At 58.1% G+C, this 52514-nt stretch carries 45 protein-coding genes; 20 read left to right on the top strand and 25 right to left on the bottom strand.

Annotation, left to right across the window (positions count from 1 at the left end; translation table 11 throughout):
* Window positions 1-225 precede the first annotated feature (225 nt).
* The 3 genes from HY308_14430 to HY308_14420 all read left to right on the top strand — a co-directional run bounded on the left by HY308_14430 (window position 226) and on the right by HY308_14420 (window position 3763).
* Window positions 226-1575, top strand: a complete 1350-nt coding sequence (locus tag HY308_14430) for a cytochrome ubiquinol oxidase subunit I (protein MBI3899471.1) — start codon at window positions 226-228, stop codon at window positions 1573-1575.
* Window positions 1572-2564, top strand: a complete 993-nt coding sequence (locus HY308_14425) for a cytochrome d ubiquinol oxidase subunit II (protein MBI3899470.1) — start codon at window positions 1572-1574, stop codon at window positions 2562-2564. The genes HY308_14430 and HY308_14425 overlap by 4 nt, the downstream gene beginning before the upstream one ends.
* Before the next feature lie 200 nt (window positions 2565-2764).
* Window positions 2765-3763: a PD40 domain-containing protein gene (locus HY308_14420; protein ID MBI3899469.1), complete on the top strand. Its 999-nt coding sequence runs from the start codon at window positions 2765-2767 to the stop codon at window positions 3761-3763.
* Between the two features lie 126 nt (window positions 3764-3889).
* On the opposite strand, the gene HY308_14415 is transcribed toward HY308_14420, so the two are convergent.
* The 7 genes from HY308_14415 to HY308_14385 form a co-directional block, all read right to left on the bottom strand.
* A complete protein-coding gene (locus tag HY308_14415; protein ID MBI3899468.1) occupies window positions 3890-5020 on the bottom strand; it encodes a GGDEF domain-containing protein in 1131 nt (376 codons plus the stop codon).
* 72 nt (window positions 5021-5092) lie between these two features.
* Window positions 5093-5326 carry a hypothetical protein gene (locus tag HY308_14410; GenBank protein ID MBI3899467.1) on the bottom strand — a complete coding sequence of 78 codons (234 nt, stop codon included), beginning with the start codon at window positions 5324-5326 and terminating at the stop codon, window positions 5093-5095.
* A gap of 90 nt (window positions 5327-5416) precedes the next feature.
* The gene (locus HY308_14405) at window positions 5417-7114 is read right to left on the bottom strand and encodes a long-chain fatty acid--CoA ligase (GenBank protein MBI3899466.1); all 1698 of its coding nucleotides are present in this window, start codon (window positions 7112-7114) and stop codon (window positions 5417-5419) included.
* Window positions 7115-7189: 75 nt separating this feature from the next.
* Entirely contained in the window at window positions 7190-8563 is a 1374-nt protein-coding gene (locus HY308_14400; protein MBI3899465.1) for an outer membrane protein transport protein, read from the bottom strand.
* A gap of 187 nt (window positions 8564-8750) precedes the next feature.
* Window positions 8751-10829, bottom strand: coding sequence for an enoyl-CoA hydratase/isomerase family protein (locus tag HY308_14395; protein ID MBI3899464.1), 2079 nt, complete (start codon window positions 10827-10829; stop codon window positions 8751-8753).
* Window positions 10830-10926: 97 nt separating this feature from the next.
* On the bottom strand, window positions 10927-12213 hold the full coding sequence (locus tag HY308_14390) for an acetyl-CoA C-acetyltransferase (protein MBI3899463.1): 1287 nt from the start codon (window positions 12211-12213) through the stop codon (window positions 10927-10929).
* Window positions 12214-12276: 63 nt separating this feature from the next.
* A complete protein-coding gene (locus HY308_14385) occupies window positions 12277-14697 on the bottom strand; it encodes an acyl-CoA dehydrogenase (protein MBI3899462.1) in 2421 nt (806 codons plus the stop codon).
* A gap of 193 nt (window positions 14698-14890) precedes the next feature.
* Here HY308_14385 and HY308_14380 point away from each other — a divergent pair, with 193 nt between their 5' ends.
* Window positions 14891-16288: a hypothetical protein gene (locus HY308_14380; protein ID MBI3899461.1), complete on the top strand. Its 1398-nt coding sequence runs from the start codon at window positions 14891-14893 to the stop codon at window positions 16286-16288.
* A 1289-nt stretch (window positions 16289-17577) separates the two neighbouring features.
* Here the strand turns inward: HY308_14380 and HY308_14375 are convergent.
* A complete protein-coding gene (locus HY308_14375) occupies window positions 17578-17742 on the bottom strand; it encodes a rubredoxin (GenBank protein ID MBI3899460.1) in 165 nt (54 codons plus the stop codon).
* 250 nt (window positions 17743-17992) lie between these two features.
* Between HY308_14375 and hemH the strand changes: the two genes are divergently transcribed.
* The 4 genes from hemH to hemL are packed head-to-tail and all read left to right on the top strand — an operon-like array spanning window position 17993 to window position 21729.
* Window positions 17993-18955, top strand: coding sequence for a ferrochelatase (hemH, locus tag HY308_14370; GenBank protein MBI3899459.1), 963 nt, complete (start codon window positions 17993-17995; stop codon window positions 18953-18955).
* A 1-nt stretch (window position 18956) separates the two neighbouring features.
* On the top strand, window positions 18957-19769 hold the full coding sequence (locus tag HY308_14365) for a hydroxymethylpyrimidine/phosphomethylpyrimidine kinase (GenBank protein ID MBI3899458.1): 813 nt from the start codon (window positions 18957-18959) through the stop codon (window positions 19767-19769).
* 32 nt (window positions 19770-19801) lie between these two features.
* Window positions 19802-20437: a thiamine phosphate synthase gene (locus HY308_14360; protein ID MBI3899457.1), complete on the top strand. Its 636-nt coding sequence runs from the start codon at window positions 19802-19804 to the stop codon at window positions 20435-20437.
* Window positions 20434-21729, top strand: coding sequence for a glutamate-1-semialdehyde 2,1-aminomutase (hemL, locus tag HY308_14355; GenBank protein ID MBI3899456.1), 1296 nt, complete (start codon window positions 20434-20436; stop codon window positions 21727-21729). Before HY308_14360 ends, hemL begins: the two co-directional genes overlap by 4 nt.
* 48 nt (window positions 21730-21777) lie before the next feature.
* Here the strand turns inward: hemL and HY308_14350 are convergent, their stop codons facing one another.
* The 3 genes from HY308_14350 to polA all read right to left on the bottom strand — a co-directional run bounded on the left by HY308_14350 (window position 21778) and on the right by polA (window position 25970).
* Window positions 21778-22014 carry a hypothetical protein gene (locus HY308_14350; GenBank protein ID MBI3899455.1) on the bottom strand — a complete coding sequence of 79 codons (237 nt, stop codon included), beginning with the start codon at window positions 22012-22014 and terminating at the stop codon, window positions 21778-21780.
* Between the two features lie 309 nt (window positions 22015-22323).
* The gene (locus tag HY308_14345; protein MBI3899454.1) at window positions 22324-22950 is read right to left on the bottom strand and encodes a cytochrome c4; all 627 of its coding nucleotides are present in this window, start codon (window positions 22948-22950) and stop codon (window positions 22324-22326) included.
* Window positions 22951-23267: 317 nt separating this feature from the next.
* Window positions 23268-25970, bottom strand: coding sequence for a DNA polymerase I (polA, locus tag HY308_14340; GenBank protein MBI3899453.1), 2703 nt, complete (start codon window positions 25968-25970; stop codon window positions 23268-23270).
* Window positions 25971-26066: 96 nt separating this feature from the next.
* Here polA and HY308_14335 point away from each other — a divergent pair, with 96 nt between their 5' ends.
* From HY308_14335 to HY308_14320, 4 genes are all read left to right on the top strand, one after another.
* Window positions 26067-26807, top strand: coding sequence for a TIGR00730 family Rossman fold protein (locus HY308_14335; protein MBI3899452.1), 741 nt, complete (start codon window positions 26067-26069; stop codon window positions 26805-26807).
* Complete coding sequence (locus HY308_14330) at window positions 26804-27163, top strand: DUF2782 domain-containing protein (protein ID MBI3899451.1); 360 nt, start codon at window positions 26804-26806, stop codon at window positions 27161-27163. Before HY308_14335 ends, HY308_14330 begins: the two co-directional genes overlap by 4 nt.
* A gap of 62 nt (window positions 27164-27225) precedes the next feature.
* Complete coding sequence (locus HY308_14325) at window positions 27226-28026, top strand: hypothetical protein (protein ID MBI3899450.1); 801 nt, start codon at window positions 27226-27228, stop codon at window positions 28024-28026.
* Window positions 28027-28079: 53 nt separating this feature from the next.
* Window positions 28080-29024, top strand: a complete 945-nt coding sequence (locus HY308_14320; GenBank protein ID MBI3899449.1) for an acetoin utilization protein AcuC — start codon at window positions 28080-28082, stop codon at window positions 29022-29024.
* Window positions 29025-29098: 74 nt separating this feature from the next.
* On the opposite strand, the gene HY308_14315 is transcribed toward HY308_14320, so the two are convergent.
* Complete coding sequence (locus HY308_14315) at window positions 29099-29899, bottom strand: GGDEF domain-containing protein (GenBank protein ID MBI3899448.1); 801 nt, start codon at window positions 29897-29899, stop codon at window positions 29099-29101.
* A 57-nt stretch (window positions 29900-29956) separates the two neighbouring features.
* Window positions 29957-32122: a DNA helicase II gene (uvrD, locus tag HY308_14310; GenBank protein ID MBI3899447.1), complete on the bottom strand. Its 2166-nt coding sequence runs from the start codon at window positions 32120-32122 to the stop codon at window positions 29957-29959.
* A 146-nt stretch (window positions 32123-32268) separates the two neighbouring features.
* On the opposite strand from uvrD, the gene HY308_14305 reads away from it, so the two are divergent.
* Window positions 32269-32604, top strand: a complete 336-nt coding sequence (locus HY308_14305) for a PilZ domain-containing protein (GenBank protein ID MBI3899446.1) — start codon at window positions 32269-32271, stop codon at window positions 32602-32604.
* A gap of 152 nt (window positions 32605-32756) precedes the next feature.
* A complete protein-coding gene (locus tag HY308_14300) occupies window positions 32757-33152 on the top strand; it encodes a hypothetical protein (GenBank protein MBI3899445.1) in 396 nt (131 codons plus the stop codon).
* Window positions 33153-33243: 91 nt separating this feature from the next.
* Here HY308_14300 and HY308_14295 read toward each other — a convergent pair whose 3' ends face one another.
* Together HY308_14295 and HY308_14290 are read right to left on the bottom strand one after the other, a co-directional pair.
* Window positions 33244-34350: a hypothetical protein gene (locus HY308_14295; protein ID MBI3899444.1), complete on the bottom strand. Its 1107-nt coding sequence runs from the start codon at window positions 34348-34350 to the stop codon at window positions 33244-33246.
* A 29-nt stretch (window positions 34351-34379) separates the two neighbouring features.
* Window positions 34380-34811 (bottom strand): hypothetical protein, encoded by a 432-nt coding sequence (locus HY308_14290; protein ID MBI3899443.1) that lies wholly within the window; start codon window positions 34809-34811, stop codon window positions 34380-34382.
* Window positions 34812-35439: 628 nt separating this feature from the next.
* On the opposite strand from HY308_14290, the gene HY308_14285 reads away from it, so the two are divergent.
* Window positions 35440-35940 (top strand): hemerythrin domain-containing protein, encoded by a 501-nt coding sequence (locus HY308_14285; GenBank protein MBI3899442.1) that lies wholly within the window; start codon window positions 35440-35442, stop codon window positions 35938-35940.
* 193 nt (window positions 35941-36133) lie between these two features.
* Here HY308_14285 and HY308_14280 read toward each other — a convergent pair whose 3' ends face one another.
* The 6 genes from HY308_14280 to HY308_14255 all read right to left on the bottom strand — a co-directional run bounded on the left by HY308_14280 (window position 36134) and on the right by HY308_14255 (window position 47057).
* Window positions 36134-36610, bottom strand: coding sequence for a type VI secretion system tube protein Hcp (locus tag HY308_14280; protein MBI3899441.1), 477 nt, complete (start codon window positions 36608-36610; stop codon window positions 36134-36136).
* Between the two features lie 138 nt (window positions 36611-36748).
* On the bottom strand, window positions 36749-37597 hold the full coding sequence (locus HY308_14275; protein MBI3899440.1) for a sel1 repeat family protein: 849 nt from the start codon (window positions 37595-37597) through the stop codon (window positions 36749-36751).
* A 2-nt stretch (window positions 37598-37599) separates the two neighbouring features.
* Entirely contained in the window at window positions 37600-37938 is a 339-nt protein-coding gene (locus tag HY308_14270; protein MBI3899439.1) for a hypothetical protein, read from the bottom strand.
* A 170-nt stretch (window positions 37939-38108) separates the two neighbouring features.
* The gene (locus tag HY308_14265; protein ID MBI3899438.1) at window positions 38109-41765 is read right to left on the bottom strand and encodes a PAS domain S-box protein; all 3657 of its coding nucleotides are present in this window, start codon (window positions 41763-41765) and stop codon (window positions 38109-38111) included.
* A gap of 242 nt (window positions 41766-42007) precedes the next feature.
* Entirely contained in the window at window positions 42008-45463 is a 3456-nt protein-coding gene (locus tag HY308_14260) for a hypothetical protein (GenBank protein ID MBI3899437.1), read from the bottom strand.
* 16 nt (window positions 45464-45479) lie between these two features.
* Window positions 45480-47057, bottom strand: a complete 1578-nt coding sequence (locus HY308_14255) for a DUF1501 domain-containing protein (GenBank protein MBI3899436.1) — start codon at window positions 47055-47057, stop codon at window positions 45480-45482.
* A 352-nt stretch (window positions 47058-47409) separates the two neighbouring features.
* On the opposite strand from HY308_14255, the gene HY308_14250 reads away from it, so the two are divergent.
* Complete coding sequence (locus HY308_14250) at window positions 47410-48018, top strand: GNAT family N-acetyltransferase (GenBank protein ID MBI3899435.1); 609 nt, start codon at window positions 47410-47412, stop codon at window positions 48016-48018.
* Window positions 48019-48024: 6 nt separating this feature from the next.
* Complete coding sequence (locus tag HY308_14245) at window positions 48025-48420, top strand: hypothetical protein (protein ID MBI3899434.1); 396 nt, start codon at window positions 48025-48027, stop codon at window positions 48418-48420.
* A gap of 10 nt (window positions 48421-48430) precedes the next feature.
* Here the strand turns inward: HY308_14245 and HY308_14240 are convergent, their stop codons facing one another.
* Complete coding sequence (locus HY308_14240) at window positions 48431-49168, bottom strand: LuxR family transcriptional regulator (GenBank protein MBI3899433.1); 738 nt, start codon at window positions 49166-49168, stop codon at window positions 48431-48433.
* Window positions 49169-49360: 192 nt separating this feature from the next.
* Between HY308_14240 and HY308_14235 the strand changes: the two genes are divergently transcribed.
* Window positions 49361-49813, top strand: coding sequence for a DUF2892 domain-containing protein (locus tag HY308_14235; GenBank protein ID MBI3899432.1), 453 nt, complete (start codon window positions 49361-49363; stop codon window positions 49811-49813).
* 22 nt (window positions 49814-49835) lie between these two features.
* Here the strand turns inward: HY308_14235 and HY308_14230 are convergent, their stop codons facing one another.
* The 3 genes from HY308_14230 to HY308_14220 all read right to left on the bottom strand — a co-directional run bounded on the left by HY308_14230 (window position 49836) and on the right by HY308_14220 (window position 51098).
* Window positions 49836-50345, bottom strand: a complete 510-nt coding sequence (locus HY308_14230; protein ID MBI3899431.1) for a DUF1566 domain-containing protein — start codon at window positions 50343-50345, stop codon at window positions 49836-49838.
* Window positions 50346-50383: 38 nt separating this feature from the next.
* Window positions 50384-50602 (bottom strand): hypothetical protein, encoded by a 219-nt coding sequence (locus tag HY308_14225; protein ID MBI3899430.1) that lies wholly within the window; start codon window positions 50600-50602, stop codon window positions 50384-50386.
* Between the two features lie 265 nt (window positions 50603-50867).
* The gene (locus HY308_14220; protein MBI3899429.1) at window positions 50868-51098 is read right to left on the bottom strand and encodes a hypothetical protein; all 231 of its coding nucleotides are present in this window, start codon (window positions 51096-51098) and stop codon (window positions 50868-50870) included.
* Between the two features lie 304 nt (window positions 51099-51402).
* On the opposite strand from HY308_14220, the gene HY308_14215 reads away from it, so the two are divergent.
* Both HY308_14215 and HY308_14210 read left to right on the top strand, forming a co-directional pair.
* Entirely contained in the window at window positions 51403-51792 is a 390-nt protein-coding gene (locus tag HY308_14215) for a hypothetical protein (GenBank protein ID MBI3899428.1), read from the top strand.
* A 93-nt stretch (window positions 51793-51885) separates the two neighbouring features.
* A complete protein-coding gene (locus HY308_14210; GenBank protein MBI3899427.1) occupies window positions 51886-52383 on the top strand; it encodes a GNAT family N-acetyltransferase in 498 nt (165 codons plus the stop codon).
* Window positions 52384-52514 lie beyond the last annotated feature (131 nt).

The following is a 52514-nucleotide window of genomic DNA, read 5'->3' as shown; positions in this document are numbered from 1 at the left end:
CAATATCCAATCCGATCACCGCTGCGTTAGTATTCATCTGGGCTCCACCTCCTGACGATAGCGCGTTGACCGATTCAACCCGCTTGGCGCATTGTGACGCCGTTGAGTAAGGGGGTGGAGTCCATTGCATTAGGGTGGGCCACGCGACATTTATCTTTGCCGTAGCATTTGGCGCGTCGTCGGCGAATCATTAGACTGGTAGCTCGACGACAACGACGCCAGCTTATGGATACCCTCGACGCTACCGCCATTGCCCGCATACAGTTCGGCCTGAATATCGGTTTTCATATTCTGTTTCCGGCGATCACCATCGCCCTCGGCTGGATCCTGGTCGGCTTTCGCGTGCAATACGCGCGCACCGGCAATCCGGAGTGGCTCGCGACTTACCAACGCTGGACCAAAGTGTTCGCGCTGTCGTTTGCGATGGGCGTAGTGACCGGCATTGTCATGTCGTTTCAGTTCGGCACCAACTGGCCGGGCTACATGAATAAGGTCGGCAACATTGCCGGTCCGTTGCTTGCTTACGAAGTGCTCACCGCATTTTTTCTCGAAGCTACCTTTCTCGGCGTTATGTTATTCGGCATGCGGCGCGTGCCGGGCTGGGTGCATCTGCTAGCGACGGTGCTGGTTGCGGTCGGCACGACGATATCGGCGTTCTGGATTCTCGCGCTCAACTCTTGGATGCACACACCGGCCGGCCACGTCATCGCCGATGGCGAACTGATCGCCGGCAATTGGTGGGAGGTCATTTTCAATCCCTCGTTTCCCTATCGGCTGACGCACATGTTGCTCGCCTCCGGACTGACAGCGGCGTTTTTAGTGGCGGGATTGTCGGCATGGCGCCTGCTGAAGGCGGCCGATGACACAGCGGCGAAGAAGACGCTGCGCACCGGCGTATTGATTGCGTTCGTGTTGGCACCGGTGCAAATCTTCATGGGCGATCTCCATGGACTGAACACGCTCGAGCATCAACCGGCCAAGATTGCTGCCGTCGAGGCGCTGTGGCAAACCGAGCACGGCGCACCGCTGGTGTTGTTCGCCATTCCGAACGAAGCGACCAGAACCAACGACTTCGCCATTGAAATTCCCAAGGGTGCCAGTCTCATCCTTCGGCACGATCGCGATGCCGAGATAAAAGGCATTGAAGCGTTCGCGCCGAACACGCCGCCGGTGGCGCCGGTGTTCTTCGCGTTTCGGGTGATGGTGGGTGTCGGTATGCTGATGTTACTGGTGAGCGCCGTCGGCACTTGGCGACTGCGCGGCAATCGCACACCGCCGCGCTGGTTGCTGTGGATCTTTGCCGGCTTCACCTTCTCCGGTTGGGTCGCGACGCTGGCCGGCTGGTTAGTCACCGAGATCGGCCGCCAGCCGTGGCTCGTTACCGGCGTGCTGCGCACCGCCGACGCTGTTGGTGCCGTCTCCGAAGCGAAGCTCGGTGCCAGCCTCACCGGTTACATCATTACGTACAGCATCATGCTCATCGCCTACGTCGTCGTGCTGACGCATCTCGCCGGCAGCGGCAGCACCAAAGCGCCGGTCGGGCCAGGCTCGATTACGGCGGAGGGCCTGCTATGACGCTTGATCTGCCGCTGATCTTCACCGGCCTCATGGGCCTGGCGATCCTCGCCTATGTGGTACTCGACGGTTACGACCTCGGCGTCGGCATGCTGATGCCAGCGGCCGACGAGAACGAACACAACGTCATGGTCGCGTCGATCGGCCCGTTCTGGGACGCGAACGAGACCTGGCTCGTGCTCGGCGTCGGCATTTTGTTGGTGGCGTTTCCGGTCGCGCACGGCGTGATCTTGGGCGCGCTGTACTTGCCGACAGTGGCGATGCTGATCGGCCTTATGTTCCGCGGCGCCGCCTTCGAGTTCCGCATCAAGGCCGAAGGCTGGCATCGCGAATTGTGGAATTGGCTGTTCTGGTTCGGCTCGTTCTTAGCGTCGTTCGCGCAAGGCATCATGCTAGCGCGCTACATCACCGGCTTTCATTCCGGTTTCGGTTATTTTATTTTCTCCATCATCGTCGGCGGCGCGCTGTGCGGCTCTTACGTGCTGCTCGGTGCAACATGGCTCATCATCAAAACCGACGGGCTATTGCAGAAAAAAGCGCTGGCATGGGCCAAGTGGGGCTTGATCTGGACCACGCTCGCCATCGCCGTCGTCAGCGTCGTGACGCCCTTAGTGAGCGAAACCGTACGGCACAAGTGGTTCGATTTTCCGCACACGCTGGCGCTGATGCTGCTGCCGGCGGCGAGCACGGCAATCATTGCCTATGTCGGCATTACGCTACGACGCCTGAGCCGCGGCAGTTCAACCCAAGAATGGATTCCATTCGCCGGCAGTGTCGCGATGTTTGCCTTGGCCTTTGCCGGCCTCGCCTACAGTCTTTTTCCGTACATCGTTATCGATCGCTTGACCATTTGGGAAGCGGCGGCGCACCCGTCGTCATTGAAATTTGTTCTGGTCGGTGTGCTCGTGGTGGTGCCGTTGATCATCCTCTACACCGCATTTTCGTATCGGGTGTTTTGGGGTAAGGCACGCGCGGGGCTTTACGAATAAACCCAACGTTATAATTGCACCGTTTCAACCCTTGTAGTTCTGTTGAGACTAAACTAACAGGTTGCAGGGCATTGCCTCTCTTCAGTCGGGCTTAGCCGTTCACACATTCTAAGGCGGTAGACTCTTAACGTCGGGCATTACAATCGTCGATCCCCGCAGATCACTCTGCCGACAAAAATTTAAAATAGTTCGAGGATCGAATGAGAGTTCTACACGCACTACGATTGCCTGCCGCTGTCATTGCCGCACTTTTTTCGACGGATCCCTACGCCGCCTGTACCGCTAACCCAACGCTTCAGCCAAGCAACACCTTTCCGACTCTTTCCGGACGTCTGGTCTACCACTCCTATGTGAGTTATGGCGACGGCACGTCGAATCTCTACCTGTACGATTTTCCGTCGCAAACGACGACCCGGCTCGACAACCCGAGTTGGAATCTGTCCGATCCAATGAATGCGCATTTTTCCCCAGACGGAAAAAGAATCGCATTCATGGCGCAACAGGACGGCAATTGGAATATTTTTGTCTGGGCCATCGGCTCGCCGACCGCGCCAAGCAATATCACCGCATCGATCGGCGGCCGCAACGAGGATGCAAAATTCTCGTTCGACGGTAAGCGGATTGTCTTCAAGCATGAGGGCGATATTCGGCTCGCCACTCTGCGCTTCAACGCCGACAATACTGTCGGTGTCTCTGCCTGGCAGAACATTACGAGCGACGGTTGGACGATCGAGGAATCGATGCCGTATCTGACACCATCCGGCAAATATGTCGTGTACACCGTCGGCAGCGACGGCATGAGCATTTACCGCAAAAATTTAGCAACGGGACAGACCGCACCGTTCGCAGTTCCGCCGGCTGGTGCGCACGACTATTACCCGATCGTTCGCGATTACTCGGCCTATTTCTTTACGCGTGCCAGCAGCGGCAGCGGCTACGACCAAATCATGATGGCGCTGCCCAATGCCGCAAGCAGCACGGCCTACGCGTTACCGCTCAATAAATGCAACGCGAACAATTCCGACGCCGCGCCGGTCGATGAAGACCATCTAATTTTTCCCAGCGGTGCCTACGATCCGCCCTATGGCCTGGTTATCGGCGATATCAAGACCGGGATGATCTGGCGCCTCAACCAAAGCGCCGTGAACATCAACGACGGCAAACAGAAATTAGGCGCGAGCTATACCGCCGCGCGCTGACCGGAGACTCTCACCGGACGCAGTTAATCTAGCGACGACGACAAAAAGAAACAGACCATTACCGGGAGCAGGTATAGTGGGATTCGGTCAGCTGGCTTAAGGTGCCATTACCAAAAGCAGGGTGTTTCAAACCCCTTTGCATGTCGCCGCCGATAATATGAATGGATGCCGGCAAACGTGACACTGCTGTTTCCCGGCCCGCTTCGCCGCATACATGGCACGATCGGCATGCCGCACTAACGTCTCGGCATCGGTACCGCACGACGGGTAAGTGGCGATGCCAATGCTCGCCGACAAGCGATCTGGCGTATACAACCGGAGAGCGTCGCGAATATTATTGCCGATATCGATGTGGCGCCTCTCGTTATCCGCCGCGTCCAACAACAAAATAACGAACTCATCGCCGCCCAACCGCGCCACGGTATCGGCTTCCCGCACCGATTCACTCAATTGACGCGCCGCCGCCCGCAACGCCTCGTCGCCCGCCGCATGCCCGCGCGAATCATTGACTTGCTTGAAATCGTCCAAGTCGACGAACAGCACCACAAAGGTTCGTTTATGGCGTTCGGCGGCGGCGATAGCTTCATTCAATCGCTCGTACAAAAACGCCCGGTTTGGCAGCTGCGTCAACGAGTCATGCGTCGCTAGTTCATTGAGCCGCTCGTTGGCCTCGTTCAGGCGGCGCAAGAATAAGCCGGCGTAGTAGGGCGACGACATAATGCCGAACCATAGACCAATGCCAAGCAGGCCAAGCGACTGCCAGTACTCGTTATAGAAAAGGACAAGACCGAAGCCGATGGTGGAGCACACCGTCGACAGATATAAATACTGGCGCCCGTAACGAGCCGCATTACCGACATCGAGCCACAAATAGAGCACATACGCCGGCGTTATCCATTCGCCGAAGAGCAGTAGCCCCGCCGTCGTCATACCCCGGTCGCCCAGCGTATACAATATTCGGCGCAACACCGATTTCTTGGGCGAATAGTAAATCCAGACGAATATTACCAGCGTGTAGCCGATGTAGATCCCGAGCGCGAGCGAGAAGGGATGTATCGGCACATCATTCCACAGCGCATAGGCGATCGTGTAAAAAAAGAAAAATGAGGTAATGATTAGTCGAACGAGATTCTGTTCCGGTTCGGTGTCAGGACAAAGTCGAAGACGATCGTGGATACGACGCCATAGCGACGGCGAGTCGATGGTTCGTGGGTCTCCCGAGCGCCGATTTTGAATTGCATACGTTTCTGTCGTCATGACGCACTCCCTCCGTGGCACTACTGTTCTTTTGAAGTTGTGAAAATCCTGCCCTGCTGGCTCGTGCGTTATTTATGATGAACGACGCAGACGGCGTACGTAAAGCACCGCCCTTCCTACCAGCACGACATCCTTTTCTGCCAGCAAATCTTTCCGCCAGGACAGCGGACCTGCCCGCAGCGCCGATGCGCGACCTTCGGCGTTAAGCGAATGATCGTCCATCGTGTCGAGGTCGTAGAGCGGAATGCGCGGATAGTCGCCGACCTCGCCGACTGGCTTCTCTTCTTCCTTCAGCCGCGATTGCAATTCGCACAGCGCTAGGCGGCTGATTCACCGCAGTCGCATTTTTCTTCAACTCGCCTGTGCCAGACCGACGGGCACAAATGGCAGGTTGCTTCAGCTCTTCACGTGACAGTAATCGGTGCTCTGATACATCGCCTCGATCTCGTCGGCGTAACGCCGCTCCACTTCTTTGCGGCGAATTTTTAGCGTCGGCGTAAGCAAACCGTTCTCGACGCTCCAGGTATCGGTGACACGGATGATGTGGCGGATGCGGGCGTAGCCGGGGAAACCGCTCAATTGCGTATTGGCGCGCGTGCATAACTGGCCCAGGTCGTCGATCTTAGCGACACACACCAAACCAAGCGCCTTGCGCCCTTCGCCGACGATCATGACCTGCTCGAAGGTCGAGTCGCGCAGGATCGCCTGCTCGGCGTCGGCCGGTGAAATCTTTTCGCCGTTCGACATGACGATGATGTCTTTGACGCGGCCGGTGATGTAAACGCGGCCGTCGCGGATGCGCGCGAGATCGCCGGTGCGAAACCAGCCGTCGGCGGTCATGACCTTGGCGGTTGCTTCAGCATTGTTCCAGTAACCGAGCATGATGTTCAGCCCGCGCGCGAGTAGCTCGCCGTTGTCATCGCAGCGTAGCAGGATGCCTTCGAGTGCACGGCCGACCGACGCCGGGTCGTTGTCACCCTCGCGATTGCACGCCAGCACCGGTGCCGTTTCGGTAAGACCATAACCTTGAATGATAGGCAGACCTAAACTAATGAAGATTTTCGCCAACGCTTCCGGAAAAGCGGCGCCGCCGACGACGATTAGGCGGATGCGACCGCCCATACGGGCTCGAAGTTTTCTTGCGACCAGCAGTTTCAACAACGGCCACCACAAGTGATCGACCAACGTCGCCGCGCCGGTAAAACGCCGCCAACCGACGGCGACCGCTTTGTCGAACAAGCGCCGCTTAAGAGTACCGGCCGGCATCGCTTCCTGCATGCGGCTCCAAATACGCTCGAAGATACGCGGCACCGCCACCAAAATCGTCGGCCGTTGCTGGCGCAGGTCGTCGCCTAGCAGCGAGATCGAACGCGCGTAGATCGTATGTGCGCCGGACCAAATGCCGGCGTAGTAGCCGGCGGTACGCTCGAACATGTGCGACAGCGGCAAGAACGATAAAAATTTGTCGGCGCTCGTTACTGGGATCGCCCGCGTCGATGCGACGCAATTGGTAACGACGTTGTGATGCGACAGCATCACGCCTTTCGAGCGGCCAGTAGTGCCGGAGGTGTAGACGATGGTGGCGAGCTCGTTCGCCGGTGCGTTCGAGTGGGTCAACGCATGCAGGCCCAACGGCAACCAATCGCTCAAGCGTCGCAACTTTGCATCCGGCGCCACCGCGTCATCCAAGCAAACGACGCGCTCGACCGTCGGCAATTGGTCCTTGAGGGCCGCCCACTGCGCGCCGTCTTCGAGCAGCAACAAGCGCGCGCCGGCATCATTCAAACACCACGCCATGTTCTCGGCGCGGTCATCGAAGTAAAGCGGCACGGTAACGAGACGCAAACCAATCGCCGCTTGATCGAATAACACCCATTCGATGCGATTGTGCAGACACAATGCCACCCGGTCGCCAGGCTGCAATCCTTCGGCACGCAGCGCCGCCTGCCAACGCCCGACTTCTTGCGCCACCTCGGCCCAGGTCCAATCGCGCCAACTCTTGCCGTCGAATTGACGGTACGCCGGCAGGTCAGGGGTTTCCTGCACGCGGCCGAGAAAAAGATCGGACAGGTTGGAGCGTTCCGTTAGCTGCATACGGTGTCCTGCACTGACTCCCCCTCACCCAGCCCCCTCACGCAGAGGAGGAGTCAGGTGTGCCGATACAATTCGTTAGAACGACCAGCGCCCCTGCACGCTGACGATATTGATGCTCGACTCATACGTGCCCTGCAAATTGCCGCGGAAGAAATTTTCGCTGGTCGAGCTGGCGGCTGTTTTATTGATGTCGGCGTCGTCGATCATGATACGAACATAGCCGATATCGATGCTGGCGTTATCACGGCAACGATATGTCGCACCGAGCGCGAGCCAGGTTCTATCGGCGTCGGGCACGCGCGCGGTCCGCACCTCGGCGTTCGGCGTCGGCGATTCGTCGAGCGCGATACCGAAACGGTAGCTCCACTTTCCAGCCGGCGAATAGGTGGCGCCGATCGAATAGCGGTTTACGTCTTCCAGATCGAGCGTGATTACCGAGTCGGATTGATTGTTCTCGGTAAAATCGATACGCAACTCCGGCAAGCGGCTCCAGCGAGTGCGCGTGATATCGGCCATCAGCGCCCATTGCGGTGTGAGCTGATTAAAGCTGCTGAGCGAAATGGTTTCGGGAATGGTGATGTTGGTGACCAGCGCCGAATTTGAAATGTTGAAAGGCGCCGATGCGGCGACCGCGGCGGAAGTCGCATTGGGCGCGTTTACGGTCGACTGGCCCTCAATGGTGTGTGAAATCTTCGAGCGATAAGCGAGACCGACCCGATTGTCCGGCGTGAACTGCCAGAGCATGCCGAGGTTATAGCCGTAACTGGTATCGTCGCCTTCCAGGCGCGCGCTTCCGTCGGCAGCGTTCGTACCGGAACAAGCGCCGACGCCGGCAGCGGCACAAATACTGCCGTAGTCGACGGCATTGGTCAGCTCGGCGTCGATACGTTGGACGTTAAGGCCGGCACCCATCGACACTTTCTCGTTCAGACTGTACGACAGCCCCGGGTTGATGTTGACCGTTTTAATCTCGGAACGAATGGCGTGATAACGACCGACCCAGTCACTGTCGTATTCGGTCGCCAGACCGTACGGCGCGTTGACACCCAAGCCGACGACGAAGCCGCCGTCTAACGACTGCGTGAAGTAAAAATTCGGTATCAACGCGGACTCACCGGCGTCGCCGCCGTTACCGCCGGAGATCGCGCTGCCACCGAGCGCCGCGGCATGCGTGGCGCTGGCGTTTTCGAGCTTAATCGACGGGTCGACGTAGTGACCGGCCACCACGAATTGCCGACCGGACAAGCGCGCCATACCGGCTGGGTTGTACCAGACCGTGCTCGCGTCCTCGGCGCCGGCGGCGCCGCCGGCGTAAGCATTGCCGAGACCGGAAGCACTGTTCTCTTGAATCTGGAAAAACGCCGCCATCGACGGCGCGCTGGTGCCGGCCATGACGGCGGCGGCGATCGCGATCGGAAGGCGTTTGCGAATTACAGGCGGGGTCTTCATGTTGATCTCCTCACGGTGGGAATCGGCTGCAGTTGCAACCTCCCTGTTGTTGTCGTCGTTTTGCGCCGAAACCGGACACACGACACGTATTCTTAAGCATCTGCCGATATCGGGCAAACGCATTTGCAAGGCGACGAACTTTTTAGAAACACCAACCTAGGTCATGGGTAGCCGCCATGCAGATTCTTCAGGCGGGCGCCGAACGCGTGAACAACTCCGGTTGCGACCAGCCGGTGTCGGGGGTGAAGCGCTCGCCATACTCCTGCGACAAACGATAAAGACTATGACCGATGCCGGTAGTGCCGAGGCTGTCGGCATAGCGCATCGGCCCGCCGAGATACGGCGCGAAGCCGGTACCGTATACCATACCGGCATCGACGGCGTCGGCGTCGCTCACCACGCCTTCGCGCAGGCACGCGACCGCTTCGTTTAACAACCGCAACACCAAGCGCTCGGTAATCGGCACACGCGAAATCGCCTTGCCGTCGCCGGCACGCGCGCTACGGCGCCGACCGTTTTTGTCGTAACGATAAAATCCGTAGCCGCTCTTTTTGCCCAAGCGCGCTTCGGCGACGACTTCGCGCAGCCGCGCCGGCACCGGTATGCCGAGCGGGCCGGACAACATTTCCGCCACCGACAAGCAAATATCGAGGCCGACGGTATCGGCCAATTCGATCGGACCCATGGGCATGCCGAATTCGAGCGCGGCACGATCGATATCGGGCGCCGGAATCCCCTCCTCCAGCAACTTCACCGCCTCCAGCAGATACGGCATCAAGATGCGATTGACCAGGAAGCCGGGACTGCTCTTCACGTCGAGCGGTAAGCGATCGAGCGCTACCGCCCAACTGCGCGCGCGCCCTAACGCAAGCTCGTCGCTACGTTCGCCGCGGACGATCTCGACCAGCTGCATCTTCGCGACGGGATTGAAAAAATGCAGGCCGACCAAGCGCTCCGGCCGGCGCAGCGATTGCGCCATTACTTCCAATGGAATACTCGATGTATTGGTGGCGAGGACGGCGTCGGGCCGCGCGACTTCTTCGATGTGGCGGAACAACTCGCGCTTCGGTTCGATCTTCTCGACGATCGCCTCGATCACGAGGTCGGCGCGGCGTAAGCCGTTGCCGGCGAGATCGGGCATCAACCGGTCGAGCGCCTCCTGCACCGCGCGCGATTCTTTGAGCTGGCGCTTGAAGAACGTATGCGCCCGGCCCATGGCGCGCGCGAGGATTTCCGGTTTTTGATCTTGCAGGCTGACGTGAAAACCCTTCGACGCCGCCCACATAGCGATGTCGGCGCCCATGACGCCGGCACCGACGACGTGGACATAACGAATGTTGTGCTCGTGCGCACGACCGCGGCGCTTCAGCTCTTCGCCGAGCAGGAATACGTGCACAAGGTTGCGGCTGGTACGGCTGGTGAGCAATTCGCCGAGCGATATCGCCTCTTGCTCCAGCGACGCCTGCTCACGCCACAGCTCGAGAATGCGATACGGCGCGGGATAGTGATTGGGATCGGCTTTGGCGCGCACGTTGCGGTCGAGCATCTTCACCACCAACGGACGCAGCGGCTTCCAGCCCGGCAAACGCTGATACCACGGCGGACGCTTCGGTTCCGGTCGGCGTTTGAGCAGGACTTGCGCCGCCGTCAGCTCGTGCCGCTCCGGTACGAGCTCGTCGACGAGACCGAGCTTACGCGCTGCTTTGGCGGCGACCGTGCGACCGGTCAGCGTGAGATCGAGCGCCGACAGATGCCCAATCAACGCCGGCAGACGCACCGTGCCGGCGAAGCCGGGATGAATACCGAGCCGTACCTCGGGCACGCCCAAACGGGTCGAGGCATCGTCGCGAGCGACGCGGTAGGTGCAGGCAAGCGCCAGCTCCAGGCCACCGCCGAGACAAAAGCCGTTGATCAACGCCAGCGTTGGAAACGATAAGGTGGCGAGGCGCTCGAATACCACCTGCCCCCGACGCGCCAGCTCTGCCGCTTGCTGAGCGTTGCCCACTTGGCCGAATTCGCGCACATCGGCGCCAGCGATAAAGCCCGACGACTTGCCGGAGCGAATGACGAGGCCACGCAGGCGCCGCGCACCGAGCTCGTTTAACAGACGTTCGAGCTCGTCCAACACCTCGCCCGACAAGACATTGGCCGATTGGCCGGCAACATCGAGCTCGAGGAAGGCGATCTCTTCGCCCGGCGGTGCACCGACGACGCGACCGGCGCTATCGATTTGGCCGACATCGATATGCCAGTGACGCAAGGTCATCGTCGAGCTGTCGGTTGTTGTCATTTCCTCTGAGCCCATTCTGCCTCTCCGACATACGTTAACTATTGATACGCCGCACTCCTCTACCCAGAGCGGCTTACTGAACCGACAGCAACATCGCCCCGCCCTGACCGCCGCCGATGCACAACGTGGCGACACCGAGGCCGCCGCCTTTGCGTTTCAGCGATTTCAACAGATGCAGCACCAAGCGCGCACCGGAAGCGCCGACCGGATGGCCGCTGGCGATAGCGCCACCTTCCGGATTGAGCCGTTCCGGATCCATGGCACCGACCGGCGCATCGAGGCCGAGCTCGGTCTTGGCGTATTCGGTACTGTCCCACGCCGCTTGGCAGCCGAGCACTTGCGCGGCGAATGCCTCGTTCAATTCCAACTGCGCGAGATCGCGCATCTTCAGTTGATGTTGTGTCAGCAACTTGGAAACTGCGTGCACCGGACCTAGGCCCATCTGCCGTGGATCAACGCCGGACCAGGCATGGCCGAGCAATTCACCGAGCACCGGTAACTGATAGCGTTGCACCGCCGACTCGCTCGCCAGCATGAGCATGGCGGCGCCGTCGGTGACCTGCGAGCTGTTGCCGGACGTCACCTGACCATACTTACGATCGAACACCGGCTTTAACTTGGCGAGTTGCGCCATATCGGTCTCGCGCCGCAGACCGGTGTCCTCGGGGTAGAAACGGCCTTTGGAATCGTAAAGCACCTCGACTTCCTCGCGCATGCTGCCGTTGTCGAACGCACCGGCGAGCCGGCGATGACTTTGTAACGCGTACGCGTCCTGCGCTTCGCGCGAGATGCCGAAGCGATGCGCGACCACTTCGGCGGTTTGGCCCATCGACAGTTTGTACAGCGGATCGGTTAAGCCGAGCAGCAATGAATAAACCGGCTGCAGATTGGCCGGCCGAAAGCGTGCAATCGCTTGCAACCGTGCACCAATATTCTTCGCGCCCATGACGGCGCCGAGCCAAGTGGCCATCGACAGATTCCATTGGATCGGCGAACGGCTCATGGCCTCGGTGCCGCCGGCGAGCACTAGCTGCGCCTGACCGAGCCGAATACTTTCGGCAGCGCTTGCCACTGCTTGTAGGCCCGATGCGCAATTGCGCTGCACGGTGAACGCCGGTGTCTGCTTACCACAGCCGAGCCGCAGGCCGATGATACGAGCGATGTTGGCTTCGTCCGGTGCCGCGATCACACAACCGATGATGACTTCATCGATAGCCGTTGCCGCGAACGGCATTCGCGCCAACAGCGGTCGCCCGGCGGCCACCGCGAGATCGGACGCCGCGAATGGGCCGGGCTCGGTGCGCGCTTTCAGAAACGGCGTGCGTACGCCGTCGACGACGAATACACGAGGCTGAGACATGGAACCTCCTCATCTAACAAAGGCATGAGCGATACACTACGCTCGTGCCGGACCTAATTAACGCTAAATCTGCGCCGGTGGAAAATCATCCACCATGATGGCAGCACGTCGAGCGGCGTGCGCCGTGCGGGCGAGCTCGGCTTCCTCGATACTGATCAATCCTTGAGTCTGTGCCGCATCGATCAACGCGTCCATCGTAAACACCGATTGGGCCTCATTTATGTGCTGGAGTTTGCGCTCAACGGATTCGGCGGCAATGACCTTAGCGAGCGCATGTTCTATGCGGCCGACGCCGGACTGCGGATCGGTTGGCACATAAATACCGGCGGTCAAGCGGTCGCGCGCCGCCGACGGCTCGAGCAAAATCGCCGCCGCTTGCTGGCCCAGCTTATCGCTCGGCGGACGGGCGCGGGCGCCGAATGGGAACATGACCCCACCGGCGATAGCGGCGAGCCACCGATTCGGAAAATTACGCAGCACGCCAATCAACGCCTGCTCCAGGCGATAAATCGTATCCTCGCTAGCCCAGCGCAACAGCGGCACGTCTGCCGGCGGACGTCCTTGGTCTTCGAAACGTTTGAGTACGGCACTGCCGATATATAACAGACTCAGCGCATCGGCCAAGCGACCGGACAATTTTTCGCGACGTTTGAGGGCGCCGCCGAGCGTCATCAATGCTAGATCGGAAACGAACGCGAACGCCGCACTGTAACGCGCTAACCGTTGAACATGGCGCCGACCGGGGCCGGTGATCGATACACACGTTAGGCGACCGCCGCTCATGCCGAGCACTAGGCTACGTACAAAATTACTGGCAAAAAAACCGGCATGGCCAAATAGCGCTTTGTCGAACGTCTGGCGCGCGCGGCGGGTATCGGTGTCGGCGGCCGCCTGCATCTCTTTTAACAAATACGGATGGCAGCGCACCGCGCCTTGGCCATAAATGATCAACGAGCGCGTCAGGATGTTGGCACCTTCGACGGTAATACTGATCGGCAAACCTTGATACGCCCGCCCGAGGAAGTTGCGCGGTCCCAGGCAAATGCCGGAGCCGCCTTGAATATCCATGGCATCGTTGATGACCTGGCGCATGCGCTCCGTCAGTTGATATTTAACGATCGCCGAAACAACGGCCGGCTCCTCGCCGCTATCAAGCGCGCACAGCGTGAGATTACGCGTCGCATCCATCAGATACGTCTGGCCGGCGATCCGCGTCAGCGCTTCTTCCACCCCTTCGAAGCGGCCGATCGGCACTTTGAATTGCTTGCGCACCCGCGCATAAGCACCGGTCGCGCGCGAGGCGAGCTTACTGGAACCCGCGCTCAGCGCCGGCAGCGAGATACCGCGGCCGACGGCAAGACGCTCGACCAGCATGCGCCAACCTTGGCCGATGTAGTCCGGCCCGCCGATTAACCAGTCGAACGGGATGAAAACATCCTTGCCGCTGTTCGGCCCGTTCTGGAATGGAATATTGAGCGGCAGATGGCGATTGCCGATGTTCACGCCCGGGGTATCGGTCGGGATCAATGCCAACGTGATGCCTCGCTCGACTTGCGCACCGAGCAGGTGTTCCGGGTCGTAGAGCTTGAAGGCGAGACCAAGCACGGTCGCCACCGGGCCGAGGGTGATATAGCGTTTTTCCCAGGTAACGCGGATACCGAGCACATCGCGCTTGCCCTGAAAATCACCGCGGCAGACAACGCCGTAATCGGGCATGGCACTGGCATCGCTACCGGCCTCGGGGCCGGTCAAGGCAAAACAGGGGACTTCCTCACCGCGCGCCAAACGCGGCAGGTAATGATTCTTTTGCGCGTCAGTACCGTAGTGCAGCAACAACTCGGCTGGGCCGAGCGAATTCGGCACCATTACCGTCACCGCGGCCGTGACGCTGTGGCTGGCGATCTTCATGACCACTTCGGAATGCGCCTGCGCCGAAAACTCCAAGCCGCCGTATTGTTTCGGGATAATCATGCCGAAGAAGCGCTGTTGCTTCAGGTAAGCCCATACCTGCGGCGGAAGATCGCGGCGCACATGCACGACCTCCCAATCGTCGACCATGCGGCACAGCTCCTCCACCGGGCCGTCGAGGAACGCCTGCTCTTCGGCCGATAATGTCGGCTTGGGCAGGCTAAACAGCCGGCGCCATGCCGGGCGGCCGCCGAATAACTCCGCCTCCCACCAGATCGACCCAGCTTCCAGAGCCTCGCGCTCGGTCGAAGACATCGGCGGCATTTGCCGGCGGAAGGCGGCGAGCAAATGATTGCTGATGAGCCAGCGGCGCAACGGCCAGAAATGCAAAATCGCGGCGATTGCCAAAAATACGACCCAGCTGACCACGATCGCCGGCAACGTCGGCGGACAAAGGAGGTGCGCAACAGCGAGGGCGGCGGCGAGGAGGCCGGTAGCCAACAACAACGGTAAGCGCAGATAGGCGACAATGCTTAAGACCATCACAACGAAAACAATCGCGCCCACCACTGTCATTGCCATGCTTGGTCTCCGTGTATGGCCGAGCCGACCCACGGTAGCAGCGTGCTGCTAGGTGGGGCGCAGTTTTGTTATGCCGCCTTCCTACCTTTTATAACATACCCGCTACGGCTAAGGCTCCAATGGTTTCACGGAACGATCGCTCGCTTCTCGGGGTAAACATAAGACCGTTAAATAATGTGAAGCGCTCGTGCTCATCTATGCATACAGCCTGCCGGCGATTCTCGCTTTAATCGCCAAGGTTCTGTTGTTGATTTACTCCCGGCGTTCGCCGATTCGCGATACGCGCACGCGCTTGTTCGTCGTCGCCGTATTTCTGGCGATGGCGCTGAATGCGCTCGAAATTTTCGGTTTTCTACGACTCACCGATAGTTATCTGCCTACCCTGGGCGATTTTTACCACGCTGTCGTCATCGTCTTCTGCGCCGTGCTGTGTCATCTCACGGTGTGCGTCGCCTTCGAAAATCCGCCGCGCTGGTTGCTGATGCTCACTTACCCGCTGGCATACGGGTTTGCACTGGTATTGTTGGCGCTGCTGGCGTTCCCGCCGCAATTAATTGCCGGCTACATCTGGCTCGGTGGCTACACGATTACGAGCATCCCCGGTCCGTTCTTTCCGTTGCTGGAAATGTTTTTCGCGCTGACATTGTTGACGGTGCTTTGTCTACCCATCCGCGGCATCCGCTTGGACCGCAACGGCAAGCTTCGCAGCCGCTGCCAGATTTGGCTGCTGACCGCGGTGCCGTGTGTGTTGCTGGTGGCGACAACGCTGACATTGCTGCACTTCGACATTCGCTGGTTCAACACCACGGTGACCATGCCGATTCCGCTAGCGCTATTCTTAGCTGGCGTCGGTTATGCCATCCATAACCATCGCATTATCGAGCCAGGCGTTTATTTTCCGTTTTCTAAGATCAAACGCACTAAGCAAACGCTTTATCACACCTTGGCGGCACTCATCGAAGACTCGCCGAAATCGTCATCGGTAACGCAATTGCTAAAGCAGTTGGCAGACGTATTGCAGTGCCCGGTAGCGTTAGTTAGCGCGAACGGCGGGGTTTACTCCGACCATGGGATAGGTGCTGATCTTCCGGCAGCGCAGCTGGCCGATGTGCAGCACATGGTAGTTGCTGGAGAGATTAGAGGCCCGCTTAACGATTTGATGAAACAACGCCGCCTCGGCGCGATCGTACCGTTATTTCCGCACAGCCAAACCGCTTCGAGCTGGTTACTCTTCGGTGAAACCTTTGCGCGGCGGATGTATACACCGGCCGACTTCGCCAGGATCGAACGAGTTGTTCAACAACTTGCCGGGTTATTTTTAGACAATCTGCTGCAAACTAACCCAACCACTCGGCGCGACAGTATGGTGTCGCCGGCAACTGTCCCACCGGCTCACGCGCCCGGCATGCCAGCGAAGGAAATTGCTCTGCATCCGTTGGCCGAGCGTCTCGCCCACTATGAAGCCTTTTTGATCAAAGAGGCGTTACGTTCTTGCGCTGGCAATCAAGCCCAAGCCGCACGATTACTCGGGCTGCAGCCGAATACGCTGCACTACAAGTTGAAGCGTCTCAAGCTGGAGATGTAGTTTTGTTTTTTATACCTACCGCACGCAAACATCTTAGATTTTTTTAAAGAGCGAGGTGTTGCTAGCGGCTGCTGTAAGCAAAAAAATGCCCGTGCTTAAGGGGTGGCACGGGCTAATAATCAGAGACGAACAGGGAGGAGCTCGTCTCTGAGGGAGATCGCATCGATTTCGCGCTTGCGGCGCTGTTGTTCAGTACGTTCTCGAATTCTCAGTTGGTAAATATTTCGGACCCAGTGCTGTGGTCAACAAGCGTGCCGTCAACATTCCCCTGCTAACAGTATCTCAATTCCACGTTGATCACCAAACACTTCTATTCAACTTCTCGCCTTACTGCGCTAGCTAAAAAATCGTCTAAAAAGTCATTCAATATTTTGAATGATGTTAACAGCCTAGAATATTTACGCAAGAAGGCTATTGCTGAGTCCTCAAGAAGCCGGGGAAGACGATTGTTGCTAAGGGTTTGTTGGTGGAGTTGGATTGATGGTTGAATCGCCCCGTTGGGGCGATGCTGGTCGAGTTAATAAAATGTAATCAGCGGGGTGCTCCGCCCCGCAACCCAGGGTTACTTTTCTTTGCTGGTGGTCGCTCCTGCGCATCCTGCGCTCGCGACATTCGTACGTCCCGGTACAGCACCCGAAAAGGAACCAAAAGAAAGCACCCCCCGGGGTGGCGCAAAACCTTCCTGTGCTTCTCGCTTTTGGCAACCAACTATGTCTGGCACAGCCCCTCCCTGGGCTGAGCCAGACGCGCGCGTCCTGCGCGCTCGAGGCCAAAAGCGCCGATGCTCGGAATGCGCCACACGGGGATTAAGCGCAACGACAGCAACCGCAAAAGCCCATTTCACACACCCCCCACCCTAACCCTCCCCCGCTGTTGCGGGGGAGGGAATGGATCGGTGGCGGCGGGTGGAAGACAACTAACGGCCTAGTCGTTTTTGCTTTTCATCCCCTCCCCTGCGCAGCGGGGGGTGAGGCGGGGTTTTCGTGAGTGTCCCGTGGACACTCACGCCGGCGAACGGGCGCGCTGATGTTCGCGCGCACTGGGCGGGAATGGTTAGGGTGGGGGCGGTTGCGGTTCTCCACCCTGCTGCAAACTTGCGAAGCCGTGGCGCTTTCACCACGGGGCTTATCGCCATCAACGACCGACCTATTTACGCGCTGTCGTATATAAAAAACTCTCCATCGTATGCTCGGCCAATCCATGCCACGGTTGAGGGAACGTATGGCGGCCATTCGCACGCCATTCGGATTACCCCGAACGGTGCTTTCTAAATTTATTGGAATCGTGGATTAAATTTCGATCATCTCGAAATCGCTTTTCGCCGCCCCACACTCTGGGCATTTCCAATTCTCAGGAACGTCGTCCCAGCGAGTGCCGGGCGCAATACCTTCGTCTGGCGCGCCTTTGGCCTCGTCATAGATATAACCGCAGACCACGCACATATAAGTTTTCATCACTACCTCGAATGTTGGTCACCGCTCGTTTTTAAAAAAGCAATGCGCAACCATGCCGGCCGGCATTATTTAGTTGAGCGGAATGTTTCCGGAAATTTTGGGTCTCAAGCCATCGATGACCCAGTCCGTTAAGATCGCGATAAGGCGGCGCAGTGCGCAACGGACGGCGAATTCTCCCATGTTTAGCGCAAATGGTGAAACCGCAAGCGTAACGGTAGAATTTCCGGCCTCGCATCGACCTACAGCAGAAATGAACCAGCTCCCTGCCGTCGTATTGCTCAACCTAGGAGGGCCGGATTCGCTTGCGGCGGTGCAGCCGTTTCTTTACAACCTGTTTTCCGATCCCGATATTTTCAAATTGCCGTTCGGCCGGCTGACGCAAAAAACGTTCGCCGCGTTAATCAGTCGGCTACGGCAAAAGGAAGCCGCAAAAGGTTATGCCGCCATCGGTGGAAAATCGCCGTTACTGGAGCATACGCAAGCGCAGGCGCGGGCGTTGCAACAGGCGCTGGCTAATTCGGCCGAGGTCTATGTCTGCATGCGTTATTGGCATCCATTGACAGCCGCTGTAGTAACGCGACTCAAGCAACGTGGACATACGCGCGTGATTTTGCTGCCGCTCTACCCGCAGTACTCGAACACCACCACTGGCAGCGCACACAATGAATTCGCCCGCGAGTGTGAGCGCCAACATTACCAACCCGATGTTCGACTGATTTCCCATTGGCACGATCATCCCGCTTATTTACAAGCGATCGTCGATAGTTTACGCGTCGAACTCAAGCGCTTTCCCGATCCCGATTCACAGCAGGTCGAGCTATTGTTGTCGGCGCACGGGTTGCCGCGCAAGCTGGTCGATGCCGGCGATCCGTACGAAGCCCAGATCAATGCGACTGCCGATGCCGTGCGTACCCGCCTCGGCTGGCCGCACATTACGCTGTGTTATCAAAGCCGCGTCGGCCCACTCGAATGGTTAAAACCCTATACCGAAGAAGTCATTCGTACTAAGGCACGCGCCGGCACAAAGCAAATGCTGGTTTACCCGATCGCGTTCGTATCAGACCATATCGAAACGTTATACGAACTCGGCATGACGTACGCGGTGCTTGCGCAAGCGAACGGCATCACGCACTATCGTGTGGTGCCTGCGCTGAACGCGCATCCGCTTCTCATTGCAGCCCTGAAGGATCAGGTCATGAACGCTCTGCACTGATATGACGGCTAACACTCCTCCTGTCGTTCTTATCTTCGGCGGTACCGATCCGACCGGCGGCGCCGGTTTGGCCGCCGATACGCTCGCCGTCGCAACCTTCGGTTGCCATCCGGCTCCGGTCGTCACCGCCGTCACCGCGCAAGACACCGAAGGTCTTAAACAATATTTGCCGATGCCGCCGGAAATTATCATTGCTCAGGCGCGCGCCGTGCTTGAAGACATGCCGGTAGCAGCGTTCAAGACCGGCATGCTGTGTAACTCGGCAATCGTCAGCGCCATCGCCAGCATCGTCGATGACTATCCGGACATCCCACTGATCGTCGATCCGGTACAAGCATCGGGCCGCGGTGATTCGTTGAGCGAAGAACCGCTGGACGACGCGCTGCGCGTGCTGCTACTGCCACGCGCGATTTTGATCACACCGAACACCGAAGAAGCGTGGCGACTCGCGCCGGACGCCGACACACTCGACGCCTGCGCGCAGGAGCTGATGTCGCTCGGTTGCGAGTACATTTTGATTACTGGCACGCATGACCCGACACCGCAGGTGTTAAATCGGTTGTACGGCAACAAACGCCTGCTCGACACGTTCACTTTTGAACGCTTCCACCACAGTTACCACGGCTCCGGCTGTACGCTTGCGGCTGCCTGCGCCGCGGTGCTGGCTCACGGCCTGGCGCCGGCCAACGCCATCGCCCAGGCGCTGCACTACACCTGGAACACCCTAAAACACGGCTATCGACTGGGTATGGGGCAACATCTGCCGGACCGACTGTACTGGGGACGCCTGGCGCAATCCGTCGCTATCGAGTGACGAGAGATTTTTAACCGGTGGCACGGGATTCCATCAACGCGTCGCGCGTACGCGGCCTGTACGCGATCGCCGACACTCGCTATCTCGAACCGACGCGCCTGTTAGACGCCGTTGAGCAAGCGCTCAAGGGCGGTGCCCGCGTTGTTCAATACCGCGACAAATCGTCCACTCCCGAACTTCGCCAACAGCAAGCGCAATTGTTAGCGCGGCTGTGCAAAAACTACGGCGTGCTATTCATCATCAACGACGATGTTGAGCTCGCGCGCAGCACCGCCGACGGCGTGCATCTCGGGCGCGACGACATGCCGCTCACGGCCGCACGCGAGCGGCTCGGCGCTGGCATGATAGTCGGCGTATCGTGTTACAACGAACTCGCGCGCGCGCAACAAGCCGCGGTCGCCGGTGCCGACTACGTCGCCTTCGGCAGCTTCTTTCCCTCCATCACCAAGCCGAATGCAGCCCGTGCCGACATCGGTTTGCTCGACGCCGCTCGTACGTTGCCGATTCCTTTAGTTGCGATCGGCGGCATCACACCGGAAAATGGCGCGCTGTTAGTCGCTGCCGGTGTCGACGCGTTGGCGGTCATTTCGGGAGTGTTCGATCAAGCCGACGTACAGACGGCCGCAAAACGCTACGCGAATTTATTTAAAGACAGAGAACTTTCATGACTGCACGTCCTACTTCGTCCTCGCTCTATCGCCAAGCTCGGCAACACATCGCCGGCGGCGTCAACTCCGCCGTCCGCGCCTTCAAGTCGGTCGGCGGCGATCCGGTTTTTTTTCAGCGCGGCGCAGGAGCGTACGTCTGGGACGCCGACGGCAATCGTTACATCGACTACGTCGGTTCGTGGGGCCCGCTAATTCTGGGTCATGCACACCCAGCAGTAATTCGCGCCGTGCACGATGTCGCCGCCAACGGCTTAAGCTTCGGTGCGCCGACGGAAATCGAAATAGAAATCGCCGATCTCATTTGCACGCTCATGCCGTCGATCGAGAAAGTGCGAATGGTGAGCAGCGGCACCGAAGCGACCATGAGTGCGATTCGGTTGGCACGTGGATTCACCGGCCGCGACAAGATCATCAAGTTCGAAGGCTGCTATCACGGCTCGGGCGATTCGCTGTTGGTGAAGGCCGGCTCGAGCGCACTGACGCTCGGTGTACCCAGCTCGCCGGGCGTGCCGGCAGCGCTGGCGCAGCTCACGCTTACGCTGGAATACAACAACATCGAGCAAGTGCGTGAAGTTTTTCGAACGATCGGCCGCGAGATCGCCGGCGTTATCGTCGAGCCGATCGCCGGCAACATGAACTGTGTGCCGCCGGTACCGGGCTTCCTCGAAGCATTGCGCGAGGAATGCACGCGCCACGGCGCGGTGCTGATCTTCGATGAAGTAATGACCGGATTTCGCGTCGCCCTCGGCGGCGCGCAGAAGCTGTACGGCATTACGCCGGACTTGACCACGCTCGGCAAAATCATCGGCGGCGGCATGCCGGTCGGCGCGTTCGGCGGCCGCGCGGAGCTGATGGATCGCATCACTCCCGATGGGCCGGTGTTTCATGCCGGCACGTTGTCCGGCAACCCCGTCGGCATGGCCGCCGGTATCGCCACGTTGAAGGAAATTTCCAAACCGGGTTATTACGAAAAGTTGGCTGAGCAAACCCGAGCACTGATGGACGGCCTACGGGCGCGCGCCGGCGCCGCCGGCGTTCCCCTGGCGACGCAGGCGATTGGCGGCATGTTCGGTTTCTGCTTCACCGACGCACCGACCGTCACCCGCTTCTCGCAGGTCACCGCTTGCGATATCGCCCGCTTCAACAAATTCTTCCACACCATGCTCGACGCTGGCGTTTATTTAGCGCCATCGGCTTATGAAGCGGGTTTTATCTCATCGGCGCACAGCACTGGCGATATCGAAGAAACGCTACGGCAGGCGGAAACGGGATTCTCTCAGCTAAAAAAATAAGGCCGGGGAAACCCCGGCCTTACGTGCACCCCGCACGTCAATCAAGATTCAACTTACGAGGATGTTCTCGGAGGCGAACCGCACGATGGCGGCTTGCGGGTTGATGGCCTCGTCGTTCAGGGCGATGTCGACCCCCAGGATGGCAACGACGTCGGTGTGATCGCGCACGAAGGGTAGTTCTTCGCGCAGGTAGCTATAGTGGGTCTCGTTCATGTAGACCAAGTTAGGGCGCTCGCCATGGTTACGCTCGTAACTGTTTAGCAAGGTGACTATGTGGCTAAGCATCGCTAACTCCTTCCCCCCTTAGGGGTCCACTGGTTCGGCGCTGTTGCGCTCGGTTCTCATTGGATAAAGAGCAATACTCGTGCCACTAAAGCCTGATCAGTTAAGTCTTTGAATATAAATATGTAGTTATTACCAGCGTTCCGGATGGGTGGAAGGTGCAGGCTACACATGCCGCCGGCGTCGACCATTAAGATGCCCGAACACGGCAAACCTAATGGGTCTATACCAGCGGAACACCGGTACTTTTAAGCAAAAGTGCCGAAGAAAGACACCGGCGTCGCCGCTAGACGACGCCGGATAGTAGGGGGATTAGTGCAGGCCGGCCATGTACTGCGATACGGCTTTGATCTCTTCTTCGGACATGCGGAACGTAATGCGAGTCATGACGCTGTCGTCGTTCTTGCGGCGGGCCGATTTAAAATCTAGCAGTTGCTTCTCGGTATACGCGGCATTCTGGCCGGTCACCCGTGGAAAACGCGGGGGAATACCGTGGCCTGACGGGCCGTGGCAGCTCATGCAGGCGGAAACGCCAGTCTTGGCATTGCCACCGCGATAGATGCGGCCGCCGAGCTGTGCCAGCTCCTTGCTCGTCGCTACGCCGGGTGTCAGCGTTTGGCTGGAGAAGTAAACTGCCAGATCCTTCGCCTCTTTGTCGGAAAGCGGAGCTGCCATGCCAGCCATAATTGGGTTACTGCGGGCGCCCGATTTAAAGTCTTTGAGCTGCTTCACCAAATATTCGGGGATTTGCCCGGCCAGCCGAGGCCAAGTGGGATCGGCACCGCCATTACCATCAGCACCATGACAGGCAGCGCAGGTGGAAACTGCCTTCGCTTTACCGGCGGCGGCGTCGCCTTCGACCACTGCCTGGGCACTAACGCTAATAAGTGCCGTCGCCAACGCGACGAGACCAAAGACGGCGCGAATACAAACTTGCATGAATCCCCCTACGGGCAACAAAAACGAGGTCCGCCTTATACCAAACAGCAGCAAGACGGGTCAATTTAAAGCCACAACGCCTTAATAATCCCCCCTATTGCGGAACCGAGGCAAAAAAAAGCCCCGGAAACAAGGGGAGAGAGTCCGGGGCTGAACAACGTCCCGGCACTTGGTCCGGGACTTTCCCCGCTCAGGGAGGAGGAGCGGGGAGAACGATCTTCCGAAACGTTCGGAAGAATAGACCGGACTTCTTAAGCATGGTTCACACTCCTTGTGAAAACTTCGTCCATGAGGCCGCGGAACTTTCCGGGCTTCACTTAATGTGCTTGGTCCCAATTATGGCCGACTCCGATATCGACGACCAGGGGGACATCCAACTTTTTTACTTGCGTCATGCACTCGCGAATGTGCTCCAGCGCGACCGGAATGAACGGCTCGGCAATCTCGAACACGAGTTCGTCGTGCACTTGCATAACCATACGGACCGGCGCGGCTGACTCGCGAATCCAACGATCGACCCGCAACATCGCTATCTTAATCAGATCGGCTGCCGTCCCCTGCATCGGCGCGTTGATAGCGGCGCGCTCCGCCCCTTGGCGGCGACCGGCATTCGAGGCATTGATGTCCTGCAGATGTAGCCGCCGGCCGAACAGCGTTTCGACATAACCCTGGGTACGCGCCTGCTCACGCGTGCGGTCCATGAATGCCTTCACCCCGGGATAGCGGGCGAAGTAGAGATCGACATACTGCTGCGCTGCCGACCGATCGATCTTCAACTGGCGCGCGAGCCCGAACGCCGACATTCCGTAGATCAATCCGAAATTGATAGCCTTGGCATTGCGGCGCATCTCATCGGTGACCGCCTCCGGCGCGACGCTAAAGACTTCGGCCGCAGTCGCGCGGTGGATATCGATGCCTTTGGCAAATGCGCCGATCAAACCGGAATCGGCCGACAGATGCGCCATGATGCGCAATTCGATTTGCGAGTAGTCGGCAGAGACGATACGCGCACCCGGCGCGGCGACGAACGCTTGGCGAATGCGCCGTCCCTCGGCGGTGCGGATCGGAATATTTTGCAAATTCGGCTCGGTCGACGACAGCCGGCCGGTCGCGGCAACCGCTTGCTGGTAACACGTATGCACACGGCCGGTGTTTGGGTTGATCATCTCCGGCAGCTTGTCGGTGTATGTCGACTTGAGCTTGGCGAGGCCGCGATATTCGAGAAGCAATTGTGGCAACGAATAATCGAGCGCGAGCTCGGCCAACACATCCTCGTTGGTGGACGGCTGGCCGGTCGGGGTCTTGCGCAATACCGGCAACTTCAACTTCTGAAATAAAATTTCCTGAATCTGTTTCGGTGAATCCAAATTGAACGGCTGGCCGGCGGCCGAGTGCGCTTCCTGTTCGAGCTCGAGCAGACGCCGGGCGATTTCGCTCGATTGCGTGCGCAGCATGTCGACGTCGATGTGTACGCCGGTGCGTTCCATGTGCGCCAACACCGGTGCCAGCGGCAGTTCGATCTCGCGAAACAACGATGCCAACGACGCCGTTTCTTGCAAGCGCGGCCACAAGTGCTCGTGCAGTCGCAACGTAACGTCGGCGTCTTCGGCAGCGTAGGTACTTGCCTGCTCGATCGGCACTTCGCAGAAATTGATCTGCGCCTTGCCTTTGCCGGTGACATCTTCGTACTTGATCGTTTTATAGCCGAGATACTTGAGTGCAAGACTATCCATGTCGTGGCGCGACGCGGTCGAATCGAGCACGTACGATTCGAGCATGGTGTCGTAACCGATGCCGGCGAGCTTGATGTCGTAATTGGCCAGTACGTTCATGTCGTACTTTAGGTTGTGGCCGACTTTGAGCCGCGACCGGTCTTCGAGCAGCGGTTTCAATTTCGCCAACACTTGCGCCCGATCGAGCTGCGCCGGCGCACCGGGATAGATATGTGCCAACGGAACATAAGCGCCTTCGCCGCAACGATCGGTAAAGGAAACGCCGACCAACTCGGCGCGCTGGGCATCCAGACTGGTGGTCTCGGTATCGAAAGCGAACAGCGTCGCTTTACCTAAACGCTCGAGCCATTGATCGAGCAGCTGCTCGTCGAAGATCGTGTCGTAGTGCTTCGCCGGCTGCGCTGCCGGCGCCGGCGTCGTGTTCATGCCGCCGAGATCGGCGAGCCACGATCTAAATTCGAAGCGTGCGTACAACTCTCGCAAGCGATCGACTTCAGGCGAACGACGCTGTAATTCGGTCGGGCTGAGAGGCAGTTCGACGTCACACTTTATAGTGGCCAGCTCGCGCGCCAACGGCAGCGTCGGCAGGCCGGCGCGCAAGTTTTCGCCGGCCTTGCCGGTGATGGCACCGGCCTGGGCGACCAGCGCGTCGAGCGAACCGTACTGCTGCAACCATTTCGCCGCGGTCTTCGGTCCGACGCCGGCAACGCCGGGGATGTTGTCGACCGAATCGCCGACCAGCGCAAGATAGTCGACGATACACTCGGGCGGTACACCGAACTTGTCGACGACACCGGCGCGATCGTAAGTCGTATCGGTCATCGTATTGACCAACGTGACCTGCGCATCGACCAGCTGCGCCATATCCTTGTCGCCGGTAGAGATCAATGTGTGCAAACCGCTCGCCGTCGCCCGCCGCGCCAACGTACCGATGACGTCGTCGGCCTCGACACCTTCTATTTGCAACAGCGGCAACCCAAGCGCCTGCACGATCGCATGGATCGACTCGATCTGTTGCGATAGCTCGCTCGGCATCGGCGCGCGGTTGGCTTTGTATTCGGCAAAGATATCGTCGCGGAAAGTCTTACCCTTGGCATCGAACACGACCGCGACATAGGCTGGCTGATAATCGGCGAGCAACTTGCGCAACATGTTGGCGACACCGTAAATCGCACCGGTCGGTTCACCGTGCGAGTTGCTCAAGTTCGGCATGGCATGGAACGCACGGTATAGATAAGATGAACCGTCGACCAAAACCAAGGTTGCCGGCGCGGTCTCCGCCGCCACTGCGGCGCTTTCCGCTGTCACTGATTCGATGGATTTCAAAAGAAGGACCTTTGCCCGTTATCCAGAGTTAACACAGGTATCGAGTACGATCCCGTCATGAAGAACAACTTACCACCCAATCGCGCGCTATATGTGCGCGCTGCCACCGCCGCCGCACCGTCGGGAGTTATGTCGCGCGAATCGTGGAAGATTTTCCAGATCATGGCGGAGTTCGTCAGTGGTTTCGAGCGGCTGGCACAGATCCAGCCGTCGATTAGCATCTTCGGCTCGGCGCGCGTGCCGCCGGACCATCCGTATTATGCCCTGACGCAAGACATCGCGCGCAAGCTTTCCGACGCCGGCTTCGCCGTCGTCAGCGGCGGCGGACCCGGCCTGATGGAGGCGGCGAACAAAGGCGCGTTCGCCGGCAAGTCGCCGAGCATCGGCCTCAACATTCTGTTGCCGCATGAGCAATCGGCCAACGAATATCAGGACATCAGTCTCGCGTTCCAGCACTTCTTCGCGCGCAAGGTAATGTTCGTCAAATACGCCAAGGCCTATGTCGTCATGCCCGGCGGCTTCGGCACGCTCGACGAATTATTGGAGGCACTGACGCTGATCCAAACCGGCAAGAGCGTGCGCATACCGATTATCCTTGTGCATCGGCCGTTCTGGACCGGCTTGATCGACTGGTTCAAGGAACGGCTGATCAGCGAAGGCATGATCAACCCCGAAGATCTCGACCTCTTCTCGATGGCCGATAATGCCGAGGAAGTCGTCGATACTATTTTCGGTTACTACGAGCATGCCGGCTTCGCGCCATCGCCGGAAGAGCAAGAGATCAAGCTCAACTTATGACACCGACACAACGGCGCTTCATCCCCTTCCTGCTAGCGCTCTGCTTGGCCGGCGTCGCCGCGGCGGCTGAGCCCGAAGTCGATGAGGTTCCACCGCCGCCGCCGTTACCAGCCACAGAATCCACCGACGCTAAGGCACCGCCACCGGCGGAAGCACCGACGCCAGAAGTTAGGGTCACCACCAAGAACGGAGAGATATACGAGGAACATCGCCTCAACGGTCAGCTATATATGGTGAAGGTACAACCCAAACATGGGCCGCCGTATTACTTGCTGTATGACGAGGCCGGTCAGATGCGGCGCAGCGAACACGAACCCGACATGGTACCGCCGCGTTGGCTAATTAAACGGTTTTGAGTCAGCACCCCGGCCGAGTATTATAGCCACGCCCTTTTCCTGGAAATAACGCTCGGAGTGCAATGGCGCAGCCCAAGGACGCAGGACCGAACACCCGGACGAGTTGGGCCGACGTAGCGCGCGGCTGGAATTGGGCGCGCGGCGGTTGGGCATACCTCCAAGGCGATTTGCCGTTATGGCTTTGCATGGCGGCCATCTACATCGCTGTCGTCATGCTTCTACAATTCATTCCCTTCGCCGGTTTTTTATTAGTGATCTTGCTAACCGTGATCGCACTCGCCGGCACGCTGCTAGCGTTGCACCACGGCGTCGGCGCAATACCGACGGCACCGGTCGAACGCTGGGCAAAATGGCCAACGCAGCAATTGTTGCGCGGCATCAGCAGCGAGTCGTATGTGTACCCGGTCGCCTTGCTCAGCATCGTCACACTCGGGCTTTTTGTTTTGGTTTTTATCATCGAGCACTTGTTCAACGTGACGTCGCTAGGCGGCCTGCTCAGCAGCACCGCGCGCCGTACGTTCTCGCTCTGGTCGATATTGATCGGCGTGGCGATCGCGCTCATCATCAACTTGGCACTCACCATGGCGCTGTTCTTCAGCGTGCATCGCACCGTGCTCGCCGGTCGCGACCCCATCATGGCGGTTCACGAAAGCTTCAACGCCTGCATCCGCCATGCGATCGCGCTGCTTGGTTTGATCGGTGTCTTTGTGGCCCCATGGCTCGTTATCGTCGCCGGATTTTTTCTCTCACCGATCGTCGGCCTGGCGTTGCTGTTCACCCTCGGCTCCGTGGTTCTCCCCACTTTCGTTGCCGCCAGCTATTGCAGCTACAGCGAGATCTTCGGGCTGGCAATGCGGGCTTAAGCCCGCGATTTAACCGCCGTTCGACCTAACGCTTAGCCCTTTATAATGCGCCGATGACGGTACGCGTTTATTACGGACCGGCGCTCGGCGCCTATGGATTCCCCAACGGTCATCCCTTCGGACCCGATCGGCTCGATGCGTTCTGGCACGAATTCGTTCGCCGCGGTCTCGACCGACACGTCGACGTCGCACCACCGCGACTATGCGCGCACGAAGAGCTGCTGCGATTTCACACGCCGGAATATGTCGCGCGCGTCGTCGAACTATCGGCCAGCGGCGCGGGTTATCTCGACCACGGCGATACTCCGGCATTCGTCCAAGTGTATGAAGCGGCGGCGACCGTGGTCGGCTCCGTGCTTGACGCTGCTCAAGCGATTCTCGATCGCCGTTGTCGCCACGCCTTCATCCCAATCGCCGGCTTACATCACGCGCGGCGCGACGGCGCCGCCGGTTTCTGCGTGTTCAACGACATCGGCGTGCTCATTGAATGGCTGCGCGCGGTGCATCACATTCGCCGGGTCGCTTATGTCGACATCGATGCACACCACGGCGATGGCGTGTATTACGGCTTTGCCGCCGACCCCGACGTTATCTTCGTCGACCTGCACGAAGACGGCCGGTTTCTTTATCCCGGTACCGGCGATAGCAACGAAACCGGCACCGGCGCGGCGAAAGGCACCAAGCTCAACCTGCCGATGGCGCCGGGCGCGGACGACGATGCGTTTGAAGCGTACTGGCCACCGGTCGAAGAATTTCTGCGGCGTGGCCAACCGGAGTTCGTCATCCTGCAAGCAGGTGCCGATAGCGTCGCCGATGACCCGCTCACGCACATGCAATATTCGCCGGAGGTGCACCGGCGAACGGCGCGGCGATTGCGTGCATTAGCCGAGGAATATTGCGACGGACGTTTCATCGCCACCGGTGGTGGCGGCTACAACCGCACCAACCTAGCAAACGCGTGGTGCGCGGTGGTCGAGGGGATGTTAGAAAAAATGTAGGGCGGACTTGTCCGCCATTTTCTTTGGCTTTGTCGATCGGCGGACAAGTCCGCCCTACATTTATTTAAATGTATTTAATGCGTCGTGCTGCGACTGCTAGCGGCTTTCTGCGTAACGACGCGATTACATCCTTCCGCTTTCGCTTGCGCCAATGCTTTATCGACGCGCGACAGCAACTGCTCGAGATCTTCGCCTTTACGGAATTGCGTTAGGCCAATGCTGACCGTCTGCTTTATCTGCACACCGTTGATATCAAAGGTCCACTGCTCGACGGCGCTACGAACGCGTTCGGAAATTTTCTTTGCCGGCGTCAGCGCCGTGTGCGGCAAGATGATGAGAAATTCTTCACCGCCGTAACGCCCGACCTTATCGGGCATGCGCAACATTTCCGACATGACGGCGGCCATGGTCGCCAGTACCTTATCGCCGGTATCCTGGCCGTGTTTGCTGTTCACCTGCTGCAGATGATCGACATCGGCGATCGCTACCGCCAACGGGTCACCGTAGCGTTGCGATTGTGCCATGGCATCGAGCAGACCCATGGTGATACCACGGCGGTTCATGATGCGCGTCAGCGGATCGGTCAGTGTCAACTGGCCGGTGTCGGCGGCAGGTTCGGCCACCGCCGCCATCGTCGGCAACGCGGTCGCACGTTGATCGAGTTCGCGGCGCAGCGGCCTGAACACCAACCAATAAATCGCCGGCCCAGCAATGGCGGCGAGCAATACCGCATTGATCAGCACGCGCGTGCCTTCGTTCGGCACAGCGACGGTGTAAAGCAATCCGGTGATAACGAGGTCGGCGATCAGAAGAATGCCGATGATGGCGATTAAAGCTTTGCCGGCTATTGCGGCATCGTTTTTAGTATCTTTCAAAATACTCTCCACGGGCGGCGTCTCTCAAAACTATAGCCCATGTTACACGTGCAGCGCTTACATCGCATGTAACCGGGCGTACGCCAGGACCAACCATTTGGCGCCGGCCTGCTCGAAATTTACTTGCACGCGGGTATGAGCGCCGGCACCTTCGTAGCTCATGACCACACCTTCACCGAACGTGTCATGGAGCACGCGGCTACCGAGGCGCATACCCGGCGGCGCCTCGCCTTTAGCGGCGGCGGCGACCATCGACACCGGTGCCGGCCGCGACAAGGTCGGTTGCGCGCGCAACTCTTTGATGAGCTTGGCATCGATCTCGCCCAAAAATCGCGACGGGCTGCTGTAGTGCTCGCTGCCATGGAGCCGGCGAACTTCGGCCAACGTTAGCACCAACCGCTGCTTGGCACGGGTCATGCCGACATAACAAAGCCGGCGCTCTTCCTCGAGCCGGCCGGTCTCGTCCATCGACCGTTGGTGCGGAAACAAACCTTCTTCCAGACCCGTCAGAAAGACCAATGGAAATTCCAAGCCCTTCGCCGAGTGCAGACTCATGAGCTGGACACTGTCTTCCCACGCCTCGGCCTCACCTTCGCCCGCTTCGAGCGCGGCATGCGCTAGGAATCCCGACAAGGGTTCGAGGCCGTCGGCCTGGTCGTGTACGTAGTTACCGGTAGCGGTAACCAATTCTTCCAAGTTCTCGACACGCGCTTCGCCTTTCTCACCCTTTTCTTTCTTATAGTGTTCGAGCAAACCGCTCTGCGCTAACACGTGATCAACTTGCTCGCTCAACGGTAGGCCAGCGGTGTCTTGCGCCAGCCGCTCGATCAGGTCGAGAAACGCCTTGAGCGCCAGCGCCGCACGCGTCGGCAACGCGTTGCTGGCAATGATCTGTTGGGCGGTGTCCCACAGTGAGCGCTCGGCGTTTTTGGCGGTTTCGCGCAAAATTTCCAAGGTTTTCAAGCCGATGCCGCGCGTCGGCACGTTAGCGATGCGATCGAACGATGGGTCGTCGTGGCGGCCGGCAAGCAGTCGCAAGTAGGCCAACGCATCCTTAATTTCGGCACGTTCGAAGAAGCGCAGGCCACCGTACACACGGTACGGCACGCCGGCGTTCATTAAGGTCTCTTCGATCACGCGCGACTGCGCGTTCGAGCGGTATAAAACCGCGACCTCGCTGCGCTTACCACCGCTTTGCGCCCATTCTTGAATCGATTCGACGACGAAGCGTGCCTCTTCGAGATCGTTGTAAGCGGTGTAGAGCAGGATCGGCTCGCCGTCCTCACCCGAGGTCCATAATTTCTTGCCCAGGCGGCCGCTGTTGTGATCGATGACGCTGTTGGCGGCTTTTAATATGTTGCCGGTCGAACGGTAATTCTGCTCCAGCCGCACGACCTTAGTACCGGGATGGTCGGATTCGAAGCGCAAGATGTTTTCCACCTTCGCACCGCGCCAACCGTAGATCGACTGATCGTCGTCGCCGACGATAAATAAATTGTTCTGCGTGCCGGCGAATTGCTTGAGCCAGGCGTACTGGATGCGGTTGGTATCCTGAAATTCGTCGACGAGAATGTGACGAAAGCGCGCCTGATAATGTTCCCGCAAGCGCGCGTCGTTTTGCAGGGTTTCGTAGGCGCGCAACAACAACTCGGCGAAATCGACTAATCCGGAGCGGCGGCAAGTTTCTTCATACGACCGATAAACCCGCAGATACTCGCGATGCTGCGGATCGGCTTGGGCGGCGCTGAGCTGCTCCGGCCGGCGGCCTTCATCCTTGTGATGATTAATGAACCACTGTGCCTGTCGCGGCGGGTAATAGCCCTCGTCGAGATTGAGGCCCTTCAAAATGCGGCGAATCAGCCGGTATTGGTCGTCGCCGTCGAGAATCTGAAACCCCTGCGGCAGCCCGGCTTCGCGCCAGTGTGACCTTAATAAGCGATGCGATAGACCGTGAAACGTGCCGACCCACAAGCCGCCGACCGGCACCTTCAGCATCTGCTCGATGCGCGAGCGCATCTCGGCGGCGGCTTTATTGGTAAACGTCACCGCCAAAACGGAATGCGGCGAAATGCCCTCGACGCCGACCAGCCAAGCGACCCGGTGCGTGAGCACGCGCGTCTTGCCGCTGCCGGCACCGGCGAGCACGAGCAACGGCCCCGGCGCCGCGGCAACCGCGTCGCGCTGGGCATCGTTTAAATCATTAAGAAGATGAGAGACATCCATTGCAGCGCGCCCATCATAACAGCGACCTCGGGCCGACGGGAGACAGCCATGCAAGAGCAACGCCTTGGCAACTATCCCCGGCATTCGCTATCTTTGCCGACGAAAACCGTTTATAAATTCACCGGTCGGAAGCGAAGGGATCTGCGATGAAAACCGAGCGCCGTGACACACCCCGTATTGCCATTTCCCTCGATGCCTTACTCAGCCGTGAGGCCGAAAACTACCAGCGCTCCGTAACCCGCGATATTAGCCTCGACGGCGCCTTTATCGAAGCGGCCGGCCGCCAATTTGTGCAAAAAGACCGGCTTGAGCTCGCCATCAGACTACCGAGCGACGGCGCCGCGCACTATCACCGCTTCCGTGGACAGGTGGTTCGCGTCGTCAACGGCGGCGCCGGGATTGCATTCGATCGGGTCGATACGGAATCGTATGAAGCATTGCTCGACCTCGTGTTTTCGCGCCAGGGTCGCGGGCTTTGGTAACCCGATCGCACTGAAACTGCGTTAACCCGTTCCAGCCAATTTCACCTTAGTCGTTTGCCCTCGGTCGGCTACAGCCTGTACCGCGGTCCGCACGCTTGTTCGGAACGAAGCGCTTCGGTTTACTGCCCTCGCCCAACACAAGGACCCGTGCAATGGAAAACTTCATGGACACGCTCGCGACCTCGGTGCGCGATGCCGTCGGCCCGTTCATGGCGGCGATTCCCAAGATCCTCGGTTTCATCGTCATCCTGGTCATCGGCTGGGTCATCGCCGCACTCATCGCCCGCGGCGTCGCCGCGATACTGCGTACGGTGAAGTTCGACGACCTCGCGCGCCGCTTCGGCTTCAGCGATCTGGTCGAACGCATGGGTCTTAAGGGCGATGCCGCCGGTTTCATCGGCATGATTACCAAATGGTTCATCCGCATCATCATTGATTACTCGAATAAGCTTTGGAACATCTCACAGCCCTACGTCCGATGCTCGCCGGGCAAGGCCGTACAGCACCGTCGCCTACCGACCCGCGGTCGTGACGTACTAAACCCGTGACGATGGTGCTGTGTTTGGAGACAACGAAGCGCCGCCGCACGCCAAACGAGCGGCAAAAAAAATCGAGGAAGAAGCGCGATATCTACCGTGCCTACATTGCCGTCCGCATGAACTTTACGTTGCCACGGTATTCGTGCGCGATCACGACACCCTTGAGCTCCGGCACATACTGCGCCGAGTTGAAGATGCCGTTGATGCGCTTCGACAGCGATCCGCCGGTGATGGCCGGCTCGTCGACCCACCAACTTTCGGCATGCACGCGTAACACACGAATCGTTGTGCCGCTGTTGAACATAACGAGGAACACATCGTTTGCTTCGTCGTACATAACACCGGGATAAGTCGCTTTGAGCGCCGCCGCGCCGAGTCCAGTGAACGTCACGTCGAGCAGTTTACCGTTGAGATCACGGACCATGGGCGAGGTACTGCCGACGATCAGCATGCGTTTGCGCAACGGATCGATGGCGGCGCCGGCATAGTTATCGGGGTTGTAACCGGTCGCATGTAAATTTACCCATTCGTTCGTCGCTTGCGTCCAACGCCACCAGCCGGCGTTGTAGCGAAAATAATAAACATCACCCGTCAGCGGATGCTTGGCGACAAGGCAACCGAACGGTTTGCCGCCGCCGGTGTAACGCGCGACGTATTCCGGCGGATCCCATTCGTTGCTCGTCAGGTTGAAACTGCAGGAATAACCGGCTTCGTAGGTATACGGCCAACCCGCCGGCGGTTGCGAAAACGCGCTCCAGCTGATGCCGCCAGTCGGCAAGATGAACAACCGATTGCGCTGCTCGATAAATTGCGACTGCCAGTACGTGTGTATCGATGCCGGCCGCTTGTCGAGGTAGTACGGCGTGTCACTGATGATGTGGTCGTGCGGTGTCGGCGCATGCAACTCGACCCAGCGCGGGTTTTCGTCGTTGAGTCGTAACGCGTCGACCTCGTTACCGGCGTAATCACCGTGACCGCCGCTCGGGCCGACGAGATAGACGCTGCCCTTGCGTTTCAACGCGGCACCGCACCAGGCGATGATTTTTGATTCCGGATTGCCGAGTGGCAACGGCCTCGGCTCGACGTTCACCAACGCCGTGCTCGGAATCGCATACCAATGCCATAGCGGCAAATTCGCCACCCAGGTTGGAATACGGGGTGACACGTCGGTGAAACCAACCTTACGTGCGGTCAATGCAAGCGCCATTGATCGTCCTCCCTAATTTTGTAATTTATTTATAAGCTGCGCGGTTTGACGCTCCACACAGGGTACTCGTCGGTAAACGACTTCACGATCTGATACCCGTTCGATGCACCGGTCATGCGCAGATAGGCCTCGCGCGCGCCCGGCACGTTGTAGTCGACGGCGTAAGCGACCGCCGGCTGCAAGTTGCCATAGTAACTGGAACCGTAGGGAAAATGACCACTACGTATATCGGTACCGGCGTCGCAATCGTTGGCCTTGTTCCACGTCGCCTGGTAAATCTGGCCCCAGTTTTGATACCAGGGGCCGGTGCCGCCGGCCCAATCAGGCTTATCGGTCGGTGCGGCGGCGATGATGTACGGTGCCGCGTCGCGATAACAAAACTCTTCCGGCCCGCCGTCGGCGGACAACGGCAAATCCACGTCCTGCATGTGGCCCAAGGTGCCGACGAAGAAATCTTGCATCCAAATGCCATCTTGAAAGACGCCGGTCAGGCCATAGTCGCCGGACGTTGTTGGGGGGTTCTTATTGTCGGTGTAGCTTTTTACCGCACCGCCACGTTACTGGATAGTTGATTTGGAACGAGCGAACGCGAATTGCCGACGAGAGGAACGCGGTTATGCCGGTCGCTCTCGAGACATAAAGATACCAACGCGGTATAGACAAGCGAGAGTTAGCGCGAAGTGATGATCGCTAATTGGAAGAACGATCAAAAAAATGCGAGACGACGTAACAAAGCCAAACCGCCACAAGAAACTTCGATTTGAATTTTCGATTTAAAAAAACTGCGGCGAACTTCAACCCTAACTAAACACAGACACCCGTTGGCCAACGGTTCAACTGTTGCTGCATATCACAGTAGAGGAATGGGCGATCTGTATCAGTACGATCTGACCCAACAAACCGTCAATTCGTCGCACGTGACGTCTGAAGAAAACCGTAAACCATCATCGTGTTGATTTCGGGGTCATTGCCATGCGACGAGGGAAGTCCCTTAGTGGCAACCGCAAACGGTGCTAATCGGTTTAGACTCACTCCAACCCCGCAAGGGTCCCGCTAGTTGCATCACTTAATCGACAACGAGAGGACAACATGGACGTCTTTAAACTACTCAAACAGGATCACAAAGAAGTAAAAGGTCTGTTCAAGAAACTGCAAAAAACGTCTGCCCAGAAAGCGCGCGAAAAAGGCCTGCAACAACTCGCGCTCGAACTCACGGTGCATACCGCCGTCGAGGAGGAAATTTTTTATCCGCGGCTACGCGAAGAAAAAAAACTGCGCGGAACGGTCAACGAATCCTACGAAGAGCACCATGTCGCGAAGCGGTTGCTAGAAGAGCTGGTGCAAACGCCGATCGAGGACGAGCGTTGGCAAGCGAAGTTATCGGTGCTGAAGGAAATGATCGAACACCACGTACAGGAAGAAGAGGACGAGCTGTTTCCGAAGGCCAGCCGCGCCCTCGGCAAGGAAGAGTCGAAAGCGTTAGGTCTACAGATCGAAGCGGCAAAGAAGCAACACCTGCAAGATTCCCGGAAGAACAAGGCGGCCGCACGGCTTAACGGTGATACCGAAGACAGTCGCGCACGCGCTTAAGTCGTAGGCGCGAGGTACACGCGTTGCCGCCGTCGAGTCGACGGAACAGGGCAGCGCGTGTGCCAACTCCTCCACTGGTAGTAGATATTCCAAACCCTGAATCAGATCGCGGCTGTATTTTTTGAAATGCAACCTGACCTTTGGTCTCGACTCCACGGCGCTAAAAAACTCCTATGCTCAAGTACCTTTTTACTCACTTCTTCGTGTTGGTCGCCGTATTGAAACCAACCGCGATCGGCGACGTCGCCTGATTGTTATCGTTGTACGGTGTATACCTGAGGTCGAGTTCGACGAAGCTGATAGTGATAACTTCGGTCGGACGATCCATGTCAGCGGCTTCACCGCCGACTTCGTACTTGCTGATAAGTGCCTTTTTCAAGTTATATTCCATGAACACGTCGGCGCCGACCCCCGAACCCGTTTTTGTTAAGTGGAGCATCACGTTCTTGCCAGTGCCGCAGCACGATTCCAGGAACAGCTTGGGCGAGGAGCTGTCCATTTTTTTCGTCAGGATCAGATCCGTGATTTTCGCGTTTGATGATTCACGGTCTCCCTGGGTCGAGGTGGCCGAGGTAATTCGACGACTCGTTCCCCAGGAAAACGAAACGATATCGATCCAATTTTTATGCCCGCTGTCCGAAGACTCGCCCCGTATACCTTCGTAACTCATAAACACCGACACATATCCTCTCTTGGTGCTGATGGTGAAAATGCATTGCTTTTTCTTTTTGGCGTCACTAACAGACCACCCTAAGGTACACTGGCTAAGCCAATGTATGGTTCATGCGATAGCGCGACGGTAGTTCGGTTAATCGCGATTTATCGGGTCCGTGATTCGTTGGTCTTCCCAATCCGCCTCTGGGTTGTTCCTGACAACATAGCTCGAAACGTTTTGGCCTAGATGTTTCAACTCATCAACGGCCTGTTTGCGTATGTCGCCGTGAGCCTTACGAGCGGCCTGTTTAAAATATTTCACGCCGCGCGGAACATCTTTGAATGACTTATCTGCGAAAGAATCATACGCATAAAACATCCCGAGATAGTAATCAGCCTTAGGGTTGCCCTGCGCCGACGCTCGCTGAAGCAGATCCAGTATCCGTTGATATTCCTCTGGTGTCGGCAACCGTAGATCTCGCATGTCGCCATTAGGATTGGCACCAATTTTAAATGCCGCTTCTACCTGCGCAATTGGGTCGCCACGAGCAGCGGCTTCTTCGTAAAGCGCTCGGGATTCATTCCAGGGATTCTTGGATGGGATAAGGGGGATATCACCATCTATTAGAGACGCAAGCGCCGTCGTCGCCTTTGTGCTGCCAGCGGCGCGGCCGAGACGGAATTCCTGGACGGCCTTGTTCTGGTTTTCATGGGTTTTTTCCTTGCCGCCGTAGATGCTCTGGAGAAGCAAGCGACCAAGATAGAAATGCACATCGGGGTCTTTAAAGTCTGCTGTTAGCAAAGCTTGGCAGGCGGCGATGCGGCGGTTGATTTCGTCTTCGAGATAAAAACCCGGTGTCAGCGCATTCTTAGAATGAGATGCATCAGATCGACACAACGTCCACTGGGCGTCCTGCGGCGAAGTAGTAGCCGCGCGGCAGCCGGCAGCGGCAAAAGTGAGAACCAAGGCCATTCGCGCAACCTTTATGCTAAAGCGCGACATGGTCAGGGTGCTCCTTGACTCTGTTGTTTCATCTGCTGTTTCCGCTTGTCCAATTGCATTCTGCAACCCGATAAAAATATATCGGATTTTCCTCGTTGAATTGTGGCAAGCAGGGAATTTTTGATTGCACCGAGTTTCTTTTGCAATTGTTCTATACGACTCCTCAGTTCGTTGCCTCTTTGTTTCATCGCATTCAAATTGCTCTCCTGGCGACGAATTTCATCATGCATCCTCTGGATGTCATTCGATAACGAGCCAGCCTGCGGTATATGAAACAAAACGGGATTCGAATGACAGAGAGGTCGCCAATCCAGGCGATAAGGAATAAGTGCATTGACCACTGTTGTCGTTCTCCCTGAACGTTTCTTTTTATGACACGCTTACGTCAACACACCAAGCATCGTGACAAACCTATTAGAAAGATTCAAGCCGTCGTCTATTGTCAGACCTCCTTAGCGGACACACCGGCTGGCGTGCGATAACTCCGGGCGTTACGCAGATTTCTGAAAGATCAAGGAAACGAATTGAGCAACACTTCCAGCGCGTCCAAGTCCAACGGTTTAACGAGATGCATGTCGAACCCGGCTTCGTGCGAACGTCGGCGGTCTTCTTGTTGACCCCAGCCGGATAACGCAACCAGTCGTAAATCGTTCACTCCATAATGCTGGCGCACGCGCCGTGCGACTTCATAGCCGTCCAACCCCGGCATACCGATGTCCAGTAACGCCATTGTCGGTTTGTAATGGGCAATTGCCTCGAGTGCCGACGCACCGTCGTACACGGTATGGACCTCGCTGCCCAACAGCTGCAGCAGCGTGCTCATACTATTGGCGACATCGCGATTATCGTCGACGACGAGTACACGCAACCGCCGCACCGCCGAAGGCATTGCCTGTATAGGTGCGGGTTTTGCTGTCACGCACACCCGGCCTTCGGCCGGCAACGGCAAGCGCACGACGATTTCCGTACCCTCGCCGGGCCCAGCGCTGCGCGCTTCGACGTTGCCGCCGTGCAACTGCACCAAGTCACGTACCAGCGTCAGGCCGATACCTAAACCGCCCTGCGCGCGTCGGCGCGAATGATCCGCCTGAGTAAACAGATCGAACACGTGCGGCAACACATCCGCCGGAATGCCGATGCCGGTATCGCGCACCGACACCACGACATCGTTACCCTCGCGTCGCATCGTTAACCAGATCTGCCCCGCCGTTTCGGTGTACTTGGCGGCGTTGTTGAGCAGATTAGCGAACACCTGCGTAAGGCGGACCGCATCGGCTTCCAGCACCAACGCTTCCTTCGGTAATTCAACATGCAGCTGATGATCGGCGGCATCGATTAGCGGCTTACTCGTTTCGATAGCGCCGCTAATGACCGTAGCGAGATCAACCGGATCTATACGTAACTCGATCTGACCACGAGTGATGCGCGACACTTCGAGCAGATCGTCGACCAAACGCACCATGTGCGCCACCTGACGATCCATCATTTGATGCACGCGCTCGGCCATCGGGCTCATGTCACCGGCGATTCGAAGAATGTTGAGCGAGTTGCGAATCGGTACGAGCGGATTGCGCAACTCGTGCGAAAGTGTCGCTAAAAATTCGTCTTTGCGGCGATCGGCATCGGTCAATGCTTGCTGCGAGGCGAGAATGTCGTTGATGTCGGCCGAGCTGCCGACATAACCGGTGCTGCGACCGGCAGCGTCGAGCCGCGGCTTTCCACGCGACTCGATCCAGCGCCATTGACCATCGCTGCGACGCACACGGCCACGCACTTGCAGCGCTGTACGTTGCTCAATGGCGCGGGTGAATTCGCCGACATATGCCTCCCGATCGTCCGGATGAACGATTGCCGCCCAATCGAATTCCACCGCTTGCTCGCGCGTAATACCGAAAAATTCGAGATACGTTTGGTTCAAGAACTCGATGCGGCCGGCGGCATCGATTACCCAGATGAGCATCGGCGAGCTATCGGCGGTCGTACGAAAACGCTCTTCGCTTTCGCGTAGCGCTTGCTCGACCCGAATCCGCTCGATAATGGCGATGGCCTGGTGGGCATACAGATCGAGCATGCGCAGTTCACGCTCCGACGGGCGATGGCACTGGCAAAAGTGGGTCGAGAGTATGCCAAGCAACTGACCGTCGCGACTTAACAGCGGCGTTGACTGCACCGCACGATAACCGGCGTTAACAGCGACTTGCCGGTGTACGATAAATTCCGGGTCTAATTGAACGTCCTCGACAATAACGCGTTGGCCTAACTGCAGCGCCCGCGCGCATGACGTGCTGTTATCGATCTTGATCACGCGGAAATGGTCGAGGAACTCTCGCTGGAAACCGCGCTGCACGGCAATTTCCAAGGCGTTTGTTTGCGGGTTATATAGTTGGATGTTGCCCATAGCCGCCCCAAGCATGGCGATGGCCGCGTCGAGCACTTCGTTCAACGCACTCGGCAAATCGGTAGTCAACAACAAGCGCGTGCTGAGCTCGTGCAATCGGCTCATCGCCTGCAACTCAGCGGCGAGTCGTGCCTCGCTCTGCTTGAGTGCCTCATTCGCCTGCTTACGTTCGGTGATGTCTTCGACCACCGCCACGGTGCGAAACGGCCGGCCACGCGCATCGTGGATCACCGACGCGGTGACCTGCGCCCAAACGATCGTTCCATCTTTGCGCAGTAGACGCTTCTCGACCGTAAACTCATCCAGCTCGCCGCGGGCGGCGCGCTCATACAACTCCAGGTTGGCATTGCGCTCGTCGGGATGCGTCACCTCGGCGAATGTCATTCCGCAAAGCTCGTCCGCGGTGTAACCGAGCATTTCCGTGAGCTTACGATTGACGCGAATGAATTTTTTCGTGGTCGCATCGGCTTGCGAAGCGCCGACCGCCGCCAGCTCGAAGAACGCGCGAAATTCCGCGGCATAGGCCTGCCACGCCATCTCCGCCCGTTTGCGCTGGCTAATGTTTTGGCCGACACCGAGCAACCGCGTGGGGATGCCGGTGGCATTGCGAATCACCGTGCCATGCGATGCCATCCATAAGAACACGCCATCGGCGCCCTGCACCTGATACTCCACGGCCATCGATCCGGTTTCGCGGATCGCCCGTTCGGTCGCTTGCTGCATACGTTCGCGGTCATCGTCATGGATCGCCGACTGCGCGCTACGCCAATTGAAAAAAACATCGGGCAGCTTGTCGTAACCGAACACCGGTGCAACGTTATCGGAATAGGTCACCGCTTCCGTCGTCAGATCCACATCCCAGGCGAACACCTGCGCCGCTTCGGTCGCCAACCGCATACGTTCTTCTGAATCGCGCAGCGCTTGTTCGTTGTACTCGCGGTCAGTGATGTCCTGCGCAAATAGCGCAACGCCGCCGGCCGACGTCGGATAAACGCGTACGGAATACCAGCGCTTCCACGGCTCGTAATAGTCCTTCACCGTCAGCGGAACCCGTTCGCTCATCACCCGCGAAATCGCCTGCGCTATGGGGCTGGCGTCACCCGTGCCTAGGAATGGCTGGTCGAACACGCGCCGACCGATCAATGTGTCGGCGTCGATGCCGTGCTCAGCGAACATCTTTTTCGCGCAGGCATTGAAGTAGCGATAACAACCGGCGACGTCGATCACTTGTACCGAGTCGCTGATGCTTTCGAGAATTTCGGTAACGCGCCGGTCGGACTCGCGGCGTACGCGCGCGATTTCCAAACACGTGGCTGCACGCGCGATCAACTCGCGCGCGGCGAAGGGATTGACGATGTAATCGTTGGCACCGACGCTCGCCGCCTGTTCACGCGCCATAGGGTCAGTGGGATCGGACAGCAAGATCACCGGGATCGCCGCCAAGCGGCTGTCGGCACGTAACTCGCGCAGGAGATCGATCCCACTTAGCCCAGACATCGCCGCGCCGGCAACGATTAAATCGGGCGGCTGCGCACGTATCGCGGCGAGCGCTTTTGCACCGTTGTCGACGTAGTCGACGTTCCAACGCGGCGCGAACAACGCGCGGACATCGTTGCGGATACGATCGTCGGCGATGGCGAGCAATATCCGCGCCGGCATTTTTGCCAGCGACACCTCGTTCGCAGCGGATGTCCGATCGGTCGAGCGTCGTCGCGGCGGCGAGAGTGATTGCAACTGCACGCGACTTCCATTTTGCGACTCGATGTTCATCGGTAATGTCCCCAAATGCATTTGACGCCACGGAACGGCGTCAACCTGATTGGCACCACAAGGTATTGCTAGGGGCTTGACTAAGCAACACCACGCAACCAAACGTCTGACGACGGCGGCCAATCACCAGATAAAAGTTCGGGGAATTCTACAGGACGGAGCCTTCTTATTTACATATTATTTACATGGTTTACAAAAAAAGTAGCAGGCCGTTAACGGCCCGCTACCGCATCTTGTAATAACTACTGCTTCTTTTCGATATCGCGCCCGTCCGGAGTGACGCCGCGATCGGGGCTGAAATGAATGCCGTTAAAGTCTTTGTTGATGGCATTCATCTGTTCCGGCGTTAGCGTCGGTGCGTGGGCCGGCTTCTGACCATATTTAATGATGCGGTCGATGTCCTTTTTCGCCGGCGCACGCGTTTCATATAGGCCGGCTTGCGCCTCTTTTTTCAACCGCGCTGGGCTCAACGCGCCGCGCTTGGTCGGCGTTGCCAACAGCCGCTCAGCCGATTTGCCGGTGACGGCGATAAGGTGACCCTTGATGCCATCGACGGTAGCAACCTCGAGCGCGTTGCTGCCGAAACGTACTTGGCCTTGTTGCAGTTGCAGCTCCGCTTTGAGCGGGACGTGCAGCAAGTCGCCGGTGCGTAACGTGGTTTTCGGCGCGAGTGTCACCCACTTGTAGTCGGGTCCCCGCAGCAGGCGCACCCCTTTAGCGCCGGTGACCGTCGCGCCTTCGCCCCACAACGCGAGCACGCCGGAATCGTGAACGTCGGCCGGCAGGCGGCCACAAGCATTGATACCGCTAGCGCTGCGCGGGTCGCACGTCGGCGTCAGCAGCCGGCAAGCGTCTGCGCTCGGTTTCTGCAAGCAGCGCTCGACCGCCAGGCTCGGACGTTGCACATGACCACACATTCCGGTCGGGCACAACGACTCGACACGGTCGCGAACAACATCGAGTGTGCTGGCGGTACTAGTGTTCGCCGCCGCGATTAGGATCAACGGCGTCCGACTCACCAGGTCGAGCGAGCTGCGCGCGAGCGGTGCGTTCAGCGCCGACAACCGTGTCGCCGGTCGCAATTCTGGAATACGCGGACCCGGATCGATTTGCGGAATAATTTCGATCGGCGTGAATGGACCCGGATCGAGCGCGATCAAAATGTCAGTATCGATCCACGGCCGCAGGCGCCGCACCGCCGGCCGCACGCTGCGGTCCTGGCAGGCAACCGTGTGACCCATGCTCGACAACTTGCCGCGCCAGTAGCCGCACGATGCCGGGAAACCGCAGGTCTCGCCGGGCATGCATACCGTCAGCCGCGGCGGATCGGGCATGTTGTTATCCGAGTAGCCGCGCGGAGTGACGTTACTTAGCAGAAACTCCGGCGTCTTCACCAGAACGCCGCAACCTTCGCGCAACTTGCCGAGCAACTGTGGCGCCGTGAGCGCCGACGTCGGCGTATTGAGATCGGCGCCACCGGCAACGGCAATGCCTTGGTTCAACAAGGCGATCAACGCCTGTTCTTCGGTCTTGGCGCCGGCAACACCGACGAGCGCCGACGGCAATGCCCGTTCGATCGTCGGATCCTGAATCATACGATCCTTCAGGATCGACCATGCTTCACCGAGCGTGACCGGCGCATCCGGGTTAGCAGCGTTGTGCGCATTAATATCGTCGACCAGCTTATCGACCCAATCGGTCGCACCGACGGCGCGACCGGTCTTGTTGCAAAGACCGGCTTGCGATTCCAACGCCAGCAACGATTGGAAGTTAACGCCGTTAAATCCAGAAGCACCCGGCGAGAAGTATTGACCGAGATCGGCATCGAGCGGCGACGGATAGCCACCGCCGGGGAAATGCTGCGGCTGCTTCCAAGCGAGCGTGCTCGCAACCGTGCGTAAAACCGTGTTCACTCGGTAACGATTCACTAACTCGCCTTGGCCGTTGAATTTCTGATGCGCCGGCGGATTCGGATTACTCACGTCGGTCGGATCGGCCAGGATCCACGGATCGAGCAACGGCTGCAGTTTATAGGCGTTGTCGAGCTGACTGATCGTCGGTGCACGGCGTGCGAACCAATTGGAGCCCATCATCTTGGTCAGCACCGTCTTCAGCGACCAATGGTTCGGTACGAATTCGTATTCGGTGAGATTCCACAGCATGTCACGCTGCTCGGCGGTGCGCGAGAAGCCGTGGTCGATGGTCAGACGATAACCGTTGACCGACATCCAGATTCCGTCAACCACATTGGCCGCGGTGAGGAAGGCGAGCGCTTCGTCCGGATTCACATCCGGGATCGTGCTGGTGTTGCAATTGGCGGTGCTGATGCTGTGCGCGCCGGCGGTGATCCAAGCATCGATCGTCGTTTTGTCGGCGGCCGCTAGGCCGCCGCCCGGCGGCATGCGCGGCGGATAGGCGCCGGCGTTGATGCGGCGCGACAACTCGGACTGCGCGGTGTTACCGGGCACGACACGCTTCGCCAGTGTCGAGCTGCCCGCTTGGGTGTTGACGTTAACAATTTGCGCGGCCGGATCCGCCGACAGATCCATACCGCCCGACGGCGACGGACCGCTGTGACAACCGACGCAGTTGGACGAAAAGATGGCGACGACGTCGCAATACTGTTGTTGATCCGGCGGCAACAACGGCGCCGATGCCGGGAAACGTTCGTAACCGTCGCTGAGACTGGTGATGCCTTGGCGCAGCGCCGCCTCGAGTTCCCACAACGACACCTTCGGATTCATCGCGCCGTTTAAGCTGCCGAAGCCGGCGTTCGGATTATTCGGCGCACCGGCACCGAGCGTCTGGAAGCCTTGATGGGTGACGGTGCTGTTGTTGGCGGCCGCTGGCGTTGCGGTATCAGTGGCGCAGGAATCGGCCATACCCCATGGCCGGATGCCGAACGCACCACCGGCGGGTTTGCGCACATCGCCGCGCATGATCGGCTTTAGCCGTTCACTAACAGCGGCGGCATCGTAGTAGTTACCGAACAGGGCTTTTTCCGGATGACCAGGAATGGTCCACAAGCGCCGCCAAGTGATGTTGCCGCTACCGTCGGTCTTGTTCGACGTGGAGTAAGTGGGATTGTGGCAACGCAAACAGGTCGGATCGCGATTCAGATAAACGCGCTCCAACGAATCGGCGAGCTCGGCAGTACCGCCGCTACTGCCGGCGCGACGCATCGATAGCGTGAACAGATTGGCGCGATAGATGACCGACAAGTCGTCGATCAACACCGCCGAGCGTACGAGATCGGTCATGTTCCATGCCGGCGTCGGCGCACCGGCCGCGGCCGGTGTGTGATCGCGCACCCAGGTCGCGATCGCCGGGTCTGGATTAGCGCGCGTCGGCGCACCCCAACAGTTGCTGTCCTGCGCCGCTAAACCACCGTCGGGATCGCGCTGCATCTTGATGATGTCAATGATGGTGTCGGTCCAATGATCGACGTAAGCGTTGTCCTTCATCAACATACGGGCGGCAACGTCGCGGCCGAGCAAGGTGCTGACGTCGGCGACGACTTCAACTTCGTCGACGCCGAACGCGCGGCGCCCGAGCACCACCGGGATTGCCTCGCGCGCGAAGCTGGCGTTGCCCTCGTCGTCCTTTGGTGGGTTCGGGAAGCAACCGGCGATGTTGACGAGCGCAGTGACCAGCACCAGCCATGCCGCCGAGCGCAACGAGAACGTCCGTGTGTGCATGTCGCGTTTTGCGTGTTTAGAGACCAAGGATCCATCCTCTCAATCGATCGCGTATGCCTGCCTCGGTGGCGATGCCGTCGCGCAGCACATCGCTGAAATCCGAGAACCGGAAATTGCCTTCGGCGAACGGGTCGATGCCCGCCGCCAGCAACAATGCGCCGCGCACGTCGGTCGGCGTATACCGATGGGTGGCGACGGTGACACCGGTGTTGTCGATCGCGCCGCGGATGCTGGCGCCGCCGTTGAGCGGCCCACCGATGAGCGTCGTCACGTAGCCTTGCGGCCAATGATCGCGGCCGTTGTTGCCGTTGATGTTGGGCGTGCGGCCGAATTCCGAGTTGATGATGACCATCGTGTCGTCGAGATTCAGCGTGCCGGTCGGGTTGTTGACCGGGTGATGGATGATGTCGGCGAGGTGATGCAACACGTTGTAGAAATTGGCGCTGGTGTTCAGTAAATGCATTTGCGAACCATCGCCGTGTGTGTCGTAGGTGCCGGTCAAGCCGGAGTCGATGGTGCACACGTAACGCGCCGGACCGGACGACAATAGCGACGCCGCCGCGTGCAACATCGTCTTCGCCTGCGGCACCGTGCCGGCGGTCGCCGCTGGATGCGTCGGGCAAACGTGCTCGTCGGTGTCGATCACCAGCATGTTGCCGGGGACCAGCGCCTGTAACGACGGTGCATCGTCGAGTAGCTCCGACGCCACCCAGTAGCCGTCGAAACCGGACGAACGCACCGGATCGCCGGCGCCGCGGAAGCGCAACCGATCGCGGTATTCGTGTCGCAGCGACAGCAGCAGCGAGTCCGATTCGGCGGTGATGCCGGTACGCGCTAAATTGTTGACGAAGGCGTTGGTGTTTTGGATTTGAATCACCAGCGGCCGGGTGAAGCCGGGATGGGTACCGGTGGTGGCGGCGTTGTTGGCGGTAAAGGTGGTATTACGGTGCAGGACGTACGACACCGGCAGTACCTGCGACGAGTTCACCACGCGCGCGCGGCGCTGCACCGCCGCGCCGGTACCGGCACGACGCGGATTACCGAGCCGTAAACCGGCAAGCGCGAACGGAATCGCCGCTTCATGGGGCGCCAGCTCGTGGTACTGCGTGATCATGCGACAACGCGGCAGGATGTCGTTGCGCCGATACAGCGGCTTGGCCGGCGCGCCCCAATAAATATTTCCGCCACCGGATTGAGCGGCAAACAATTGCGCGTTGGTCGGCGCCGACGGAATTGCCGGCGCTTGGCACGGCGACTGCGCGGTGTTTGCGCCCCAATTCAATAAATTCAGCGGCAATGTGCCGATGCCGTAATCGGCAAAATTCGGCGCCGCCGCGTTACCCGGTAACCACAAGGTCTCCCACGGCGAAGCGCCGGCATGCAAATAGATTTCGAGAATTTTGTAACCGGGATGGGTCGCGCAAGTCCAACCGCCGACGCTGCCGGGAATGGCACCCCAGTCACCGACATCGCACGGCGGCGCCGCTTGCGCGTTGCGTATCCATGAGCTGAGTCCGGCGGTACCGACCGCGAGCTGGGCGCCCGCCATGCCAAGGACTTTCAGAAACCGGCGCCTTCCATGCCTCACTGTCATTGTCCTTCCTTACGCGGTTAGGGATCCGTTGGTATCCTTCGCGCTGATCGAGCTCTGGCGACATCGCGCGCGCGAGTGTGAACATCGAATCAGTCGTGCACGGTACACCCGCGTGGGATAAGGCGGTCAACATGTCTTTGGTCGTAGTACTAACGTACGCAGCGATCACAAAAAAAATTGCGTAGTCTTGCGAAGCGCTGAACACCAGCGCGGTACCTGTCATTTCTTACAGGTATCGTGCGCGAAAACGTCGTCGGTATCGTCGGTTTTAACTACCCTGTCAGTTTGTACAGCTATGACGCTCCTCAACCAAATCGTTTCATGTCGCCCGTTACTTTCAACGGGAACGATCATGGAATTGGTAGCGGCGCGCAGCAGCGACAACAGTATCAAGCACAACGACATGCCGAAGATGTTCGAATTGCGTTACCGCGTCTTTCGGCAGCGGTTGCAATGGGACGTAGCGACAAACGGCCGCTACGAGCAGGACGACTACGATAGAGACGATACGGTTTACGTCATCGCCCGCACACCGCAGGGCGACATCGACGGTTGTTGTCGGTTGTTGCCGACAACCGGGCCCTACATGCTCAAAGATACTTTCCCCGAATTGCTGCAAGGACGGCCGGCGCCGTCCGATCCGTCGATCTGGGAGATCAGCCGCTTTGCCACCAGCTCGCGCGATAAAGGCGACGGCGCTCGGTTTTCCGATACGCCGGTACGGCTGATCGATAAGCTCGTTGAATTCGGCGCGGCAGCCCATATCTCCAGCTTTGTATTTGTGACGACGGTCGCGTTCGAACGACTGTTGCGCCATCTTGGACTAATCTGTCCGCGGTTAGCACCACCGATGCAAATTGGTATCGAGAAAACCGTCGCCCTGCAATTGAACGTCAACGCTCACACGATCGGTACGCTTGCCTGGCGCCTACGTCCGACCCAATCGATGAAAAGCGCTTGATCTCGAATGAAGACGCTTGGCATTGCGGTATCGGCCGCCGGCGAGTCATGGATTGCCGCACGCCTATCGATGCTGCGCATCGATTACTTTGACAGCCGTACGGCGTGCGACATTACCGCCTACGAGCTCGTGCTAGTTGAAGAACAGCAGGGATATCGTATCTCGCGTACGATCAAAGACATCTTAGAAGCGGCAGAACGCCATACTATTCCGGTCGTTTTTTTCTCGACGCGCCCGCCGTTGCAGGTGGTATGGAGTCCCGACTGCGAACTGTCCCGAGACAAGAACGGCGAGCACCTCTTGCGCTGCGCACGCTATCGACAGGTTGTGCCGTCGTTACGCACGAAACAAAACACGGACGACGAAACAGCACCAACCACGTTGGTCTATTTAGGTTCGTAACGCTCGACCGTTACGGTCGGATTAATCCCATATGGATCGCGCGCGCAACCGCTTGCCGGCGATTGGTCGCTTGCAGTTTTTTGGTGGCATTGGCCAAGTGGAACACGATAGTACGCTCGGACAACCGCAAAATCGCCGCTGTCTCCCACGCGGTTTTGCCGGAAGCAGCCCACGTAAGACATTCGGTTTCGCGCACGGTTAATTTATCGTGAGTGACCATGATGTTCTGTTGCGCAAACACCAACCGCCGAACCGCTTCGTGTACATAGCCAGCGAGCACTTGTGCGCCGGCGATTGCAGGCGTCAGCTCGTCGTTGGCTTTTTTATGGGATATCGAACTGGCGACGCTCAAGACCGCCGTCTCTCCCGGCATGCCGCGCAACGGAAACGAAACACCGGTCCGCAATCCATGACTCTTGGCATCTTCCCACAACGCCCGGCGCGCCGGCGTATCGAAGAGTTGGTCACTCCATCGCATCGGTAGAATGCGTGGCTGTACCAAACAACCCGAAACGATGGGATCGATATCGATGTAGCCGGCAGCGTTGTAATGTTCCCACCACTGCTTCGAATAACCGCTGAGTACAAACTGAAACGGCCTGGAATTGGCGAGATGCGCACGGAAGCCGTAAATGAATTTGTCGAAACCGAGGGTGGCAACTAGCTTTTTTATTTCCTGATGAAGCCCGTCCAGCGTATCCGCCTGTAGCAACGATTCTAATTTTTCAAACGTAAGTACAAATTCCATCTCCCCAGCTCCCCTAATTTTTATAAACGTCGTCGCGCCTTATATCGGGTGCGAAGTTTGACCACATCGGATTTAGGGTCAAGTGGCCAAATTGCCACAGCGCTATTACGCTCATATGATCCCACGCGTGGCCGAACTTGCTGCTCGCCACTCACTCCAATTATTTATTGGGAATTAATGACAGGAGGCGTCATGGAACTACCGACCACCGCCGATAGAGTGCCGCAACATACGTCCGACGTGACGAATCACGCGTTACGGTTGTCGACCAAGAAGGATTTGGCCTATTACCGCGACCATCCGCAGGAAATCGATCAACGCCTGCAGGTGTTGGAGAAGGAATGGGATATCGAGCGTGCGCTTGAAGCCAATGCGGCATCGGTCATTTTGGCCGGCGTCGGTTTAGCGGTGTTTGTGAGTCGTCGCTTCTTGTTCGTGCCCGGCATCGTCGCGGGATTTTTATTGCAGCACGCGCTACAGGGCTGGTGTCCGCCGCTGCCGCTCTTGCGGCGCTTGGGCTTTCGCACCGAGCGCGAGATCGATGGCGAACGGCAAGGACTCAAAACGATCCGTCGACGAACCCAAGAAGGGCGCTCCGACTATCAACCGGGGGCACGAAGCGACAACACTACGGTTCCGCATTAACAAGTAGATGACACCGGCCGCACTATTCTTTTTTTCGAACAAGACGTGCTGCTAGAAAAAAGCCCTTGGTATGGCCGTCCACTTCACCGTTGAGAAAATCGACGTAGTAGATGAGCGGCGGTAACTCCTTGATGGCGGTGACGCTCCAATACGGCGCTCCTTCACCCAGGTTTTTGACGTTCGGAAATATGACTGTATTTATCGCCGGATTGCTGCAATCGTGTTCAACAATGCTGTAGAGCTCTTCGATGGTTGGTACGCGCCAACCGTTACCGAGCTTTTGGGCGGCTTGTTTGGCTTCCTCCAAATACAACAGTTTCGCCGTGCCGACACATCCGGCGTCTTTTTTCCAAGTGGTGCCCAGGCTACAGCGGCTCCACGTTAATTTTGTCTTTTGATCGAATGCCTCGCCTTCACGGAGGATGAAGCGTGATGTGGGAGTACTTGCCGGTTTATTTTTATTGCAAGCCCCCAGAGCAATGCCTGAATTGCAGCATGCAATAACGAGGAAATAAATAATAAGTCTAGTCATAGCTAGGGCAATCGGCCGTGTTGTTTAGCAACGCTAGACTAGGCTGGATCCAACATCGGCGCGATCCGCATTTCACACGATTGCGCCATCGCTAGACTGATGCCGGGGAGATCGACCTCGGTGGTGAATTTGATCGGCGCGACGAACAAGCCCAGCGTTTGGCGCGTGCCCAGGGTCATTATCAACATCGCAGCGGCAAGCAACGTGGTGCCAAGGAATCGGTAGCGAATGTTTTGCGGGCGGAGACGCGATATCAAGCGTCCGGGAATTCTTTAATGAATTAATGACTCAGGATGCCAGGTAATACCGAGGACAGTAGAAACCCGAAAGGAGCAGTTAAAAACAAAAGTCCGCGCTCGGCGGCCTTTCGATTTACTGCGGAATTGCTGGTTACTTAAAGCGCGATGACGGACTAGTTTGAGGGACTAACTGGGAATTAAAAACTCAGTCGTATAATTTTAAAAACTCGTCGATAACATAGGTCGCTGCGCTTTTCCGCAATACAGGGATATTATTTCGAGTTTACTGCACCCGCTCGATCACCACGCCCTTCACGTTATCAATGGCGGCACCAAACGATTCCTTGGCAGCGACCAGGCCAAGGGCAACGATCTGGTTTTGGCTTTGATCGATCGACGCGTCGACCGGCAGTCGGATGACGAGCATGCCGTCGGCGGAGATGGCGATCGTCAGGTTGGCGGAACCGCCGCCCGGTAACTGAACGGTGACGTTTGCGGTCGTGCCGCCAAGCAAAGAAATCGAAACTACGAAAGTGACTGATTACGAAGACAACGTCACCTTCCTCAAGACCGCCCTACCTATTGTTTCGTTTGCCCTCTTTGACACGGTGCATGACGGTAAGCAACTTCGCTGCATCATTGCCGTCGCGCGTGACGTTTGTACAACTGACGTACTTTGTGGTTGCGTTAGGCAGTGTTAAAATTTTCTAAGCCGATGAATATATTTTGTTATCTCGTTTTGGAAAAATTTAGAATCGGGTTGACGCAATATATTGCGTCATTTAGGGCAGCTACTTTTAGGCTACCAAGGCACTTCGTTGAAAGATCAACTTCTTCGCAATGCAGAAGAAATAAACCGTCTTCATAGACGTATCCACGATACGTTTAAAGAGAAAAACAAGAACGAACATAAAAAACGTGAATGGCAACAAGCCTGTAAGGAGTTTCACGAACGATACCCAACGCTCGCATTTCCCGGTGGGCTTAATGGCGCGTATGAAAGAATTCTGACCGGTGAATCAGGAGCCGTAGAAGCGGCACTATTTTTCCTGGAATGCAGGCCATATTTCTTTCGATCCGGCTACATATTTAAGGACATCCTACGTAAGCTTAAGAAAGCACCGCTACATGGCGAACAACGAAGCCGCTTTGAAGTAGTGCTAGAAAAATACAATGAATACAGAAAACAAAGGCAGAGAAGCGCCTAACCCGACGTTCAACCGGACGCGGGGCGTCGACGGCGTAATATTTTGTTTCAGTGGCCCCCGCCGGTTAACTTTGCGTTATGTTTCAAGAACCGCATGATCACCATACGAGCGTTTGAAGAATCAGACTGGCCGCAACTTTGGAAGCTGATTGCGCCTGTCTTCCGTGCTGGAGAGACCTACGCGTTCTCACCTGACATCACGGAAGTCGAAACGCGCAAAGTTTGGGTGGAGACTCCATCTGCCACATACGTCGCGGAGGCGGTGGACGGTTCAGTGGTTGGAACCTACTACCTCAAGCCAAACCAGCCGGGTTTAGGATCTCATGTGTGCAATTGCGGCTACATCGTCGGCAAAAATGCCCGCGGGAATGGCGTGGCATCGCTCATGTGTGAACATTCACAACGCGAAGCAAGACGCTTTGGTTTTCGTGCCATGCAATTCAATTTGGTCGTCTCAACCAACGAAGGCGCGGTTCGTTTGTGGAAAAAGTTGGGATTTGAAGTAGTGGGCACGTTACCAAGTGGATTTAAGCATTCGAAACTGGGCTACGTGGACGCTTTCGTCATGCACAAGCAGCTTGAAATCGGGTAAGGGCCGGCATCTAACCGGCCCTCCCCACACCACCTAGCATGCGGGTCCGCACTAGGCGGTTGAAGCAGGGTAATGAAAACGAGTCCACTGGTCTTTGATCGACACCAACCCTTGTTCCTTGAGCCACGCGT

Source organism: Gammaproteobacteria bacterium, assembly GCA_016199745.1.
Lineage (GTDB): Bacteria > Pseudomonadota > Gammaproteobacteria > Acidiferrobacterales > Sulfurifustaceae > JACQFZ01.
This window is presented reverse-complemented; position numbering and strand designations above follow the sequence as displayed.

Coding starts and splice junctions, on each gene's coding strand:
- HY308_14430 (MBI3899471.1), top strand. CDS start 226: ATGGATACCCTCGACGCTACCGCCATTGCCCGCATACAGTTCGGCCTG.
- HY308_14425 (MBI3899470.1), top strand. CDS start 1,572: ATGACGCTTGATCTGCCGCTGATCTTCACCGGCCTCATGGGCCTGGCG.
- HY308_14420 (MBI3899469.1), top strand. CDS start 2,765: ATGAGAGTTCTACACGCACTACGATTGCCTGCCGCTGTCATTGCCGCA.
- HY308_14415 (MBI3899468.1), bottom strand. CDS start 5,020: ATGACGACAGAAACGTATGCAATTCAAAATCGGCGCTCGGGAGACCCA.
- HY308_14405 (MBI3899466.1), bottom strand. CDS start 7,114: ATGCAGCTAACGGAACGCTCCAACCTGTCCGATCTTTTTCTCGGCCGC.
- HY308_14400 (MBI3899465.1), bottom strand. CDS start 8,563: ATGAAGACCCCGCCTGTAATTCGCAAACGCCTTCCGATCGCGATCGCC.
- HY308_14395 (MBI3899464.1), bottom strand. CDS start 10,829: ATGACCTTGCGTCACTGGCATATCGATGTCGGCCAAATCGATAGCGCC.
- HY308_14390 (MBI3899463.1), bottom strand. CDS start 12,213: ATGTCTCAGCCTCGTGTATTCGTCGTCGACGGCGTACGCACGCCGTTT.
- HY308_14385 (MBI3899462.1), bottom strand. CDS start 14,697: ATGACAGTGGTGGGCGCGATTGTTTTCGTTGTGATGGTCTTAAGCATT.
- HY308_14375 (MBI3899460.1), bottom strand. CDS start 17,742: ATGAAAACTTATATGTGCGTGGTCTGCGGTTATATCTATGACGAGGCC.
- hemH (MBI3899459.1), top strand. CDS start 17,993: ATGAACCAGCTCCCTGCCGTCGTATTGCTCAACCTAGGAGGGCCGGAT.
- HY308_14365 (MBI3899458.1), top strand. CDS start 18,957: ATGACGGCTAACACTCCTCCTGTCGTTCTTATCTTCGGCGGTACCGAT.
- hemL (MBI3899456.1), top strand. CDS start 20,434: ATGACTGCACGTCCTACTTCGTCCTCGCTCTATCGCCAAGCTCGGCAA.
- HY308_14350 (MBI3899455.1), bottom strand. CDS start 22,014: ATGCTTAGCCACATAGTCACCTTGCTAAACAGTTACGAGCGTAACCAT.
- HY308_14345 (MBI3899454.1), bottom strand. CDS start 22,950: ATGCAAGTTTGTATTCGCGCCGTCTTTGGTCTCGTCGCGTTGGCGACG.
- HY308_14335 (MBI3899452.1), top strand. CDS start 26,067: ATGAAGAACAACTTACCACCCAATCGCGCGCTATATGTGCGCGCTGCC.
- HY308_14330 (MBI3899451.1), top strand. CDS start 26,804: ATGACACCGACACAACGGCGCTTCATCCCCTTCCTGCTAGCGCTCTGC.
- HY308_14325 (MBI3899450.1), top strand. CDS start 27,226: ATGGCGCAGCCCAAGGACGCAGGACCGAACACCCGGACGAGTTGGGCC.
- HY308_14320 (MBI3899449.1), top strand. CDS start 28,080: ATGACGGTACGCGTTTATTACGGACCGGCGCTCGGCGCCTATGGATTC.
- uvrD (MBI3899447.1), bottom strand. CDS start 32,122: ATGGATGTCTCTCATCTTCTTAATGATTTAAACGATGCCCAGCGCGAC.
- HY308_14305 (MBI3899446.1), top strand. CDS start 32,269: ATGAAAACCGAGCGCCGTGACACACCCCGTATTGCCATTTCCCTCGAT.
- HY308_14300 (MBI3899445.1), top strand. CDS start 32,757: ATGGAAAACTTCATGGACACGCTCGCGACCTCGGTGCGCGATGCCGTC.
- HY308_14295 (MBI3899444.1), bottom strand. CDS start 34,350: ATGGCGCTTGCATTGACCGCACGTAAGGTTGGTTTCACCGACGTGTCA.
- HY308_14290 (MBI3899443.1), bottom strand. CDS start 34,811: ATGCAAGATTTCTTCGTCGGCACCTTGGGCCACATGCAGGACGTGGAT.
- HY308_14285 (MBI3899442.1), top strand. CDS start 35,440: ATGGACGTCTTTAAACTACTCAAACAGGATCACAAAGAAGTAAAAGGT.
- HY308_14280 (MBI3899441.1), bottom strand. CDS start 36,610: ATGAGTTACGAAGGTATACGGGGCGAGTCTTCGGACAGCGGGCATAAA.
- HY308_14275 (MBI3899440.1), bottom strand. CDS start 37,597: ATGTCGCGCTTTAGCATAAAGGTTGCGCGAATGGCCTTGGTTCTCACT.
- HY308_14265 (MBI3899438.1), bottom strand. CDS start 41,765: ATGAACATCGAGTCGCAAAATGGAAGTCGCGTGCAGTTGCAATCACTC.
- HY308_14260 (MBI3899437.1), bottom strand. CDS start 45,463: ATGCACACACGGACGTTCTCGTTGCGCTCGGCGGCATGGCTGGTGCTG.
- HY308_14255 (MBI3899436.1), bottom strand. CDS start 47,057: ATGACAGTGAGGCATGGAAGGCGCCGGTTTCTGAAAGTCCTTGGCATG.
- HY308_14250 (MBI3899435.1), top strand. CDS start 47,410: ATGGAATTGGTAGCGGCGCGCAGCAGCGACAACAGTATCAAGCACAAC.
- HY308_14245 (MBI3899434.1), top strand. CDS start 48,025: ATGAAGACGCTTGGCATTGCGGTATCGGCCGCCGGCGAGTCATGGATT.
- HY308_14240 (MBI3899433.1), bottom strand. CDS start 49,168: ATGGAATTTGTACTTACGTTTGAAAAATTAGAATCGTTGCTACAGGCG.
- HY308_14235 (MBI3899432.1), top strand. CDS start 49,361: ATGGAACTACCGACCACCGCCGATAGAGTGCCGCAACATACGTCCGAC.
- HY308_14230 (MBI3899431.1), bottom strand. CDS start 50,345: ATGACTAGACTTATTATTTATTTCCTCGTTATTGCATGCTGCAATTCA.
- HY308_14210 (MBI3899427.1), top strand. CDS start 51,886: ATGATCACCATACGAGCGTTTGAAGAATCAGACTGGCCGCAACTTTGG.